54 protein-coding genes (1 of these 54 running past the window's edge) are annotated in these 55,786 nt (G+C 67.0%); 30 read left to right on the top strand and 24 right to left on the bottom strand.

Translation table 11 applies throughout. The features are described 5' to 3' along the window. The 3 genes from AC1DQR_RS22540 to AC1DQR_RS22530 form a co-directional block, all read left to right on the top strand. A protein-coding gene (locus tag AC1DQR_RS22540; RefSeq protein WP_416051997.1) for a methyl-accepting chemotaxis protein crosses the window boundary here: on the top strand, positions 1-428 show its 3' end. Its footprint begins 769 nt before the window's first position; 428 of the gene's 1,197 nt are visible here — the last part of the coding sequence; its start codon lies off the left edge, out of view; the stop codon is at positions 426-428. A 359-nt stretch (positions 429-787) separates the two neighbouring features. After that, positions 788-1,162, top strand: a complete 375-nt coding sequence (locus AC1DQR_RS22535) for an RcnB family protein (protein WP_416051998.1) — start codon at positions 788-790, stop codon at positions 1,160-1,162. 360 nt (positions 1,163-1,522) lie between these two features. Continuing rightward, complete coding sequence (locus tag AC1DQR_RS22530; protein WP_043354321.1) at positions 1,523-1,843, top strand: high-potential iron-sulfur protein; 321 nt, start codon at positions 1,523-1,525, stop codon at positions 1,841-1,843. Positions 1,844-1,937: 94 nt separating this feature from the next. On the opposite strand, the gene AC1DQR_RS22525 is transcribed toward AC1DQR_RS22530, so the two are convergent. Next, the gene (locus AC1DQR_RS22525) at positions 1,938-3,395 is read right to left on the bottom strand and encodes a M81 family metallopeptidase (RefSeq protein WP_416051999.1); all 1,458 of its coding nucleotides are present in this window, start codon (positions 3,393-3,395) and stop codon (positions 1,938-1,940) included. 11 nt (positions 3,396-3,406) lie between these two features. After that, positions 3,407-4,387, bottom strand: coding sequence for a tripartite tricarboxylate transporter substrate binding protein (locus tag AC1DQR_RS22520; protein ID WP_416052000.1), 981 nt, complete (start codon positions 4,385-4,387; stop codon positions 3,407-3,409). A 163-nt stretch (positions 4,388-4,550) separates the two neighbouring features. Between AC1DQR_RS22520 and AC1DQR_RS22515 the strand changes: the two genes are divergently transcribed. Further along, positions 4,551-5,468, top strand: a complete 918-nt coding sequence (locus tag AC1DQR_RS22515) for a LysR family transcriptional regulator (RefSeq protein ID WP_416052001.1) — start codon at positions 4,551-4,553, stop codon at positions 5,466-5,468. 69 nt (positions 5,469-5,537) lie between these two features. Here the strand turns inward: AC1DQR_RS22515 and AC1DQR_RS22510 are convergent, their stop codons facing one another. The 4 genes from AC1DQR_RS22510 to AC1DQR_RS22495 form a co-directional block, all read right to left on the bottom strand. After that, positions 5,538-6,353: a hypothetical protein gene (locus AC1DQR_RS22510; protein ID WP_416052002.1), complete on the bottom strand. Its 816-nt coding sequence runs from the start codon at positions 6,351-6,353 to the stop codon at positions 5,538-5,540. Positions 6,354-6,362: 9 nt separating this feature from the next. Continuing rightward, positions 6,363-6,812, bottom strand: a complete 450-nt coding sequence (locus AC1DQR_RS22505; protein ID WP_477133828.1) for a hypothetical protein — start codon at positions 6,810-6,812, stop codon at positions 6,363-6,365. Between the two features lie 88 nt (positions 6,813-6,900). Continuing rightward, the gene (locus tag AC1DQR_RS22500) at positions 6,901-7,371 is read right to left on the bottom strand and encodes a MarR family transcriptional regulator (protein ID WP_416052004.1); all 471 of its coding nucleotides are present in this window, start codon (positions 7,369-7,371) and stop codon (positions 6,901-6,903) included. A gap of 277 nt (positions 7,372-7,648) precedes the next feature. Next, positions 7,649-8,410: a metallophosphoesterase gene (locus AC1DQR_RS22495; protein WP_416052005.1), complete on the bottom strand. Its 762-nt coding sequence runs from the start codon at positions 8,408-8,410 to the stop codon at positions 7,649-7,651. Between the two features lie 114 nt (positions 8,411-8,524). On the opposite strand from AC1DQR_RS22495, the gene AC1DQR_RS22490 reads away from it, so the two are divergent. From AC1DQR_RS22490 to AC1DQR_RS22480, 3 genes are all read left to right on the top strand, one after another. Then, positions 8,525-9,391 carry a DUF6597 domain-containing transcriptional factor gene (locus AC1DQR_RS22490; protein WP_477133827.1) on the top strand — a complete coding sequence of 289 codons (867 nt, stop codon included), beginning with the start codon at positions 8,525-8,527 and terminating at the stop codon, positions 9,389-9,391. A 76-nt stretch (positions 9,392-9,467) separates the two neighbouring features. Then, a complete protein-coding gene (locus AC1DQR_RS22485; RefSeq protein ID WP_416052007.1) occupies positions 9,468-9,821 on the top strand; it encodes a VOC family protein in 354 nt (117 codons plus the stop codon). A gap of 287 nt (positions 9,822-10,108) precedes the next feature. Further along, on the top strand, positions 10,109-11,473 hold the full coding sequence (locus tag AC1DQR_RS22480; protein ID WP_416052008.1) for an MFS transporter: 1,365 nt from the start codon (positions 10,109-10,111) through the stop codon (positions 11,471-11,473). Between the two features lie 44 nt (positions 11,474-11,517). On the opposite strand, the gene AC1DQR_RS22475 is transcribed toward AC1DQR_RS22480, so the two are convergent. Both AC1DQR_RS22475 and AC1DQR_RS22470 read right to left on the bottom strand, forming a co-directional pair. Continuing rightward, on the bottom strand, positions 11,518-12,495 hold the full coding sequence (locus AC1DQR_RS22475; protein WP_477133826.1) for an aldo/keto reductase: 978 nt from the start codon (positions 12,493-12,495) through the stop codon (positions 11,518-11,520). A 98-nt stretch (positions 12,496-12,593) separates the two neighbouring features. Continuing rightward, positions 12,594-13,352 carry an SDR family oxidoreductase gene (locus tag AC1DQR_RS22470; RefSeq protein WP_416052010.1) on the bottom strand — a complete coding sequence of 253 codons (759 nt, stop codon included), beginning with the start codon at positions 13,350-13,352 and terminating at the stop codon, positions 12,594-12,596. Positions 13,353-13,477: 125 nt separating this feature from the next. On the opposite strand from AC1DQR_RS22470, the gene AC1DQR_RS22465 reads away from it, so the two are divergent. Then, on the top strand, positions 13,478-14,245 hold the full coding sequence (locus AC1DQR_RS22465) for an IclR family transcriptional regulator (RefSeq protein ID WP_416052011.1): 768 nt from the start codon (positions 13,478-13,480) through the stop codon (positions 14,243-14,245). 49 nt (positions 14,246-14,294) lie between these two features. Here the strand turns inward: AC1DQR_RS22465 and AC1DQR_RS22460 are convergent, their stop codons facing one another. The 5 genes from AC1DQR_RS22460 to AC1DQR_RS22440 all read right to left on the bottom strand — a co-directional run bounded on the left by AC1DQR_RS22460 (position 14,295) and on the right by AC1DQR_RS22440 (position 21,001). Then, the gene (locus AC1DQR_RS22460) at positions 14,295-15,779 is read right to left on the bottom strand and encodes a M20/M25/M40 family metallo-hydrolase (protein ID WP_477133825.1); all 1,485 of its coding nucleotides are present in this window, start codon (positions 15,777-15,779) and stop codon (positions 14,295-14,297) included. Further along, positions 15,776-16,834: an S-methyl thiohydantoin desulfurase domain-containing protein gene (locus AC1DQR_RS22455; protein ID WP_477133824.1), complete on the bottom strand. Its 1,059-nt coding sequence runs from the start codon at positions 16,832-16,834 to the stop codon at positions 15,776-15,778. Before AC1DQR_RS22455 ends, AC1DQR_RS22460 begins: the two co-directional genes overlap by 4 nt. A 70-nt stretch (positions 16,835-16,904) precedes the next feature. Beyond that, on the bottom strand, positions 16,905-18,539 hold the full coding sequence (locus AC1DQR_RS22450) for an OPT/YSL family transporter (protein ID WP_477133823.1): 1,635 nt from the start codon (positions 18,537-18,539) through the stop codon (positions 16,905-16,907). A 37-nt stretch (positions 18,540-18,576) separates the two neighbouring features. After that, a complete protein-coding gene (locus tag AC1DQR_RS22445; RefSeq protein WP_477133822.1) occupies positions 18,577-19,668 on the bottom strand; it encodes a porin in 1,092 nt (363 codons plus the stop codon). Between the two features lie 280 nt (positions 19,669-19,948). Further along, the gene (locus AC1DQR_RS22440) at positions 19,949-21,001 is read right to left on the bottom strand and encodes a HoxN/HupN/NixA family nickel/cobalt transporter (protein WP_416052016.1); all 1,053 of its coding nucleotides are present in this window, start codon (positions 20,999-21,001) and stop codon (positions 19,949-19,951) included. A 353-nt stretch (positions 21,002-21,354) separates the two neighbouring features. Between AC1DQR_RS22440 and AC1DQR_RS22435 the strand changes: the two genes are divergently transcribed. From AC1DQR_RS22435 to hypB, 15 genes are read left to right on the top strand one after another with little or no spacing between them, the layout of a single operon-like run. Beyond that, positions 21,355-22,413 carry an NADH-quinone oxidoreductase subunit B family protein gene (locus tag AC1DQR_RS22435; protein WP_416052017.1) on the top strand — a complete coding sequence of 353 codons (1,059 nt, stop codon included), beginning with the start codon at positions 21,355-21,357 and terminating at the stop codon, positions 22,411-22,413. A gap of 49 nt (positions 22,414-22,462) precedes the next feature. After that, complete coding sequence (locus tag AC1DQR_RS22430) at positions 22,463-24,277, top strand: nickel-dependent hydrogenase large subunit (RefSeq protein WP_477133821.1); 1,815 nt, start codon at positions 22,463-22,465, stop codon at positions 24,275-24,277. Continuing rightward, the gene (locus AC1DQR_RS22425; RefSeq protein WP_477133820.1) at positions 24,274-24,840 is read left to right on the top strand and encodes a NifU family protein; all 567 of its coding nucleotides are present in this window, start codon (positions 24,274-24,276) and stop codon (positions 24,838-24,840) included. Before AC1DQR_RS22430 ends, AC1DQR_RS22425 begins: the two co-directional genes overlap by 4 nt. After that, positions 24,837-25,475, top strand: a complete 639-nt coding sequence (locus AC1DQR_RS22420) for a DUF5947 family protein (protein WP_416052020.1) — start codon at positions 24,837-24,839, stop codon at positions 25,473-25,475. The genes AC1DQR_RS22425 and AC1DQR_RS22420 overlap by 4 nt, the downstream gene beginning before the upstream one ends. Then, a complete protein-coding gene (locus tag AC1DQR_RS22415; RefSeq protein ID WP_477133819.1) occupies positions 25,468-26,115 on the top strand; it encodes a DUF6084 family protein in 648 nt (215 codons plus the stop codon). Before AC1DQR_RS22420 ends, AC1DQR_RS22415 begins: the two co-directional genes overlap by 8 nt. Continuing rightward, positions 26,112-27,494, top strand: coding sequence for a hypothetical protein (locus tag AC1DQR_RS22410; RefSeq protein ID WP_477133818.1), 1,383 nt, complete (start codon positions 26,112-26,114; stop codon positions 27,492-27,494). The genes AC1DQR_RS22415 and AC1DQR_RS22410 overlap by 4 nt, the downstream gene beginning before the upstream one ends. Further along, complete coding sequence (locus AC1DQR_RS22405) at positions 27,491-28,042, top strand: hydrogenase maturation protease (protein ID WP_477133817.1); 552 nt, start codon at positions 27,491-27,493, stop codon at positions 28,040-28,042. The genes AC1DQR_RS22410 and AC1DQR_RS22405 overlap by 4 nt, the downstream gene beginning before the upstream one ends. Positions 28,043-28,073: 31 nt before the next feature. After that, on the top strand, positions 28,074-28,175 hold the full coding sequence (locus AC1DQR_RS22400) for a DUF6893 family small protein (protein WP_416052024.1): 102 nt from the start codon (positions 28,074-28,076) through the stop codon (positions 28,173-28,175). Positions 28,176-28,219: 44 nt separating this feature from the next. Continuing rightward, positions 28,220-30,664, top strand: coding sequence for a carbamoyltransferase HypF (gene hypF, locus AC1DQR_RS22395; protein WP_477133816.1), 2,445 nt, complete (start codon positions 28,220-28,222; stop codon positions 30,662-30,664). Further along, a complete protein-coding gene (locus tag AC1DQR_RS22390; RefSeq protein ID WP_416052026.1) occupies positions 30,655-30,948 on the top strand; it encodes a HypC/HybG/HupF family hydrogenase formation chaperone in 294 nt (97 codons plus the stop codon). The genes hypF and AC1DQR_RS22390 overlap by 10 nt, the downstream gene beginning before the upstream one ends. Before the next feature lie 35 nt (positions 30,949-30,983). Next, positions 30,984-31,673: a D-sedoheptulose-7-phosphate isomerase gene (locus AC1DQR_RS22385; RefSeq protein ID WP_477133815.1), complete on the top strand. Its 690-nt coding sequence runs from the start codon at positions 30,984-30,986 to the stop codon at positions 31,671-31,673. Continuing rightward, complete coding sequence (gene hypD / locus AC1DQR_RS22380) at positions 31,670-32,857, top strand: hydrogenase formation protein HypD (RefSeq protein WP_477133814.1); 1,188 nt, start codon at positions 31,670-31,672, stop codon at positions 32,855-32,857. Before AC1DQR_RS22385 ends, hypD begins: the two co-directional genes overlap by 4 nt. Continuing rightward, a complete protein-coding gene (gene hypE, locus AC1DQR_RS22375) occupies positions 32,854-33,927 on the top strand; it encodes a hydrogenase expression/formation protein HypE (protein WP_477133813.1) in 1,074 nt (357 codons plus the stop codon). The genes hypD and hypE overlap by 4 nt, the downstream gene beginning before the upstream one ends. Positions 33,928-33,937: 10 nt before the next feature. After that, the gene (hypA, locus tag AC1DQR_RS22370; RefSeq protein WP_416052030.1) at positions 33,938-34,267 is read left to right on the top strand and encodes a hydrogenase maturation nickel metallochaperone HypA; all 330 of its coding nucleotides are present in this window, start codon (positions 33,938-33,940) and stop codon (positions 34,265-34,267) included. Then, positions 34,267-35,211: a hydrogenase nickel incorporation protein HypB gene (gene hypB, locus AC1DQR_RS22365; RefSeq protein WP_477133812.1), complete on the top strand. Its 945-nt coding sequence runs from the start codon at positions 34,267-34,269 to the stop codon at positions 35,209-35,211. The genes hypA and hypB overlap by 1 nt, the downstream gene beginning before the upstream one ends. Here hypB and AC1DQR_RS22360 read toward each other — a convergent pair. After that, a complete protein-coding gene (locus AC1DQR_RS22360) occupies positions 35,192-36,046 on the bottom strand; it encodes a dienelactone hydrolase family protein (RefSeq protein ID WP_416052032.1) in 855 nt (284 codons plus the stop codon). The genes hypB and AC1DQR_RS22360 overlap by 20 nt on opposite strands. 26 nt (positions 36,047-36,072) lie before the next feature. Beyond that, complete coding sequence (locus tag AC1DQR_RS22355) at positions 36,073-36,531, bottom strand: tautomerase (RefSeq protein ID WP_416052033.1); 459 nt, start codon at positions 36,529-36,531, stop codon at positions 36,073-36,075. Positions 36,532-36,625: 94 nt separating this feature from the next. Here AC1DQR_RS22355 and AC1DQR_RS22350 point away from each other — a divergent pair, with 94 nt between their 5' ends. Beyond that, a complete protein-coding gene (locus tag AC1DQR_RS22350) occupies positions 36,626-37,615 on the top strand; it encodes a GlxA family transcriptional regulator (protein ID WP_477133811.1) in 990 nt (329 codons plus the stop codon). Positions 37,616-37,659: 44 nt separating this feature from the next. On the opposite strand, the gene AC1DQR_RS22345 is transcribed toward AC1DQR_RS22350, so the two are convergent. Next, complete coding sequence (locus AC1DQR_RS22345) at positions 37,660-38,781, bottom strand: helix-turn-helix transcriptional regulator (protein ID WP_416053227.1); 1,122 nt, start codon at positions 38,779-38,781, stop codon at positions 37,660-37,662. A gap of 218 nt (positions 38,782-38,999) precedes the next feature. Between AC1DQR_RS22345 and AC1DQR_RS22340 the strand changes: the two genes are divergently transcribed. Together AC1DQR_RS22340 and AC1DQR_RS22335 are read left to right on the top strand one after the other, a co-directional pair. Next, positions 39,000-40,655, top strand: a complete 1,656-nt coding sequence (locus AC1DQR_RS22340; protein WP_477133810.1) for a hypothetical protein — start codon at positions 39,000-39,002, stop codon at positions 40,653-40,655. A gap of 350 nt (positions 40,656-41,005) precedes the next feature. Then, positions 41,006-42,301 carry an MFS transporter gene (locus AC1DQR_RS22335; RefSeq protein ID WP_477133809.1) on the top strand — a complete coding sequence of 432 codons (1,296 nt, stop codon included), beginning with the start codon at positions 41,006-41,008 and terminating at the stop codon, positions 42,299-42,301. Positions 42,302-42,388: 87 nt separating this feature from the next. Here the strand turns inward: AC1DQR_RS22335 and AC1DQR_RS22330 are convergent, their stop codons facing one another. The 4 genes from AC1DQR_RS22330 to AC1DQR_RS22315 all read right to left on the bottom strand — a co-directional run bounded on the left by AC1DQR_RS22330 (position 42,389) and on the right by AC1DQR_RS22315 (position 48,578). Beyond that, complete coding sequence (locus tag AC1DQR_RS22330; RefSeq protein ID WP_477133808.1) at positions 42,389-43,843, bottom strand: efflux transporter outer membrane subunit; 1,455 nt, start codon at positions 43,841-43,843, stop codon at positions 42,389-42,391. Beyond that, a complete protein-coding gene (locus AC1DQR_RS22325) occupies positions 43,836-45,836 on the bottom strand; it encodes a MacB family efflux pump subunit (RefSeq protein WP_477133807.1) in 2,001 nt (666 codons plus the stop codon). The genes AC1DQR_RS22330 and AC1DQR_RS22325 overlap by 8 nt, the downstream gene beginning before the upstream one ends. Then, positions 45,833-46,966 carry a macrolide transporter subunit MacA gene (gene macA, locus AC1DQR_RS22320; RefSeq protein WP_416052039.1) on the bottom strand — a complete coding sequence of 378 codons (1,134 nt, stop codon included), beginning with the start codon at positions 46,964-46,966 and terminating at the stop codon, positions 45,833-45,835. Before macA ends, AC1DQR_RS22325 begins: the two co-directional genes overlap by 4 nt. A 274-nt stretch (positions 46,967-47,240) precedes the next feature. Next, positions 47,241-48,578 (bottom strand): ATP-binding protein, encoded by a 1,338-nt coding sequence (locus AC1DQR_RS22315; protein WP_477133806.1) that lies wholly within the window; start codon positions 48,576-48,578, stop codon positions 47,241-47,243. Positions 48,579-48,846: 268 nt separating this feature from the next. Between AC1DQR_RS22315 and AC1DQR_RS22310 the strand changes: the two genes are divergently transcribed. The 4 genes from AC1DQR_RS22310 (at position 48,847) to AC1DQR_RS22295 (ending at position 52,228) form a co-directional block, all read left to right on the top strand. Further along, a complete protein-coding gene (locus tag AC1DQR_RS22310) occupies positions 48,847-49,608 on the top strand; it encodes a MipA/OmpV family protein (protein ID WP_416052041.1) in 762 nt (253 codons plus the stop codon). Between the two features lie 72 nt (positions 49,609-49,680). Then, positions 49,681-50,421, top strand: a complete 741-nt coding sequence (locus AC1DQR_RS22305; protein WP_416052042.1) for a polysaccharide deacetylase family protein — start codon at positions 49,681-49,683, stop codon at positions 50,419-50,421. Continuing rightward, entirely contained in the window at positions 50,418-51,623 is a 1,206-nt protein-coding gene (locus AC1DQR_RS22300; protein WP_477133805.1) for a glycosyltransferase family 4 protein, read from the top strand. The genes AC1DQR_RS22305 and AC1DQR_RS22300 overlap by 4 nt, the downstream gene beginning before the upstream one ends. Positions 51,624-51,697: 74 nt before the next feature. After that, positions 51,698-52,228, top strand: a complete 531-nt coding sequence (locus AC1DQR_RS22295) for a MarR family winged helix-turn-helix transcriptional regulator (protein ID WP_477133804.1) — start codon at positions 51,698-51,700, stop codon at positions 52,226-52,228. Positions 52,229-52,271: 43 nt separating this feature from the next. Here the strand turns inward: AC1DQR_RS22295 and AC1DQR_RS22290 are convergent, their stop codons facing one another. The 4 genes from AC1DQR_RS22290 to AC1DQR_RS22275 are packed head-to-tail and all read right to left on the bottom strand — an operon-like array spanning position 52,272 to position 55,743. Next, on the bottom strand, positions 52,272-52,787 hold the full coding sequence (locus AC1DQR_RS22290) for an aromatic-ring-hydroxylating dioxygenase subunit beta (RefSeq protein WP_416053228.1): 516 nt from the start codon (positions 52,785-52,787) through the stop codon (positions 52,272-52,274). A 38-nt stretch (positions 52,788-52,825) separates the two neighbouring features. After that, positions 52,826-54,115: an SRPBCC family protein gene (locus AC1DQR_RS22285; RefSeq protein ID WP_477133803.1), complete on the bottom strand. Its 1,290-nt coding sequence runs from the start codon at positions 54,113-54,115 to the stop codon at positions 52,826-52,828. A gap of 14 nt (positions 54,116-54,129) precedes the next feature. Beyond that, positions 54,130-55,416 carry an NAD(P)/FAD-dependent oxidoreductase gene (locus AC1DQR_RS22280; protein WP_416052046.1) on the bottom strand — a complete coding sequence of 429 codons (1,287 nt, stop codon included), beginning with the start codon at positions 55,414-55,416 and terminating at the stop codon, positions 54,130-54,132. Between the two features lie 9 nt (positions 55,417-55,425). Continuing rightward, positions 55,426-55,743 (bottom strand): non-heme iron oxygenase ferredoxin subunit, encoded by a 318-nt coding sequence (locus AC1DQR_RS22275; protein WP_416052047.1) that lies wholly within the window; start codon positions 55,741-55,743, stop codon positions 55,426-55,428. Positions 55,744-55,786: the final 43 nt, after the last annotated feature.

Here is a 55,786-nt window from a genome sequence, read left to right as displayed (position 1 = left end):
TGGCCGGCGAGGTGCGCACGCTGGCGCAGCGCAGCGCCGCGGCCGCCAAGGAAATCCGCGGCCTGATCGGCGATTCGGTTGAACAGGTGCGCAACGGCTCCGCGCGGGTGGAGCATGCCGGCCAGACCATGCGCGAGATCGTGACGGCGTCCAGCCAGGTCACCACCATCCTGGGCGAGATTTCGGTGGCATCGGCGCAGCAGAGCGGCGGCATCGAGCAGGTCAATCAAGCCGTGATGCAAATGGATGCGGTCACGCAGCAGAACGCAGCGCTGGTGGAACAAGCCGCCGCTGCCGCATCGGCCCTGGCGGAACAGGCGCACCAGTTGCAGAACGCGGTGGGCGAGTTCAAGCTGGAAGCCACCCCCGACGACGACGCCCCTGGGCAACACCGCTTTGCCGGCACGCTGCAGGGCGCGCACGCCTGATCGCTGGCGGCAGGCCTTGTGATGCGGGCGCGGCTTGCGTGCCGCGTCCTGGTCATATCGGGTTGTATTTCTTACACGGATGGTGGGCATTTACCGCCACCGTGTTCTTGCCAGTCTCCCTGCGCACTTCATTTTTCCTCCGCGCACGCATGATGGGCGCCTGATCCGGCGCTTCTCGGCGGCAACCCGCGCCGCAGCCACTATTCTTAAATCGGGCATCGAAGTTGCGAGCCAGTCCATGGCGACAAGCCATTCGCGTGGACTGCTCGTGCTTTTGGCCTTGTTGACGATGTCCTGCCAAGGCCAGCGCGGCCACCGCGGCCAGCGTGGCTACAGCGGCTAATAAAAAGGAGTGCCTGATGACGAAAACCGTGAGAAGCAAACTGCTGCTGGGCGTGATGCTCGCCGGCGGGTTCCTGGTTTCGGCCCAAAGTTTTGCGCAGCCGGACCGCGACTCTGACCGTGGCTACCAATACCAGGGCCAGCCGCAGCCGCCCCGGGATGACCGTGGGCGGCCGGGTGACGACCGTGACAACGCGCGTAGAGGGCCGGGCCAGTGGCATAAGGGCGACAGGCTCCCCGCGGAGTACCGTGATCGCCAATATGTGGTGGATGACTGGCGTTCGCACGACTTGCCGAAGCCATCGAAGGGCCACCACTGGGTTGGCGTTGGCGCGGATTACTACATGGTCGCGCCAAATGGGGCGATTGTGGATGTGGGCGGACGGCGCTAGAACGTTCTTCCCTGCCTGATCCGGCCTCATGCGATCCGGCGGCCGGATTCCGGGTGCGCGCAGGGCATGGATCGGTTGCATTCCATGACTACGCGCAACGTCAACGCAATCGACGTCGTCTAAACTCAATCGGGATACGAGCCTGGAGCCGGCCACGATGCCGGTTCCGGGTGCCGGCTGCGCGCACTTTGAACCAACGTGTCTGACACTTGGTTTTTTGCTGGGGCGTAGCCTGCGTCCGGGCTGGTATCCGGCGCGCGCCGTCATGGGCGCGCCGATGGTTGACGGACGGGGGCTTGCGTGGTTGCACAAGGCGCGGCCCTGTCCGGTTTGTCCCCCACAGAAAAAAGAGGATTAAAGATGTCAACTCGTCGTCATTTCTTGAAAGGCATTCCGATTATCGCGGCGGCCGGCGCGCTGGGTGTTTCCCTGCCAGCCCGGGCACAGGGAAGCGGCCCGATGGTGGATGAAAAGGACCCGCAGGCGGTCGGCCTTGGCTACAAGGCGGATTCGTCGAAGGTGGACAAGGCCAAGTACCCGAAGCATGACGCCAGCCAGCATTGCGGCAACTGCCAGCTCTTTCAGGGCAAGGCGGCGGACGCAAGCGGCGGCTGCCCCCTGTTCGCCGGCAAGCAGGTCGCGACCAAGGGCTGGTGCAGTGCGTGGGTGAAGAAGGCGTGAAGAAAGCTTGATGCAGCTTGATGCAGGTTGATGGAGGCTTGATGCCGTGAAGGCGGCGCTCGCGCGTCTGGGCGCGCGCGCCGCCTTTTTTTGTTCAGGCATCGATCGGCCACTTGGGCCGGTGAATGTGCCGATAGGGCAGGGAACGCAAATTGAGCGAGACCGAGCCTGGCGCGTCCGCATAGATGACATGGCGCGCAATCCGCGAGAACGCGGTGTGGAAGTGCTGCGCGGATTTGACGACGATCAGCGTCTTTTCGGGCAGACGGCAGCCGAGTTGCGTGAAGACATCGGTGTCCAGCGCCTGCGCGCGCCGGGTGATCAGCACGATCTCGATGCCATCCGCCTCCACCCGTGCAGCGTTGCCCACCGCCGCCGGCGCGCCCGACAGCCCCGTCATGATCATGTCCGGGACCAGCGCCTTCACGGTGCAAACCAGGTCGATGGGCTCGCCAGACATCGGGCTGACCTTGCCGCCGATGCGCAGCGCCAGCCGCGCGCCCACGCCGGCACTAAAGGCAATGCGCACAGCGATGGGATCCCACAAGGGGCCCACCGCCACGTTGCCGATGCCACGCTCGCGCAGGCGATGCAGCAGGAATGTGGCATCGCCCGCCGCGCCGCCGCCGGGGTTGTCGGCCGCATCCGCGATGACCACGGGCGCGCCGCCCGGCGCCATGGCCAATGCCAGCGCCTGGTCGATGGCCGCATCCGGGCCAGGGTAAGCGGGCGTCATGGTCTCGCGCATGCGGATCAGCTCGTCGGCCAGGCGCCGCGCGAGCCGGCGCGCGGCGGCGCCGTCGCCATCCGCGTACACCAGCAGCTTGGTGCCCATGTCTGGCACGTCGCCCCACGGGAAGCCATGCGCCACGGAGACCGAGAGGATGCCGTCGTGTCCCTCCAGTGCGATCAGCCGGTCGACGTAGCTGCGTGCAGGCTCCTGGTTGGTCCGGATGGTGACGACCATCCCGCAGTCGGCCACCGCCGCCACGGGGGCGATGTGTCCAGCCACCTGCGCCGCGCATAGGTCCACCAGCTCCAGCGCTCGCTCGCGGATATCGGTGTGCGGATATTCCTTGTAGGCCACCAGGACGTCGGCATGCGCCACCATGTCATCCGACAGGTGGCAGTGCGGGTCCAGCTCTGCGCCGATCACCACGCCGGGGCCAACCAGCGCGCGCACGCGGGTGAGCAGGTCGCCCTCGCAGTCCGCGTAGCCATCGGCCACCATGGCGCCGTGCAGGCCCAGCACCACCATGTCGACGGGCAGCGCCCGCCGCAGGTCGCCGAGCAGTTCATCGCGCAGCGCCTCATAGGCGTGGCGCGTGGTGATGCCGCTGGGCTGCGCGCCCGCGGCCATGCCCTCGATCACCACCCAGCCGCGCGCGCGGCCGCGTTCGCGCGCGGCCCACAGCGGGCCGCTGAACACGGTCATCTCCGGCGGGTGCGTGCCTGCGGGAAAGTAGCCGCGGTCGACGAACGCATCGAGCGCGGTCGGCAGCGGGGCGAAGGTGTTGGTCTCGGTGGCCAGCGAGCCGGTAAAAACGCGCATGATCTGCCGGCCTAGTCCGCGGTGGCGCCAGAGGCCTTGACCACCGCGCCCCATTTGGTGATTTCCGAGCCGACAAACTGGCGCAGCGCCTCGGGCGTGCCGCCGCCCGGCGTCGCCACCATCGCGGCGAGCTTCTCGCGGGTTTCCTTCTCGGCCATGATCGCGTTGACTTCCTTGTTCAGCGTATCGACGATGCTGCCCGGCGTGCCAGCGGGCAGGAACAGCGCATACCACGACACCACTTCATAGCCCTTCAACCCGCCCGCATCCACGGTGGGGATCTCCGGCGCGAAGGGCTGCGGGCTGGCGCTGGTCACGGCCAGCGCGCGCAGCTTGCCGCTCTTGATCAGCGGCATGACCGACGGCGCCGTATCGAACATCACCTGCACCTGGCCCGCCATCAGGTCGGTCAGCGCCGGCGCGCTGCCCTTGTACTGCACGTGCTCCATCTGGATGCCCGCCATCATCTTGAACAACTCGGCCGACAGCCGCGTGGACGAGCCCGCGCCGGACGACGCGAAGAAGATGCCCTTGGGATGCGCTTTGGCATAGCTGATGAACTCCGCCACCGTCGTGGCCGGCACCGACGGGTTCACCGCCATGATGTTCGGGAAGCGCGTGAGCAGCACCACCGGCGCGAAGTCCTTCTGGAAGTCGAAGGGCAGCTTCTTGTACAGCGAGACATTGATGGTGCTGGCATTGGAGCCTAGCAGGATGGTGTAGCCATCATTGGGCGAGCGCGCCACGCCGGCCGCCGCGATATTGCTGGCCGCGCCAGGACGGTTCTCGACCACGAAGCTCTGCCCGAGCCGCTCCGACAGCCGGTTGGCTACCAGCCGCGCCACGGCATCGGAGGAGCCGCCGGGCGCGTAACCGACCACGATCTTCACGGGTTTGAGCGGGTACGCGGGGTCTTGCGGCGCCGCGCCCGCGGTCTGGTGACAGAGCACGCCCAAAGTTGCGGCTGCGAGGATTGAAGCGAAGGGTTTCATGCTTTGTTGGCTCGAAGGGGAACGTGGTCGCGGATTTGCCGCCCGCACATTATTCGCAATTCCAGTCGTCCGAATCAATGTAAGCTTGCCGGGAAATTGTTGCCTATTTGGCAACAATTTGCGGAGTTTGAGACAGTCAGGAAACGTGAAACAGGAACGGAACATGGAAGGCGGACTGAGCGCGCGGCGCCTGCAGTATTTCTTCGAAGCGGTCAACACAGGGTCGGTGCGCGGCGCGGCCGAGCGACTGGGCGTGGAGCCGTCGATCGTCAGCCGGCAGATCCAGCTGCTGGAGACCGAGCTAGGCGTGGCGCTGCTGGAGCGCAAAGGCCGGGGCATCGTGCCCACGGAGGTGGCCGCCATCGTGATGGACCATTGCCGCGACCGCCAGGCCAGCGAGCAAGCGCTGATGGCCCGGCTCGATGAAGTGAACGGCCTGCAGCGCGGGGATATCCAGCTGGTGGCCAGCGAAGGCTTTGTGGATATCCTGATGAGCGGGGTGGTGGATGCGTTCTGTCGGCAATACCCCGGCATCCGCGTCTCGCTCAAGGTGGCGGGCGCCTCCGACGCCGTGCGCGCGGTGGCGCACGACGACGCGCATATCGGCGTCGTGTTCGGCGCGCCCGCGGACCCCGCCGTTCGCGTGGTCACGGCGCGCACGCATCCGCTGTGCGTGATCGCCTGGCCCGACCATCCGCTTGCGTGGCAGCGCAAACGGCCCGCCCTGACGGACGTGGCGCGTTATCCGGTGGCGCTGATGGCGCCGGGATTCGGCTTGCGCCAGCTGATCCAGATGGCCGAGTTGTCCGAGAACATCGTTCTCACGCCCAGCTTCGTCGCCAACTCCATCCTCACGCTCAAGCGCTATGTCGAGTGCCGCCTTGGCCTGACCTTCACCTCCTCGAATTCCGTGGTGAAGGAAGTCGCCAGGGGCGAGCTGGTGGCGCTGCGCACCACCAACCCCATCTTCGAGGCCGCACAGTCGCGCCTGATCGTCAGGGCCAACCGGCCGCTGACCAGCGCGGCACGCGGCATGCTTGAGCGCATCGAAGCGTCGCCGTTGTTTGGTGGCGGGCAATGAAGGCCGGCGGGCTTGCCCGGTACCAGGCGGGAGATGCCGGGCCTGCAAAGGCGCGGCGCTTTGAAACCCCTAGCCGGCGCTTTTTAATACCGCGCGATGCAGGGCAGCAGGAGCGGCCTTGGGCAGGTACATCCAGTGGCTGGGATGCGTCAGCTCCGGCACAAGGCAAAGGCGTCCGGTTTGTGGCTGGGCTAGCTTTGCGATGGCGGCGCGCACGGCATCCTTCAGCGCCCCGGCGTGCGGCGCAGCGCCCTTGGTGCAGCAGTTGACAACGATGTCCTTGCCGTTGCCGCGCCAGATTGCGTCCAGCCGCCGGGCGAAGTGGTCCGCGCCGATCGTGGGGCAGGCCCAGGCGGCGGCAAACACGGCGTCGCGGTAATAGGCCGGCGTGTAGGCGAGCGAGCACTGGTGGCGAATCGCGTTGACGAGGATCAGGTCGAAGCACGCGCCGGGCACCATGCTGGGCAGGCTCGCCTGGGGGAGCGGCCAGGCGTGCAGCCGGGCCCGGATCTGCCGGCCGCTCTGCCCGCGCGCCGGGCCTACGGGGACACGGCGGCGTCCTCTGGCGACAGAGGACGCCATGGGGCCGGAAAGCGGGGCGAACTCGGCCTTGTGCGGGCTTTCCAGCACCAGGATCAGGCGGGGCTGCCCGTGCGGGTCGAGCTGGTCGGTGTCTTGCCGGCAGAAGTCGTGGGCGAGTGGCTGGCCGGCTGCCGCTAGGTAGCGAAAGGTGTTGCCATGCACCACGGCTTCGCCCACTTTCTGGTCCGGGCAAGCGAACGAAGAGAATTCCTTGTGCCACTCCCGGCTTTCCCGCTTGCGATTGACCGCATCGAACGTGCGCCGGGCGATCCGCTCGAAGGCCAGCTGGCTGCTCGCAGGCATGGCCGTGGCTTAGCTCGGCATGGATGCCTGGGACAGGCTCGCCGTGGCTGGTGCCGCGGCGAGCCGTGCCGCGCGGCAAAGCGCGGTGGCTGTCGCAAGGCCCTGGGTCACGACGGCCATTGGCCGGTACAGCGCCGTGGCCAGCACCGAAGCCATGCGCTCTTGCGTCAGCGGGCCAAATGCGGCAAGGCACCTCTCCAGCGGCGGGGACGTCTCGGCGGCGATCAGGAATGCCAGRATTTCCGTGCCGGCTTCGCCCAGGCCGGCGGCCTGCGCCAAAGCCGTGGCGCGGGGCCAGGCCGGATACGCGGTGATGTAGGCGGGGTCGGCAGCGTAGCGGACGGCTTGCGCAATACCGGGGTCTTGCGCCGCCAATTGCACCCGCCGAGGATCTTGCGCCAGCTCCGCGCGCCGCAGCAGCCGTCTTATCCAATGGCAGACCACGGCGGGAGGCGGCATGTCATTCGTCATATCGGCGCTGGGTGCGGCAGGGAGCATCGGGGTTCCGGTTTGTTGTTTGTTGGTTTGTTTGTCTGTTTATTTATTTTCAGTGCGCCAGTTCCACCCGGCGTTCCGCCTGGCGCCCAAGCCGCACGCTGTGGTCGTGCAACGTGGCCTTCATGCGCCTGAGCGAGGCCGTCAGCGCGTGGCGTTCCTCGGTGCTGAAGGGGGCCACGGAGACGGAGTGGAGCGCCTTCAACCCTTTCCAGACGCGGTCCACCTTGGGCTCGGCGCGCGCGGGAATCAACGGCTGGCCGGCGGGATCGTATGTGATCCAGCCATCGGCGTGCAAGGCGTCCAGCAGGCTTTCCGAGTGCGCCGCGGATATCAGCATCAGGCCCAGGTAAGGCTCATGTCGAACGAACTCTTCCTGGCGGATAGCGCGCAGCAAGAGCCATTTCGGATAGTCGAGTCCAGCATCGCACAGAGTCTGGTCCAGCACGCGCTGCCATTCGCGCACGCTGTCCATCAAGGCAAGAAGTACGGATTCCGTCGGTTCGAGAGCCTTAGGCTGCATTGCTTTATCTCCTGTCTTTCGGGCTTGCCAGACCAGGGGCCGGCGCGTGGCCGGCCCGAGCGGCGCAGGGGATGCGGCGGGCGTCGCCTGCCTTGATTTCCTGCGGAGCAGACATTAGCAGACAACTTCTGCCATGGCGAAGTGCCCCTGCGGGCCGAAAGGTCTGGCAGTGCATTACGCGGCGCAAACCGAGGGAAAATCCCAAGTGGCTTGTCCGGTGCGCATCACGCCGGCGTTCGCGCCGCGAACTTCGGTGCGGTTGCTGGCCGGCGTTGTTTTACAGTTCGATGACAAGGCCCGGATTGAAACCCGGATTTTCGAGCTTGCCATCCCGTGCGTAGCCGCGCGGGTTGCACACCACGCGGGTGGCGTCCAGGCGATAGTCGAAGCTGTCATGGGTATGCCCATGCACCCAGAGCGCAGGCTGCCATGCCGCGATTTCCTGGCGCAGGTCGGAGACGAAGCTGGCGTTGAGGTGCGAGCCGGCGAACTTGGGGCTGATGCTCAGCGGCGACGGCGCGAAGTGCGTGATGACGACGGTCTGGCCGTCGTGGGGCGCCTGGAACCGCTGCGCCAGCCAGGCCACCGAATCCCTGAACAGCGCCTGCGACGTGGCGGGCGTGAATCGCTCCTCGAAATCCGGCGCAACGCGGATGCGGGAGAAGTCGCGCATCAGTGACTGGGCGTCGCGCAGGCCATCCTCGCGCTGCTGCGGGGAGGAGAACAAGCGGTAGTCGGACCACAGCGTGCAGCCGAGAAAGCGCACGCCACGGTAGTGCCATTCCGAGCGCTCCAGCACCTGTACCTGCGTGCCGGCCGCGCCAGCGCGCAGGGCGTCCATGGTGGTGGCCAGGTCGCTGCCGTAGAACTCGTGGTTGCCAGCCACGTACAGGGTGGGCAGGGTGGCGGCCGCGGCCCAAGCCATGGCTTCCCGGGGGCGCCAGATGTCGCCAGCCAGTATCATCACGTCGACATCGGGATTCGGAAAGTCCATCGGATAGACCGAAAGATGCAGGTCCGAAACCAGGCCAATTTTCATGCGTCTCTCCTTGGGGGGGCTGGCGATGCCAATTCCGGCGCCATGCCTGGATTGCAATTCATCGCCATGAATCGCCATTAATCGCCATCAACGTCTGCGGGGACCCACAGAGTAATGCAACAGTCGGATTCGCGACATTCACCGGACATTCCCGCGCTGGCGGGCACGGTCGGGCGCTACGGCGAAGCCCGGCCCCGGCCTGAGCTCCAGCCGCACTTCCAGTGTGTGTGGACCAGCGCCTTGCCAGCTGACCACGCCGGTGCGATCGCCGTCGTGCCGGACGGCTGCGTGGATGTGCTCTGGCGCGCCGGCCGGCTGCTGGTGGTCGGGCCTGACATCACCGCGGCCCGGCCGGACCTGGCGCCCGGCGCGGTGGTGCTGGGTGCGCGCTTTCAACCGGGCGCGGCGCTGCCCTGGCTGGGCCTGCCCATGTCGGAGATCGTCGGGAGCCAGGTCGAGCTGGCCGATCTGTGGGGCGCGCGTGGGCGGGAATTTGCCGGGAGGATGGAAGAGGCCGCGGCAGCAGGGAGCGAGGTGGAGGTATTCCAGAGGCAGCTGGCGCAGACGGCGCAGAGAGTTGACGCCCCGAGCCGCGAGGCGGCAGCCATCTTCGCGCTGGTGCAGGCCAATGCCGGCATGGCGGGCGAGACGATTCCCCTGCTCCTGCGCCGGCTGGGCCTTGGTGAGCGCACGCTGCGACGCCGCAGCGTCGAGCATTTCGGTTATGGCGCGAAGACGCTGGAGCGGATCCTGCGGTTCCAGCGTGCGCTGTCGCTGGCGCTGGCGCAGGAATCGACGCAGCGGGCCGGCGGCAGGGCAGGCAACCGGGCAAGCAGGGCGGACAGGTCCGACTTTGGGCTGGCCGCACTCGCGGCGGATGCGGGCTATGCCGACCAGGCCCACCTGAGCCGGGAGATCCAGTCGCTGTGCGGCATGACGGCGTCGGCCCTGCTGCGCCAGTTGCGCGCGCCAGAGGCTTGATTGGCCGTTTTGTTCAAGCTTTGCCGCGGCCTCCGGGTGAAAATGGTGTTCCTTATCCAGCACCAGGGAGTTCGCCATGGGCACCAGAGGCCAGGACCGGCAGATCGACAACATCGAGTTCAACGTCAGCGACATCGCGCGCAGCAAGGCGTTCTATGGCGCAGCCTTTGGCTGGACCTTTACCGACTATGGCCCCGCCTACTGCGAGTTCAGCGATGGCCGGCTGACCGGTGGCTTCACCATCGGCGAAGAGGTCCGCCCCGGCGGGCCGCTCGTGATCCTGTACGCGGATGATCTGGCGCAGGCGCAACAGGGCGTGGAGGCGGCCGGCGGCACCGTGGTCCGGGCGGTCTTCTCGTTCCCGGGCGGGCGGCGTTTCCATTTCCGCGACCCGGACGGCTACGAGCTGGCGGTGTGGTCGGCGGCATAGCGCAGGCGCGTCGCCTGGCGCTGCCTTAGCGGTCTTTTCGGCGGTCATTCCGGCCATTTGCCTATCTGCCGGCGACGCCGTCGCCTGCAGATATTCGCGTTATCCCGTATTGTGTCGGCTTGCCATGCCCTCTCTCGCATCGGGAGGGTGAGCCATGGTGCATGTATCAAACAATCGGGCAGGGCGCCGGCGCATCGCGCGCGGCTTCCCGGGCGCGGCGGTAACTGGCAAAGACAGTGTCGAACACAGCAGAATCCAATCTCCCCTCTCGCGCGGCGGATGCGCCCATGACGTCGCTGGAGCGCCGCGGCATGGCCGCCATCCTGGTGGCGGTCTCGCTCGCTACGCTCGATACGGCAATCGCCAACACCGCACTTCCCAACATCGCGGCCTCGCTGCATGCCACCCCGGCGGCCTCCGTCTGGGTCATCAACGCCTACCAGCTCGCCATGGTGGCCACGCTGCTGCCGTTCGCGGCCCTGGGCGGCATCGTCGGGCACCGGCGCGTGTATCTCGGCGGCTTGATGCTGTTTATCGCCGCGTCGGTGGTCTGCGCGCTTTCCTGGTCGCTGCCCACGCTGGTGGCAGCCCGGTTGCTGCAGGGCGTGGGCGCCAGCGCCATCATGAGCGTGAACGCGGCGTTGATCAGCGCGATCTTTCCGCCGCACCGGCTCGGGCGTGGCGTCGGGCTCAACGCGCTGGTGGTTGGCGTGTCGTTTGCAGTGGGGCCCACGGTGGCTTCGATCATCCTGTCGCTGGGGCCGTGGCCGTGGCTGTTCGCCGTGAACCTGCCGATCGGCCTGCTGGCGCTCTACATCGCCTGGCCGGCGCTGCCCCAGACGGTGCGCGGCGCGCACCGCTTTGACCGCGTCGCGGCGGGGCTCAACGTGGTGATGTTCGCCTCGCTGATCTTTGCGCTGGGCGAGGGCGCGCAACGCGCGCCGCTGGGGCAGTCGCTGGCGGCGCTGGCCTTGTTCCTGGTGGCGTTCGTGCTGCTGCTGCGCCGCGAGCGCGGCCATCCCGCGCCGATGCTGCCCATCGATTTGCTCAAGCGGCCCATGTTCGCGCTGTCGACCATGACCGCGATCTGCTCGTTCGCCGCGCAGGGGCTGGCCTTCGTGTCGCTGCCGTTCTACTTCGAGAGCGTGCTGGGGCGCAGCCCGATCGAGACGGGCTTCCTGATGACGCCGTGGTCGGCGGTGGTGGCGCTGATGGCGCCGCTGGCCGGGCGGCTGTCCGACCGCTATGCGCCGGGTTTGCTCGGCGGCGTGGGGCTGGCGGTGATGTGCATGGGCATGGTGTCGCTGGCGCTGCTGCCGGCGCATCCCAGCGCGCTGGATATCGGCATTCGCATGGCGATTTGCGGCGCGGGCTTCGGCTTCTTCCAGTCACCCAACCTCAAGGCGCTGATGTCGAGCGCGCCGCGCGAGCGCGCCGGCGGGGCCAGCGGCGTGATTGCCACCGCGCGCCTGCTCGGCCAGGCAACCGGTGCGGCGCTGGTCGCGCTCAGCTTCGGCATTGCGGGCCGCCACGGCCCCACCCTGGCGCTGGCGATTGGCGCGGGCTTCGCTGGCGTGGCCAGCATCGCCAGCGGGCTGCGCCTGATCACGCGTGAGCCGGGCGCGGCCGCGCTGCGGCCCGCGGGCGAGTGACCGGCCGCCGGTAGTTCACCGGCGCCGGCATCGCCGTTGCTGCCTCAGAAGCCCACGGGCGCGTGCGGCACGTAGGGCGCCTCCAGCGCGGCGATCTCCTCGGCGGTGAGGCCGAGCGAGAGCGCTGCCACGGCGTCCTCGATATGGTGCGGCTTGGACGCGCCGATGATCGGCGAGGTGATCTCCCGCTTCTGCGACAACCACGCCAGCGCGACCTGGGCAGCCGGCACGCCGCGCGCCTGCGCAATGGCGTGCACCTGTTCCACCACCTTGCGGTCCGACGCCTCGGTATCGCGGTACAGCGTCTTGCCAAACGTGTCGCTCTCCTCGCGGGCGCTGCCGGCAAGCCACGGCCGGGTCAGGCGGCCGCGCGCCAGCGGGCTCCACGGCATCACCGCGATGCCCTCGGCGGCGCATAGCGGCAGCATCTCGCGCTCCTCTTCGCGGTTCAGCAGGTTTACATGGTCCTGCATGCTGGCGAACTGCGTCCAGCCGCGCAGGCGCGAGGTGTAGATGGCCTTGGAGAACTGCCAGGCATACATCGAGGACGCGCCGATATAGCGCGCCTTGCCCGCCTTGACCACATCGTGCAGCGCTTCGAGGGTTTCCTCGATGGGCGTATGCGGATCCCAGCGGTGGATCTGGTACAGGTCGACGTAGTCGGTGCCCAGGCGGCGCAGGCTGTTGTCGATCTCGGCCAGGATGGCGCGGCGCGACAGGCCGGCCCCGTTCGGGCCGGGGCGCATGCGGCCGTGGACCTTGGTGGCGATCACCACGTCGTCGCGGCTGGCGAAGTCTTTCAGCGCGCGGCCGACGATTTCCTCGGAGGTGCCGTCGGAATACACGTTGGCGGTATCGAAGAAGTTGATGYCGGCCTCGATCGCCTGCCGGATCAGGGGGCGGCTGGCTGGCTCGCCAAGCGTCCAGGGGTGGTTGCCGCGCTCGGGCGCGCCGTAGGTCATGCAGCCCAGGCACAGCCGGGAGACTTTCAGCCCCGTCGCGCCAAACCTTACATAGTCCATCTTGCCTCTCCTTGAATGCGTCGCTGCCATCGATGCCGGGCGGTGGGCCCGCGGCGGACTCCGGCATGGTATGCCAATTCCAGCGCGGACGACGGCGCTCAAGGCAGCACGTAGCCGCCGTCGACGAACAAGGTGGATCCCGTCATATAACCGTTGCCGAACAGGAACAGCACGGCATCCGCGACTTCATCCACGCTGCCAACCCGGCCAAGCGCGGTGCTGCGGCTGTAGCTCTCGAACGCGTGCGAGCGCAGCTCGGCAGGCCGGCGCTGCCACAGGTCGCTGTCGATGGTGCCTGGTGACACGCTGTTGACCCGCACCGGCGCCAGGTCGAGCGCGAGCGAACGGCCAAGGCCCTCGATGGCGGCGTTGCAAGCCGCATAGGCCGAGGCGCCCTTGATCGGGCGCGCCCCGGCGGCGCCGGACATCAGCACGATGGCGCCATCCGGCGCGATCTTGGGCGCGGCTTCGTGCACGGCATGGTACTGGCCCCAGAACTTGCTGCGAAAGGGGCTTTCCACCGCATCGTGGTCATCGCTGTGGATAGACGCGACCTGGTAGGTGGCGCCGGGTGCGAACAGGTAGTCGAGGCGGGTAATCCTGGCGAAGAACGCTGCGACCGATTCGCGTTCCGCCATGTCGACCACATGGCCGCAGGCGCCGCCGCCGGCGGCTTCGATGCGGGCGAGTTCCGTATCCAGCGCGTCTTGCGAGCGCCCGCCGAGGATCACCGCGCCGCCGGCCGCGACCACGCGGCTGGCCACGGCGCGGCCGATGCCGGAGGTGCCGCCGATGATGACGGCGGTCCGGCCGGACAGCGGGTGGGTTGGATGGGTTTGGGTAGTCTGTGCGTGCATCGATGCGTGCCTTGTCGTGAGCGTTGCCGCGGGCTTTGTCGCGGTGGTTAAGGGGAATCCCAAATTGACGCTATGGGTCCTGGACTATATTCTGGAACCTCAATCCATAAAACGAACCATTCCTCATGAGCACACTCGTTAATGCCGCCGATGTCCTCAAGCTCATCGCCAAGCTCCGCAGCGACATCACGGTGACCGACGTGGTGACTCATCTCGGCCTGGCCAAGAGCTCCGCCTCGCGCACGCTCAGCATGATGGCCGAGTACGGCTTCCTGGAGCGCGACAGCGTCTCGCGCGCCTACCGGCCGGGCGCGGTGGTGATGGAGGCGTCGTACCACTTCCGCGCCTCGCATACCGCGCTCACGCTGCTGCAAGACGTGCTCGACAAGCTGGTCGGCGAGACCGGCTATACCGGCTATATCAACGTGCTGGACGGTGCCGATTCGGTCGTCATCCAGATGCGCACCGGCGCGGGCTCGCTGCAGGTCTACACGCCGCCGGGGTCGCGCGCGCCGGCTTATGCTTCGTCCATCGGCCGGGCCATCCTGTCGCGCCTGACCGATGAAGAGGTCACGGCGCTGGTGCAGGACGGCTTCGAGGTGCGGCGTGGCAACATCCCGCGCACGCGCAAGGACCTGCTGGCGCGGCTGAAGGAAGCGCGGGAAACCGGCTGGGCGCTGTCGCGCGGCGAGTTCGTGCAGAACGTGGCGGGGATTTCCGCCGCGCTGCGCGATCCGACCACGCGGCAAATCTATGGCCTTGGCATCGCCATGCCGGTGCAGGACCTCACCGATGCCATGGTCCAGCGCTTTGGCGCGCGCATCGTCGAGGCCACCAGCGACGCCGGCCGGCAGATCGGCGACCCGTACTGGCTCGCCTTTGCGCCGCGCTGACGCCGCTGCGGCCCCTGTTGTGGCCCCTGTGTGGCCCCTGTGCGGCCCCCTATTGCCCGGCATCCTCCTGCCACGATCCGATCACGCTGGCGATCGATGCCGTCAGGCGCTTGGCGTACGGCACGTGCAGGAACTCGTTCGGGCCGTGCGCGTTGGCGTTGGGGCCGAGCACCCCGCACACCATGAACTGCGCGCGGGGGAACGCCTTTTCCAGCATGCCCATCAGCGGAATCGTGCCGCCTTGCCCCAGATAGCCGCAGGACGCGCCGAAGTACTGCTGCGAGGCCGCCTCCAGCCGTGAGGCCAGCCACGGCGCCATGGCCGGTGCGTTCCAGCCGTCGGCCACGCTCTTGTCCGGCACGAAGGCCACGCGCGCGTTGTACGGCGCGTGGCTTTCCAGCAAGCGCTTGAGCTCCTGCGCGGCGGCCGCGCTGTCGACCAGCGGCGGCAGCCGCAGCGACAGCTTGAACGCCGTGCGCGGGCGCAGCACATTGCCCGCGGTAGCCAGCGGCGGCAGGCCTTCGGCGCCCACCACCGACAACGCCGGCCGCCAGGCGCGCCGGATCAGCGCGGTGGCGGGATCGGTGGTGGATGGCAGCACGCTGGCGCCGTCCGCGCCGCAGGCCCACGCAAAGCGCTTCCACACCAGGTCGCCAAGCTGGCGCGCCGCATGCTCAGCCTGCGCCTGGCGCTGCGGCGGCACCTCGCAATGGAAGCTGGCGGGCAGGATCTCGCCCGAGCCGCTGTCTTCCAGCCGGTCCAGCACATGGCGCAGCACGCGGAAGCTGGACGGCACGATGCCGCTGGCATCGCCGGAATGCACGCCTTCGTCCAGCACCTGCACTTCCAGCCGTCCGCTGACATAGCCGCGCAGCGACGTGACCATCCAGAGCTGGTCGTAGTTGCCCGCGCCTGAGTCCAGGCAAACCACCAGGCCGATGCGCCCCAGGCGGTGCGCCAGCGCATCCAGGTAGGCGGGCAGGTCATAGCTGCCGGATTCCTCGCAGGTCTCGATGATGCCGACGCAGCGCGGATGGCTGGCGCCACCCGCTCTCACGGCCATCACGGCGGCCAGGGCGGCATAAAGCGCGTAGCCGTCGTCGGCGCCCCCGCGGCCGTAGAGCTTGCCGTTCTCGTACTTCGGCTCCCACGGCCCGAGGTCGCGGCGCCAGCCGTCGAACTCGGGTTGCTTGTCGAGGTGGCCATAGAAGAGGATCGTGTCGGCGCCCGCGTCCGCGGTGGCCGGGATCTCGAAGAACAGCAGCGGCGTGCGCCCCGGCAACCGGATCACCTCGACCGTCATGCCCGCGACCTTCTGCGCCTCGGCCCACGCGGCGGCCGAGCACACGACGCGATCCAGCAGGCCCCGCGCTTGCCAGCCGGCGTCGAAGGCGGGGCTCTTGGCCGGCACGCGGATGTAGTCGTGCAGCGCGGGCAGGATTTCGCCGTCCCACTTCGCATCGATAAAGGCGCCGATGGCGCGCAGGCCCGCCGCCGGGGCGGCGGCGTCCTGGCGCGGCGCGGCAGCCGTCATGCCGCCGGCTCCAGCGGCGCGAACGCCGTGCCCAGGGAGGCCTCCAGCGGCTGGTACAGCTCGCGCATGTTCATAGTGCGCGACAGCAGCAGGCGCTCGCCCGGGGCCACCAGCACGCGCAGCCGCATGCCCTGGCGCACGCGCGCCGAGACCACCGGCTGGCCGTCGTCATCGAAGGTCATGATCAGGTTGGGGAAGGCGCTCTGGCGTTCGCCGTGCTGTTCCAGCGTCATGTACTCGTTGATAAAGCGCAGCTCGGTGCGCGCGGCGTCGTCGAACACCAGGTGCCCCACATCCAGTCCCTCGCGCTGCTCGCAGCGGTACTCGGCCACGATGCCGTCCGCCACGATGCGCCCGCCCAGCGCCGCCGCCGCCCCATCGACGCCGCCGGACAAGAAGGCGCGGCCCACTTCGATGGCATGGCTGATCGCACCCGGCGCGCCGTGCGCGGCGGCGTAGCCCACGGTCACCGGGTTGYGTGCCACCGCCACCACGCCGCCCGCCTCCACGGACGCGCGGCGCACCAGCGCCGAGGTCAGCTCCAGCCGGCCGGCAACCACACCTTCCAGGTAGCGTGCCTGGGCGCCGCCGGCGAAGGCCTGCACGGAGACGTAATCTGCCTCGGTGTGCAGGCCGAGCGCGCCCATCACGCTCKACGGGTGGGCGCGCCCGTTGCAGGCCAGGTCCATCACGGGGATGCCGGTGATGGCGGCATGGAACCAGCCATTCACCGTGGTCTCGGCGCCGTTCTCGTTCGAGTTCAGCGCCACCAGCGGGCGCCCGCCGGCATGTTCGCGAATCAGCTCCAGCGTGCGCAGCAAGTGCGCGGGGCGCACGCAGGGCAGCGGCGCGGCGGGCGCGCCGACGATGGCCACGGTGGTGGTGATGGCCTGCGGATCGAACTCGTCCACGCTCCACAGTTCCGGCACGCCGGCGGCAAGCGCCAGCCGGGCAACGCGCAGGCCCTCTTCGATCAGGCCGCCACCGCCACCGCCCAGGATGACGCCGCCGAGCACCGCGGCTTCCACGTCGTCTACCGTCAATTGTCTTTTCACTACAGGCTCCTTTGATGGATGGATGTTTACTTCGTGTTGTGCCGGCTTCCGGCTTCCGGCTTCCGGCCGCTTACTTCTTCAGCGGCAGGCTCTTGGTCAGGCCGCCAAAGAAGCTGAAGAGCGCGTCGCCGGCGATCACGCCGCCGGCAAAGACTTCAAGGCGCTCCTTTGCGGCATGGCCCTGCCAACGCAGCATGGCGGCGCGCACCACCAGGCCAGCCGCCACCATCCAGCCCGCGGCCGGATTGGTGATGAGCAGCCCCGTGGCCAGCAGCACGCCAAGCTGCTGGCGCGCCCCCCCGATCAGCTGCAGCGCCATGCCGGGCAGGGCCCACAGCAGCAGGTTGCGCGCGGTGTCCGCCGAGATGCCGGCCTTGATGGCGGCGGCATAGGCGTTGTTGATGGGGGCGAACTGATGGTTGGCGAACAAGCCCCGGTAGGACGCCAGCACCACCACGATGGCGACCAGGAAGCCCACCATCGCCGCGATCAGCTGCTCGCGCCGGCCTTCGCGCTCATAGGCGGCATCCGCGCCTTCGCCGCGCAGGATGTAGCCCGCCTTGAGGTCGTAGCCCATGTCGGCAAAGGCGGGGCCCGTCGCGGCGGAAAAACCTGCCAGCACCACCAGCGCCTGCGGCGGAAACCCGATCCAGATGCCGATCAGCAAGGAGATCAGCGCCACCGCGAAAGCGGGAAACCAGCCCGAGTGCATGGCCGCGATGCCAACGATCAGCTCATGGACAAAGGCGGAGAACGCGCCGTAGAGGATGAAGCCGAGCAGCAGCGGCAAGGGCATGCCCGCATGGAGGCCGGTGGCCAGGGCCAGGCTTGCCATGATGGCCAGATAGCCGAAGCCGCCGAGCCGGAACGAAGCGCGCATGCGCCGGGCGTCGGCGCGGGCATCCACCGTGGCGCCCGCGCCCTGGCTCGCCGCCTGTGCGCGCTGCGTGGCCTTGCCGAACATGGCTCGCGCCACCTGTGCCAGCGCCACCAGCCCGGCGCCGATCATCATGCCGTGCGGCACGTAGTGCGAGCCGATCTCGGTGCCGAACAGCGGCATCGAGTAACCGCGCAGCAGCAGGCCCACGGCAAACGCCGTCATCGCGCCGAAGCTGCCGATAAAGGCCACGCCAAAGGCCGACATCGGCAGCTTGAGCAAGCCGCCGGCCACGCCGGTGACCAGCCCGCCGGCCAGCAGCCAGGCTTGCTTGCCGCCGCTGTCGCCAGCCTTGATGGCCTCGGCCGCCGCGACGCCAAGCGGCCAGGCGCCGGACGCGGGAAAGGCGGGGGTATCGAACATGCGGTAGAGCAGGTAGGCGTCCAGCAGCATGGCCACGGACACGCCGGCCAGCATCGGCAGGATCAGTTCGGGCATGCCCATCACGTAGGGAATGCCGATCGGCAGGATCAGGCTGTTGGCCGCGCCGAAGGTGGCCGACGAGATGCTTGTCTGCGCCAGGTTCTGCACGTGGACCGAGCGGAAGCCGGACAGCACGGCAAGCGGGATGCGGGCCAGCGTCATGGCCACCAGCGCGCCGATCAGCGAGGTGTTGGGCGTGATGCCGAGGGTGGTCAGCAACTGGATGCCCACTACCGCACCGAACGCGCTGATGGCGGTCATGAGCAGCAGGTTGGCGGGCGCCAGCGCGCGCGGGTGGCGCGCCGGCGGTGCGGCGCTCTCTAGCGGGATCGCAGCGTCATGCATGAGGCAGTCTCCGGGGGTGTGGGTTGGCGTGGCGGGTTCAGAAGGCGTGGCGCAGCCCGACCTGGATCGTGCGCGCGTTGGCGCCAGGGTAGGCCAGCGGCAAGCCCGGGCTGGTGTTGCCGCCAATCACATTGCCCGCGCCGTTGTGGTTGTTCAGCCAGGCCGCGGAGGTGTAGACGCTGGTGCGCCTGGACAGCGAGTAGACAAAGCCGAAGCCGAACAGCGAGGCATCCAGTTGCGCGGGGCTGTGGTCGTTCAGGAAGGTGTAGCCCGCCAGGAAGCGGCCAGCCTTGCCGACCGGCACCGCTACGCTCAATGTGTACAAGTCCTGGTCGATACGGCCGAAATACACGTCATCCGCGATGCGCTGACGCTGGTAGCCGCCGTACAGCGCGAACAGGCCGAAGTCGTAGTTGCCGCCCGCCATGTAGGTGGTGATGCTGCCGTTGGTCACGACATTGGGCAGCACCACCACGGGCTTCACCACTTCGCCCAGCGCCGCCGCGGAGGCGAACTTGCGCACGCCATAGGCCGCCACGACGCGCATCGGGCCGCTGGCATAGTGCACGTTGACGCCGTAAGAGTCATCGCCTGCGCGCGGCGCGGCGCTGCGCTCGCCGAGCGCCAGCATGGCCGCCATCGTCAGCCCGCCAAACGAGGGGCTGGTGTACTTGATGGCGTTGTCGATGCGCTCGCCGCCGGGGTACAGGCCAAGGTTGGGGAACTGCGGGGCCATGCCGTTTTCGAAAGCGTCCATCTGGAATGCCACCGACACCATCGGGCTGTATTGCCGGCCCAGCGTCAGGGCGCCGGCGCGCCCGCTCAGTCCGACATAGGCTTGCCGCCCGAACAGGCGGCCGCTCTGGCCAGCCACTCCGGTATCGCTGTTCAGGCCGTTTTCCAGCACGAATACCGCTTGCAAACTGTCGCCGAGGTCTTCCGTGCCGCGCAGGCCGAAGCGGGATCCGGCGTACTGGCCGGATTGCATGCGGGCCGTGGCGGGGCCGCCTGCGCTTGAAAGATCCAGGCCTGTGTCCATCAGGCCGAACAGGGTGACGCTACCTGCCGTGGCCACGGCAGGGGCGCACAGCAGGGTACAGGGCAGCCATGCCCAGGTCTTCCGATGCATCGATTCTCCTCCAGCGTTTTTTTCTTTTTTATCGAGTTCCATTTTATGGAACCAAGATCCATAAAATGGATGTGCGTATGGTAATGCATGGAGTCTGGTTGTCAAGGAGGGGGTTGTATCCAGGCCGTTCGAGCCCGATCGAGCCCGTTCGAGCTGGCGAGTGCAGGTAGCCGCTGGCGCGGCGGTATGGCTTTGGGGGAGTGCGCTCGGAGAAGCGCGATGCTTGCGGGGGAGGGCTCCGGGGGGGGCGTTGTGGCTTAGTCTTTTCGCGGACCGCCACCTACGGCAATTCGCCGACCCGCCTGAACCTTTGAATCGCGATGGAGAGTGCCCAGCACAGCAGGAAGAGCCCGATGATGAAATACCCGGCCAGACCGAAGCGATCGTTCAAGCTGCCGATCACCCGCCAGAACTGGCCGCCCGATTCGAGGTGCGCCATCATGCCAAGCACCTCGATACCACCGATCACCACGGCAATCACCACGGACAGCAAGGTCACCGTGAGGTTGTAGTAGAGCTTGCGAAGCGGCTGGTCATACGCCCATCCATAGGCGCCCAGCATCAGGATTCCGTCCGAGGTATCCACCAGCGCCATGCCGGCTGTAAACAGCAGAGGAAACACCATGATCGATGACAGCGGCAGCCCCTTCGATGCCTCCACCGCCGATATCCCGAGCACGCCGATTTCCGTCGCCGTATCGAAGCCAAGCCCGAACAGGAGGCCAAGCGGATACATATGCCAGCTCCGCGTGACCAGCCGGAACATGGGTCGATAGAGACGGGCAAGCAGTCCGCGATTGCCTGGCAGCAAGTCGGCGTCATGGGCGTCATCGACGGAGCTGGCGTCGCCGGCCCGGCTGCGCAGAAGCGCCCGATAGACCGAACGCAGCACCATCACGTTCGCAAGCGCAATCGCAAACAGGAAACAGGCCGAGATCCCGGTGCCAACGAGCCCGCCGATCTCTCGCACGGCACCGATGCGCGTGTGCACCGCGGACGCTGCCAGGACAATCGCGATCGATCCCAGTATCACCACGGTGGAATGGCCCAGCGAAAACATGAAGCCCACCGCCACGGGCGTCTTGCCTTCCTGCATGAGCTTGCGCGTCACGTTGTCGATGGCGGCGAGATGATCGGCGTCCACCGCATGCCGCAGCCCGAGGCTATAGGCCAGCAGCGCCGTGCCCAGCAGGACCGGGTAGCGGTGAAAGGCGATCAAGGCCCAGCACCATGCGCCGAGGTTCAGGACCAGCAGCACCGCGTACATTTCGAGGATCCTGGCCCGCGGGCGATCGTGGGAATCGTCCAGCAGGCCGGACAGCATGGGTCTCATGGCGCGAGCCCTTCACCGTGTCGTACCCCTTACATTAGGCGCTTTCCGTGCTGGCGGCCACGGGATTGCGCGAGGCTGCGGCGGTGCAGCAGCCACCGGACTGGCGGTCCGCAAGGTGCCTATTCGCAGCTTGGCGGGATCATGGTCTATTCGAATTCCGTGACCTATACTCATGAGGTGTTTGCGGCCCATCACGGTGGGCGCCATTCCTATTACACGCAGCAAACCTGTCCTACCGCGCCCTCCCCGGGCGCCGCTCCGCTCGCTTGCTGGACCCGTGGATGCCGTGTGCTGATCCCACGTGTCTTTGACGACAAGACCAAGAAAACGCGGTCAGCAGTGCGAGGTAGATCATGGCAGAAGCTTCAGCCGTTCCCTACGGGCGCAAGACGCAGCACGCGCCCGCCCTGGAAGAAGTCCACATCCTCTGGATCACCGCCGGCCTGGGCTGCGATGGCGACTCCGTCTCCATCACCGCAGCCACGCAGCCGAGCATCGAGGACGTGATCCTCGGCGCGATTCCCGGCTTGCCCAAGGTGCATCTGCATAACCCGGTGCTGGCTTACGAAAACGGCGATGCGTTCCTGGCGCCGTTTCACCAGGCCGCGCGCGGCGAGCTCGAGAATTTCGTGCTGGTGATGGAAGGCTCGATTCCAAACGAGCGTATCAATCGCGAGGGTTACTGGGCCGCGATGGGCACGGACCCGCAAACGCACCAGCCCATCACGATCCCGCAGTGGCTGGACCGCCTGGCGCCCAAGGCGCTGGCCGTGGTGGGTGCCGGCACCTGCGCCACCTACGGCGGTATCCACGCCATGCAGGGCAATCCCACCGGCTGCATGGGCCTGGCCGACTACCTTGGCTGGGACTGGAAATCCAAGGCGGGCCTGCCGATCGTGAACGTGCCGGGCTGCCCCGTGCAGCCGGACAACTTCATGGAGACGCTGCTCTACCTGCTGTACCAGCTCGCCGGCCTTGCGCCGATGATCCCGCTGGACGATGCGCTGCGGCCAAAATGGCTGTTCACGCGTACGGTGCACGACGGCTGCGATCGCGCCGGCTCCTATGAGCAGGCCATTTTCGCGACCGAGTACGGCAGCCCTAACTGCATCGTCAAGCTCGGCTGCTGGGGGCCGGTCGTGCAGTGCAATGTACCAAAGCGCGGCTGGATGGCGGGCATCGGCGGGTGCCCCAATGTCGGCGGCATCTGCATCGGCTGCACCATGCCGGGGTTTCCGGACAAGTTCATGCCCTTCATGGATGAGCCCCCGGGCGCCGTGTTGTCGTCGAACCTGATCAAGAGCTACGGCCCGCTCATCCGCAGCCTGCGCAAGCTGACCAACAACACGCTCAACGACGAACCCAAGTGGCGGCATAACCGGGCGGAGCTCACCACGGGCTACCGTCGGTAAATGCTGCAAAGCAAGATGCCGAGCGCGATTTTCCCGCATGGAGAAGGTTATGGCAGCCACCGTTGCACCTGAAGCTACGCCGCGCGCCCAGGCGGCGCCGGGCAAGCTCATCGAGATGAACTGGGACCCGATCACGCGGATCGTGGGCAGCCTTGGCATCTATACCAAGATCGATTTCGAGAATCGCCGCGTGGCGGAGTGCTACAGCACGTCGTCCATCTTTCGCGGCTACAGCATCTTCATGAAGGGCAAGGATCCGCGCGACGCCCACTTCATTACCAGCCGCATCTGCGGCATCTGCGGTGACAACCACGCCACCTGCTCGGTGTACGCGCAGAACATGGCGTATGGCGTCAGGCCGCCTGCCATCGCCGAGTGGATCGTCAACCTGGGTGAAGCGGCCGAGTACATGTTCGACCACAACATCTTCCAGGACAACCTGGTCGGCGTGGACTTCTGCGAGCAGATGGTGCGCGAGACCAATCCCGGCGTATGGGAGAAGGCCAAGACGCGGGAGGCGCCGCACGCGGCGGAGCATGGCTATCGCACCATCGCGGACATCATGACGGCGCTTAACCCCTTTACCGGGGAGTTCTATCGCGAGACCCTGATGGTCAGCCGGTACACGCGCGAGATGTTCTGCCTGATGGAGGGACGCCACGTGCATCCTTCCACGCTTTATCCCGGTGGCGTGGGCACGGTGCCCACCATCCAGCTCTTTACCGACTACCTCACGCGCCTGATGCGGTACGTGGAGTTCATGAAGAAGGTGGTGCCGCTGCACGACGACCTGTTCGATTTCTTCTATGAAGCGCTGCCCGGCTACGAGGAGGTGGGGAGGCGGCGCATCCTGCTGGGTTGCTGGGGCTCGTTCCAGGATCCGGCCCTGTGCGACTACAGCTACAAGACCATGACCCAATGGGGCCGCGGGATGTTCGTGACACCGGGCGTGGTGGTGGATGGCCAGCTGGTGACGACGGACCTGGTCGACATCAACCTCAATATCCGCATCCTGCTGGGCAGCTCGTTCTACCAGGACTGGGAGGGCGAGGAGACCTTCGTCAGGAACGATCCGCTGGGCAACCCCGTGGACCGCAAGCATCCGTGGAACCAGACCACGCTGCCGCGGCCGCAAAAGCGCAATTTTGGCGGCAACTACACCTGGGTGATGTCGCCGCGCTGGCTGGACAAGCGCACCGGAGACCATCTCGCGCTGGATACCGGCGGCGGGCCCATTGCCCGGCTCTGGGCCACAGCGCTGGCGGGGCTGGTCGATATCGGCTACGTCAAGTCCACCGGCCATAGCGTCAAGATCTACCTGCCCAAGACCGCGCTCAAGCCGGAGGTCGAGTTCGAGTGGAAAATCCCCAAGTGGAGCAATGCCATCGAGCGCGATCGCGCGCGCACCTATTTCCAGGCCTACGCGGCTGCCGCCGCGCTGCACTTCGCCGAGAAGGCCATGGCCGAGCTGCATGCCGGGCGCACTCGCACGTTTACCGATTTCAAGGTGCCCGACGAAGCCATTGGCTGCGGCTTCCATGAAGCGGTGCGCGGGGTGCTCTCGCATCACCTGGTGATCCGCGACGGCAAGATCGCCAACTATCATCCGTATCCGCCGACCCCATGGAACGCGAACCCCCGCGACATCTATGGCACGCCCGGGCCCTATGAAGACGCGGTGCAGAACACGCCGATCTTCGAGGAAAACGGCCCGGACAAGTTCAAGGGCATCGACATCATGCGCGCGGTGCGCAGCTTCGATCCCTGCCTGCCGTGCGGCGTGCATATGTACGTGGGTAACGGGAAGACCATCGACCAGTCGCACTCCCCGACATTCGGCGTGATGTTGGGGGCGCACACATGAGCGATGTCCACACGCTTGAAGCGCAGCAGCAACGCGTCGAGGCGCTGATCACGGCGCTGGAGACGCTTGACGACACCAAGGCCAGCGCGGCGGCAAAGGCGCTGCTGCAGGTCGTGCTGGACCTGCATGCCGGCGGGCTGGCAAGGATGATGGAGATCGTGTCGGCGGCCGGGGCCGCGGGCGATCCGGTGATCGAAGCCATGGTGGTGGATCCGAGCGTCTGCGCGCTGCTCAACCTGCATGGATTGCACCCGTACGACATCCCGACCCGGGTCGCGCGGGCCGTGGACAAGATGCGGCCCATGCTGGGCGCGCAGGGTATCCAGGTCCAGTTGCTCGATGCCGCCGATGAGGCCGTGCGCGTGCGCGTGCGCGGCCGGCTGCAAGGCGACCATGCCACCCCGGAAGGGTTGCGGCACGAGATCGAGCTGGCGATCTTCGAGCAGGCCCCGGAAGTCATGCGGGTCGAGGTCGAAGGCTTGCCAGACGTCAACGTGCACGAACTGCGCTTCATGCCGCGCCAGGCCGCCGTGCGCGACCAGGCGGAGGCCGGCCCGCCATGATCGCCGCGCCTGCGTCCAGTGGCGGATGGGCGGCACGCTTGCGCCAGTTCGCGCGCAAGTCCGACTATGCCCAGTGCGAACTGTGCGCTGCCACCATTGCCTCTGATCACGCCCATCTGTTCGATGTCGGCAAGCGCCGCCTGTTTTGCTGCTGCCGGGCGTGCACCCTGTTGTTCGGCAGCCAGCAGGGTACGCATTATCGCTGCGTGCCGCGCGCCGGCCGCTACCTCGACGGCTTTCGCATGACCGACGCGCAGTGGGACGCCCTGGCGGTCCCCATCGACGTGGCCTTCTTCTACATGGATTCGCAGGCCGGGCACGTGGTCGCGCTCTATCCGGGCGCAGCTGGTGCCACKCAATCGCTGCTCGACCTCGCTGCCTGGGACGACCTCCTTGCCGACAATCCGGTGCTGACCCGATTGCAGCCCGATGTGGAAGCGCTGCTGGTCTATCGCGCGCAGGGCGCCAGGGACTACTTCCAGGCGCCCATCGACCAGTGCTATGCGCTGACCGGGTTGATCCGCGCGCGCTGGCGCGGCCTGTCCGGCGGCGCGCAGGCGTGGGAGGCCATTCGTGGCTTCATCGCCGCGCTGAAGGACACCGGCAGGGTGCCGGAGGGCCTGCTTCATGCCTGACCTTGCCTTCACCGTCCAGTCGGCCGAAGTGGCGCCCTTTGCCGCGGCGCCGCTGCTGCTGTTCAAGCTGCAGATAGCGAGCGCGCCCGCGAATGAGCGGATCTCCAGCGTGACGCTGCAATGCCAGATCCAGATCGAAGCCACCAAGCGCCGCTACGCACCGGCCGAGCAGGCCGGGATGCAAGACCTGTTCGGCACGCCGCAGCGCTGGGGCGAGACCGTGCGCACGCTGCTGTGGACGCATGCGACGGTGATCGTGCCGCCGTTCTCGGCGCACTGCGTGATCGATCTTCCCGTGCCATGCAGCTTCGACTTCAATGTCGCGGCCACCAAGTACTTCCATGCGCTGGAGGCCGGCGAGATCCCGCTGATGCTGCAGTTCAGCGGCACCGTGTTCTATCGCGGCCCGGGGCAGGCGCTGCAGGCCGCGCCGATCCCGTGGCACAAGGAGGTGGCGTACCCGCTGCCGGTGTCCTTGTGGCGCGAGATGATGACGCGGTACTACCCCAATGGCGCGTGGCTCTGCCTGCAGCAGGATGTCTTTGACCGGCTTGCGCGCTACAAGACCGCGCGCGGCCTTGCCAGCTGGGAGCGGGCCATCGAAGGCTTGCTGGACGGCGTCGAGGAGAAGCAGCCGTGAGCGCGGTCCAGAGCGTGATCCAGGCGGTGCTGTACGAGGGCTACATGCTGTATCCCTACCGCCCCTCGTCGGTGAAGAACCGGCAGCGCTGGACCTTTGGCGGCGTATTTCCGCGCGCCTATGCCGAGGCGCGGGGAAGCGATCCGTGGACCATGCAGGTCGAATGCCTGGTGCGTGGCGGCCCGCAGACCTGCGTCAGTGTGCAGCCGGGTTTCCTGCAGGTGGTGGACAGGGTGGTGCTGGCCTTGCCGGCCGCCGGCACGCAGGTCCCGCTCATGGGCGAGCCGGCCTGGCAGGCGGTGCCGATGCTCGACGTGGACGAGCGCCGCTTTCATCCCTGGCAGGAGGCGGTCGAGCGCCAGCCGGCCATCCCGCCCGCGCGGCTCGCCGAGTTGCTCGGCGAGCCGCGCGCAAGCCCGTTCGCGTTCGATGGCGGCAGCGAGCTGGAGGGCCTGACGGACCGCGATGGCCATCTCCGTGGCGCGCTGCGCCGTACCCGTGCGGACTTGCAGGGCAGCGTCGAGGCTTGCGCCGCGCAGGTCGCCGACGGCGTGTACCGGCTGACCGTGCGCATCGCCAACCTGACTCCGCTGGCCAACGCCGCGAGCCTGACGCGGGATGCGGCGTCGCTGCACGCGCTGGTGTCCTGCCACAGCGTCTTGCACGTTAGCGGCGGCGCGTGGATATCCTCGATGGATCCGCCCCCGGAACTGGCCGCCGAGATAGCCGCCTGCCGCAATGCCGGCGCCTGGCCCGTGCTGGTGGGCGACGAGGGGCAGCAGCACACCATGCTGGCGTCGCCCATCATTCTTTACGATTATCCGCAGATCGCGCTGGAGAGCGCCGGCGATTTGTTCGACGCCACCGAGATCGACGAGATCCTCACGCTGCGCATCCTGGCCATGACCGATGACGAGAAACGGGAGATGGCCGCCACGGACGAGCGCACCCGTGCGCTGCTGGCGCGCACCGAAGCGCTCGGCGCCCAGCAGATGCAGAAGCTCCATGGCGCGATGCGCCATATCCGTGGCGGACAGGGCGAAGAGGCCATCCGTGCCCCGGACACGCCATCGCCATGGGCCGGGCTGGACGCCGGGCCCCGCCTGGCCTGCCTGCGGGTGGACGGGCGCGAGATCCGGGTGGGCGACCATGTCAGGCTGCACCCGCGCTCGCGCGCGGACATTTTCGATATCGCCCTGAGCGGGCAGGTAGCGACCATCGAATCCATCGAGCGCGATTTCGAGGACCGCGTGCATGTGGCGGTGACGGTCGACTGCGATCCCGGCAAGGACTTTGGCCTCGCGCGCATGCCGGGCCATCGCTTCTTCTTTGGCCCCGACGAGATCGAGCCGCTGGGCGGCCAGGAGGCGCAGCCATGAGCGGCATCCTGGTGGCCGGCATCGGCAACGTATTCCTCGGCGACGATGGCTTTGGCGTGGAGGTGGTGCAGCGCCTGAGCGCGCGCCAGGCGGCCAGTGCGCTGCCGGCCTTCCCGCCCAGCGTGGTGCTGGCGGATTTTGGCATTCGCGGCATCGACCTGTGCTACGCGCTGCTCGACGGGGTGGACGCTGCGATCCTGATCGATGCCACGCAGCGGGGCGGCGCGCCCGGCAGCCTCTACGTGATCGAGCCATCCGCGCAGGAGAGCGCCCCGGCCGCAGCGGCCGATCCCTACGCCTGCCCGGTGCTGATGTCACCGCACGACATGGATCCGGCGCGGGTGCTGCAGGCGGTACGCATGATGGGTGGCGCTTGCGCGGACATCGTGGTGATCGGGTGCGAGCCCGCCGACTTCGGCATGGAAGATGGCGGGCAAGGGCGCATGGGCTTGAGCGAGCCGGTGGCGGCGGCGGTCGATCGTGCCGTGGCGTTGGTGGAATCGATGGTCGGGCGCAAGGTCGAACGATTGTATGGCCCGGCGGCGTAACCCGCCGCCGCGGCGTTTTGGTGCAGGAGGCATGATGAAATTTCTCAAGTACCTGGTCTTGCCGGCGATCGTCGTCGCGCTGATGGCGAACATGAAGGATCTCAGGCGCTACATCCGGATACGCAATATGTAGCGTGTAGCGGTTGGTCGAACAGCAGTTGGTCGAACGGAGGCGTCATGCAAGCTTGCGCACAACCCGCCAAGGAGCGGCCAGCCCCGGCACGGCCGGCCGGCGAGGAGATTCGTGTGCGCGGCATGGTGCAAGGCGTGGGGTTTCGTCCGACGGTGTGGCGCCTGGCGCATGACATCGGGCTCATCGGGCAGGTGCGCAACGACAGCGACGGCGTGCTGATCCGCGCCTGGGGCAATGCCGCGCTGCTGGACCGCTTTGTCGCGCGCCTGCGCGACGAATGCCCGCCGCTGGCGCGCATCGACCGGATCGAGCGCCGCGCGCTGGCGCCGGACGCCGGCGTGGAGGGCTTTTGCATCGTGCCAAGCGCGGGCGGGCATGTGCATACCGGCGTGGTGCCCGACGCCATGCTTTGCGCTGACTGTCTCGCCGACATCCGCGACCCGGATAACCGGCGCTTTGGCTATCCTTTTACCAACTGCACGCATTGCGGCCCGCGCCTGTCGATTATCCGGGCGATTCCCTACGATCGCGCCAATACCACCATGGCCGCGTTCCCGATGTGCCAGGCTTGCCGTGACGAATACGAGAACCCGGCTGACCGGCGGTTTCACGCGCAGCCGCTGGCTTGCCCCGCGTGCGGGCCGCATGTCTGGCTGGAGGGCGCCGACGGCGCACTGGCGGCAGGTCCCGCCGATGCCATACAGGCGGCAAGCGCGCTGCTGCGCGCGGGCCGCATCGTCGCCATCAAGGGGCTTGGCGGATTCCAGCTGGCTTGCGACGCCTGCAACCCGGCGGCGGTGGCACGCCTGCGCCAGCGCAAGCGGCGCGAAAAGAAGCCGTTCGCGCTGATGGCGCGCGATCTCACGGTCATCCGGCGGTACTGCATGCCCACGCGGCGCGAGTGCCGCCTGTTGCAAAGCCCGGCCGGGCCGATCGTGATCCTGGCCGCCGGCGGGCGGCGGGAGCCCGGCGCCGAGCTGGCGCCGGACGTGGCGCCGGGCGTGCGCTCGCTTGGCTTCATGTTGCCCGGCACGCCGCTGCACTGGCTGTTGATGGCTGGCACCGACCGCCCCATCGTGCTGACCAGCGGCAATGCCAGCGACGAGCCGCAGTGCATCGAGAACGCCGACGCGCGCATGCGCCTTGACGCCATCGCCGAGGCGTTCCTGATGCATGACCGCGACATAGCGCGGCGCGTGGACGACGCCGTGGCCCGGGTCGTGCTGGATGCGCCGATCGTGATGCGCCGCGCGCGCGGCTATGCACCCGCGCCTATCCTGCTGCCGCCTGGATTCGCCGATGCGCCTCCGATCCTGGCGATGGGGGGCGAGCTCAAGAATACGTTCTGCCTGATGCGCCGCGGCGAGGCCATCATCTCGCACCATATCGGCGATCTGGAAGATGCGCTGACACACGCGGACTACCGGCGCGCGCTGTTGCAATACATGGCCTTGTTCGAGCACGCGCCGCAACGCGTCGCGGTCGACCTGCATCCCGAGTACCAGTCAGGCAAGATCGGCCGTGAACTGGCCTTGGGGCGGGCATTGCCGCTCGTGGAGATCCAGCACCATCACGCGCATATCGCGGCTTGCATGGCGGAGAATGGCGTGCCGCTGGACGCCCGGCCCGTGCTGGGCGTGGCGCTGGACGGGCTTGGCTTCGGGGCGGACGGCAGCCTGTGGGGCGGTGAGTTCCTGCTGGCGGACTATCGCGGCTTTACCCGCCTCGGCAGGCTCAGGCCGGTCGCCATGCCCGGCGGTGCCAGCGCGGTCCACGAGCCGTGGCGCAACACGTACGCACATCTGGTGTCTGCGTTCGGCTGGGATCGGCTCGCGGTGCAGTATGGCGCGCTGGCGATGGTGCGCTGCCTGGCGGCACGCCCCCGCGCAGTGCTCGACACCATGATGCGCCGGGGCGTCAACAGCCCGCTGGCGAGTTCAGCGGGGCGGCTGTTCGACGCGGTGGCGGCGGCGCTCGGCATCTGCCCGGAGCGCTCGGCGTATGAAGGGCAGGCCGCTATCGAGCTTGAGGCGCGGGTCGACCAACGCGTCATGGACGAGGAGGGCGACGCGCGTGCTTACCCGTTCGCGCTGGTGCCAGGCGAGCTGGCCTGCCTTGAGCCGCGCCCCATGTGGCAGGCATTGCTCGATGACCTGATGCAAGGCACGCCCCCGGCGGTGATTGCCGCGCGCTTCCACAAAGGCCTGGCGATCGCTGTTGTCGACATGGTGAGCCATCTGGCGGATGTCGGTGACGGGATCGGCAGCGGCGCAGCCGTAGCGCTGTCCGGCGGCGTGTTCCAGAACCGCATCCTGCTGGAGCAGGTTGCCGCGCGGCTCGGCGCTAGCGGGTTCCGTGTGCTGTGGCACCGGCAGGTGCCGGCCAACGACGGCGGGCTCTCGCTCGGGCAGGCGGTGATTGCCGCCGCGCAGGCGCTGCAGGCCAATGCTGGTGCGAGTGAGGACCAACGGAGCGAGACATGTGCCTAGGCATCCCCGGACAGATCATGGAAGTGCGGGACGCGGCCAACGCGCTGGCGGTTGTCGATGTCGGCGGCGTGCGGCGCGTGATCAATATCGCATTCATCGTCGATGACGGGCACCCGGCCGCTCAGTGCGTTGGCGAGTGGGTGCTGGTGCACGTGGGTTTTGCGATGAGCCGGCTCGACGAGGCGGAGGCCGCACGCACACTGGCGTTGCTGCATGAGCTAGGCGTCGCGCAGGCGGAGTTCGACGAGATGCGTGGCGAAGTGCGGGCTTCGCCACAGGTGTAGCAGTTAGCAGTTCGCAGTCAGCACGGAGACGCGGCATGCCCGACCAATCGCCACTAGAGAGCTTGTATCCCTTCCTGCACGGAGAACGGCAGGACCGGGACAAGCTCGACGCGGCCTTGCTGGAATCCGTGCGGCGCAAGGCGGACGACAGCCTTGACGCCAAGCGCAGGTTCTTCGCGCAGAACGGGCCGGCGGTGGTGGCGGTGGCCCATGTCATTGCCGCCACGTACCGCCGCGATGGCCGCCTCTTTGCCATGGGCAACGGCGGATCGAGCTGCGACGCGGCGCATATCGCGGTGGAGTTCCTGCATCCCGTCACCGCCGGCCGCCCGGCGCTGAGCGCCGTCAACCTGGTTGCGGACACCGCCATGATGACCGCCGTGGGCAACGATATCGGCTTCGCGCATATCTTCGTGCGCCAGCTGGTGGCACAGGCACGGCGCGGCGACGCGCTGATCGGCGTGTCGACCAGCGGCAACTCGGAGAACCTGCTGGCCGCCTTCGCCAAGGGCAAGGAGATGGGCATGGTGACCATCGGCCTGTCCGGCCACGACGGCGGGCGCATGGCCACCAGCACGGATCTGGACCATTGCCTGGTGGTGCCGAGCGACAGCATTCACCGGGTGCAGGAGACCCACGTGGCGATCTATCACATCCTGTGGGACCTGGTGCACACCTTGCTCGCCGATGACCGGGGCGGGCTGGCCCAAGGAGGCGCGCGATGAAATACGTCGACGAGTTCCGCGATCCCGCCAAGGCGCAGGCGCTGGCCAGGGAAATCCGCGAGCTGGTAGCGGGCATCGCGCGGGCGAAGCAACGTCCTTTGCAGATCATGGAGGTGTGCGGCGGGCATACGCATACGATCTTCCGCTATGGCATCCAGCAGTTGCTGCCCGACGAGGTTGAGTTTGTGCATGGCCCGGGCTGTCCCGTGTGCGTGCTGCCGATGGGGCGGGTGGATGATTGCGTGGCGCTGGCCGAGCGCCCGGAGGTGATTTTCACCACCTTCGGCGACGCCATGCGGGTACCGGGCTCGAAGAAGAGCCTGCTCAAGGCCAAGGCGGACGGCGCCGATGTGCGGATGGTCTACTCGCCGCTCGATGCGTTGAAGATCGCGCAGGCGCATCCGGAGCGCGAGGTGATCTTTTTCGGCCTTGGCTTCGAGACCACCATGCCCAGCACCGCCATGACGGTGTTGCAGGCCCATGCCATGGGGATCCGCAATTTCTCGCTGTTCTGCAACCACATCACGATCATCCCCACCATCAAGGCGATCCTGGATTCGCCGGACCTGCAGATCGACGGCTTCCTCGGCCCGGGCCATGTCAGCATGGTGATTGGCGCGCGGCCCTATGATTTCATCGCCCGGCATTACCGCAAGCCGATCACCGTGGCTGGCTTCGAGCCGCTGGACGTGCTGCAGTCGATGTGGATGGTGCTGCGGCAGATCGCGCAAGGGCGTTGCGAGGTGGAGAACCAGTATGGGCGCATCGTGCCGGAAGCGGGCAACCCGCAGGCCCTGGCGGCGATCCAGCAGGTCTTTGAGCTGCGCGAGTTCTTCGAGTGGCGCGGGCTGGGATCCATCGACTTCTCCGGCGTGCGGATACGCGAGGCGTTTGCCGGATTCGATGCAGAGCGCAAGTTCACGGTGCCGGATGTCAAGATCGCCGACCCCAAGGCCTGCCAGTGCGGGGAGGTGCTCAAGGGCGTGATCAAGCCGCACCAGTGCAAGGTGTTTGGCACGGCCTGCACGCCCGAGGCGCCGCTGGGCTCGCTGATGGTGTCGAGCGAGGGCGCGTGCGCCGCGTATTACCACTACGGGCGGATCGATGCTTCGCGGATCGAGCGGCACGGCGCCAAGGCGCAGGCCCCGACCGGCGATGCCATCTGCGCGGGGAGCACGGCATGAATGACCGGGCTACCGCTGCCTTGGCGCCAAAGCACGTTGCGCATGTGCGCGACGCCGTGATCAACCTCGCCCACGGCAGTGGCGGGCGGGCCATGCGCGAGCTGATCGAAGACGTGTTCGTGACGGCATTCGATCACCCGGCGCTCGCTGCGCTGGAGGACCAGGCGGTGTTTCCGCTGGCCGTCTTCGCCGCGCACGGAGACCGGCTGGCCTTTACCACCRACAGCTACGTGGTCGATCCGCTGTTCTTCCCGGGCGGCGACATCGGCACGCTGGCGGTCGCCGGCACGGTGAACGACCTGGCGGTCTCGGGGGCGACGCCGCTGTTCCTGTCGTGCGGCATGGTGCTGGAAGAGGGCTTTCCGATCGACGCCCTGCGCCGGGTCGTGGCCAGCATGCAGCGGGTGGCGCAGGAGGCGGGCGTCGCCATCGTCACGGGCGACACCAAGGTGGTTGAGCGCGGTTGCGCGGACAAGCTCTTTATCAACACCGCCGGCATCGGCGTGGTGCGCACGGGCGTGGCCATCTCCGCCAGCCATGCGCGCGCAGGCGATGTGGTGATCGTCAACGGCTACCTCGGCGACCATGGCGCGGCCATCCTGGTCGCCCGCCAGCAGCTTGCGCTGGAAGCCGATATCGAGAGCGATTGCCGCCCGCTCAATGGCCTGATCGCGCGGATGCTCGACGCCTGCCCGGACATCCATTGCCTGCGAGACGCCACGCGCGGCGGCGTTGCCACGGTGCTTAACGAGTTCGCGCATGGCTCCGGCGTGGCCATCCGCATCCGCGAGGCGGACATCCCGTTGCGCGAGGCGGTCAAGGGCGCGTGCGAGATCCTCGGGCTGGATCCGCTCTACCTGGCCAACGAGGGCAAGCTGGTTGCCGTAGTGCCACCCGCGCACGCCGGACGCGTGCTGGCGGCGATGCACACGCATCCCGACGGCCGGCAGGCGGCGGCGATTGGCGTGGTGGAGGCCGGGCCGGCGGGCCTGGTGGTGCTACACACCGGTTTTGGCGGCCAGCGGATCGTCGACACACTGGTCGGTGAGCAGTTGCCACGGATCTGCTGAAGGGGGCGTCATGCATGAGATGAGCATTGCGAACAGCGTGGTCGAGATCTGCGCCGAGCAGGCTAACGGGGCGCGGGTGCTGCGGGTGATGCTGGAAATCGGCCAGCTCTCGGCCGTCATGCCTGATGCAATCCGTTTTTGCTTCGATGTCTGTGCGAAGGATACGGCGGTGGAGGGCGCGGTGCTCGAGATTATCGAAATACCCGGGCGGGCACGTTGCACGGCTTGCGGTGCGGAACTCGACATTGCCGTGCCGTTCGGGCAATGCGCTTGCGGCAGCGAGAACCTGGCGTTGATCTCGGGGCAGCAGTTGAAGATCCGGCGGATGGAGGTAGCGTGATGTGCACGACTTGTGGTTGCTCGGATACGGAAGGCGCGGTGGTGGCGGATCCGCAAGCGGAGGCCGCCGTCGCCGCGGCGCCGGGCGGGATGGTGTTTCGTGCTCACGCGGGCGCGGGACCGGGGGGCCATATGCATTCCCACGCGCATCCGCATCCGCATACTCTCCATGACCATGACCATGACCATGACCACACGCACGAGCATCCACACGAGCACGCCCACGAGCCAGCGCATGAGCACGCCCTCGTTCACGGCACACCCGTTGCCATCGAGCGGGACATCCTGGCCAAGAACCAGCTGATCGCCGAGCGCAATCGCGGGTGGCTGGCGGGGCGCGCGATCGTGGCACTGAATCTGGTCAGCTCGCCGGGCGCGGGCAAGACCACATTGCTGGAGCGCACCATCCGTGATCTGGACGGCGCGCTGCCATTGAGCATCATCGAGGGCGACCAGGCTACGTTGAACGATGCGGAGCGCATTCGCGCAGCGGGTGGCCGGGCGATCCAGGTAAACACCGGCACGGGCTGCCACCTGGACGCGCAGATGATTTCCCGCGGGCTGGACGCGCTTGACCCGCCGCCGCATTCGCTGCTGATGATCGAGAACGTGGGCAACCTGATTTGCCCGGCGCTGTTCGATCTTGGCGAACAGGCCAAGGTGGTGATCCTGTCGGTGACGGAGGGCGAGGACAAGCCGGTCAAGTATCCCCACATGTTCCGCGCCAGCAGCCTGATGCTTCTGACCAAGACGGACCTGCTGCCGCATCTGCGTTTCGACGTCGAGCGCTGCGTACGGTACGCGCGCCAGGTCAATCCCGGCATCGAGATACTGCATGTCTCGGCGCAGACTGGCGAGGGTATGCAGGCGTGGTACGCGTGGTTGCACGCAAGTTGCCAGGCGCGTTTCGATGCCGTGCCGCGGACTAGGGGGTTACGGGACTGAGGTTGGGGCTTCGGCGCGCCTCGCCAAGGCGCCGCACAAAGAAGGACAGGATTTCGTCGCGCGCGGCCACTGTCGGCTCGCCAGCTTCGTCAATCAGGTGTGCGGTGACGACGCTGTGCGGGCAAGGCACGTGCTGGGCAAAGAAGGCAGGGACATCGGGGTTGGCGGCGCTGTCCGGCAGCGCGCGTCCCACGAAACGGTCGCCAAGGGCCTCGGCATAGGCAGCGAAGCGTTCCGCCCTGCAAAACCGATCGCCTTCAAATCGATACGCCAGCACCGTGAGATCTTCCCGCTCGAGCCGCTCACGCACCACGGCGAGTTCCCCGGGAGCCATTTCGATGCCACCCGGATCGTCCAACGGCAGCGAGGGCTGGCAGATCACCGGCGCCAGCATCGCCGGCTCCAGCATCATCGACAGTGCGAAGTTGCCGGTGAAACACATGCCGATGGCGCCGACGCCGGGGCCGCCGCACTCCTGGTGCGCCAGCCTCGCCAGCGCCCGCAGCCACTGTGTCGCCGGGCTCGACTGATTGGCAGCGAATGCGCGAAACTCCGCGCTAACGCAGGCGCGCCGAAAGACCGCTGCACCTGCCTCGGCATCCGGCACGGCTCCGTCGCGGCCGAAGAGCGACGGCATGTAGACCGTCAAGCCCGCATCGCGTACCCACCGGGCAAAGCGTGCGACGTGCGGGCTGATGCCCGGCATCTCCGTCATGACGATCACGGCCGGCCCCGAGCCTGCCACGTGGACCACCTTGGCCACGCCATCGAGCGTGATCGTGCGGTGCGTGAAATCGTCAAGGCGGTCTTCTTCCTTCATGCTGCGTTTGACCATGGCGTCGTCTCCCGTGCGTTGGATAGTCAGGCCGCATCGGCCAGATGCTGCAGGTGCCCGTAGCCGGCCACCTTCGCGAAGCGAGGCAACTGCCAGACATCGCCATTGACCCCCCAGGTGCCGTCGGCCACATCGTGGAGCCTCACCGAGGTGGCCAGCCGCCGCCGGTCGCCGGCTGGCTGTGCCTGCTGGAAGGCGTCGTGCATCAACCGTACATACAAGGCCCTGGCCGGCGCGTCCAGCACGCCAGCGGGCACATAGACCGTCGCGAGGCAGGGCAGCACCTGCGATGACATGTCGACGCCGCCGCACGTCCACAAGCCGGTTTCCGCTTCTTCGATCACGACCCAGATCGCGAAGCGCTTGTGCGGGTCATCGGGCATGCGCTCCGCGATGGCGGCGGCGTCGCTGATGCGGCGGGCGAGATCCGCGCGGGCAGGGCCGGCAAACGCCCCTTTGGGAATGTTGACGAGGATATTGGGCATCGAAGCGTGGTTGTCGTTGGGGTAGGTGCATTAGACGCTTCGGGCAGGTAGACTTTGAGTGTCAATTTAGACATCTTTAGGGCGTTTCCGGCCAATGAAGGATTTCACCGTTCTGGCGCTGTCCGGCGCCTACTCAACCAGCGTGGCTGCGACGATCGATATCCTGCGCGCGGCTTCGTTGCTCGCGCCGCGCATGCATCTGCCCCGGCCGACCTGGCGCGTTGTATCGACGTCCGGGCGTTCGGTGCCGCTGAGCGGCGGCATGCATATCGAAGCCGCGGCCTTGCCGGCGCGGCAGCGTGCGCAGGCCAGGCAAGCGACGACCTGGATCGTGCCGGGGCTGGGCATCGACGATGCCAACGCCATCGCCAGCCGGCTGGCGCAAGACGATGCGCGGCTTGCGGCCCGGGCAGTTGCCACGCATGCCGCCGCTGGCGGCCATGTCGCGGCATCTTGCTCCGCGGTGTTCCTGCTACAGGCCGCGGGCCTGCTGGCGCAGCGCCGGGTCACGACATCCTGGTGGCTGGCGGCCGAGTTGCAGCGCCTGGAGCCGCGTTGCATCGTCGATGCCGACCGCATGGTCTGCGCGGATGAGTCCGTGAGCACCGCCGGCGCGGCATTTGCACAGACCGACTTGATGCTTCACCTGTTGCGCAGCCGGTTTGGCGTTGCGCTTGCCGACGCGGTGAGCCGGGTCCTGCTGATCGACGGGCGGCAAGCACAAGCGCGCTTCGTGGTGCCGGCCATGTTGTCCAACGGCAACGCGCTGGTCGGCCGTCTGGTGGCACGGATCGAATCCGCGTTGCCGCAGCCACCCAGCATCCAGGTGCTGGCGGACGAGTTCGCCATGTCCCAGAGAACGCTGTCGCGGCGTGTGCGCGAGGCCACGGGCAAGAGTACCTTGGCGCTGGTGCAGAGCGTGCGGCTCAATCGCGCCCGCATGCTGATCGAATCGAGCCGGATGTCCGTCGAGCAGGTTGCCGAGCAGGTGGGCTATGAGGATGCCACAGCGCTCAGGCGCCTGATGCGCAAGAGGGCGGGCGTCACCCCCAGCCAATATCGATCGGCGGGCGAAGGGCCTTGACGCGGGATTCGGGGGAATGTTCAAAGGCCACTGAACTGCAGCCGTTAGTCAGAGGGGGCGCGTCGAGGAAGTACCCATAGCATTGCACTGACTGCCTCAGCCTGGGTTCGGGTGTGGGTCTTCTCGTAGATTGCTCTGAGTTGCGTGCGGATCGTGGCAAGTGAAACGCCGATACTGGCCGCGCATTCGTCGGGCGTCTCGCCCCTGATGAGTGCCTCTGCCACTGCGGCTTCTGCCTTTGACAAGCCAAAAGCCTGCCGCAACTGTTGCGCGACAACCAGCGCGGCTGCGCTCCGCCGCCGTCTGGCGGTAATCATCATGGTTGCATCGCCAAACGCGGCACGCAGCGTTTGCGCGGGAAGGGAGGTGATGCTGAGAAAAACCTCGTGCGAAGTGTCCAATGCGCCTTGCAAGGCTAAACTTTCGCCTTTTCTTGTCTTCGCTACGCGCGCAATGGCCGCCTGAAGGTAATCATTCTCAGCCGCGACCACCGCTGTCAGGCGACCATGCGCCAGCCTTAGACAAGCGGTCGCACGCAACATGGATTCGGCGGCCTGGTTGACAAAGACGACACGCGAGCTTCTGTCCAGAGCCAATACGGCAAGCCCCAGTTCCTCCATCAGTTCGGCGCCGAGCGCGGCATCGCGGTGCAGGATTCTTGCATCCTGCCAGAGATTGATGGAGCGCCGCAGATGTCCAGTCATGCCCACTGCGGCGGCGCGTTCCTTCTGCGAATACGGCGTTCTGCCATACGCTCGCAGCAGGCCGAGCAGGATGTCGTCGCTGCCCGGGCGCGCGAAGCGAACGCCCATCAAATACCGAAAGCCAGCTGGAATCTGGTAGTCCTGAAAGAACTCGCTGCGTGCGATATCCCGATCCGTTAGATGATCGTGGCAACAGACGAATTCGCCGGTCGCCGCCTTCTCGACAAAGCCGCGGCGAGGATCGAGCGCGCCATAGTATTGGTCGTAGCGGGCAATGACGTCATCCAACTGCCCTCGAGGGGAGTACACCGAAAAACGGGGGGCGTTGCTTGCCGCATCCCAACTGAACATGTGGAAAAAATTGGCACCCAGAGTCTCGGTGACCTGGTGGAACACCTCAAGAAAGCTGTCGTGGTGCAGCGCGGCCTCATAGAGGTCCCCGATAAGCTGGTCTCTTGGCAATTGCTTTCTCCCCAAAAAGCAGTGCAATTTAATTGTGGTGTATTCGGCCCAAAACTTCACGGGCCATGCCAGAACCATTTCTTTTTGCCAATTTATCACAGCTTTTCTGCGGGGGGCACCGCGAAAATCCCAGAATTTCATCCATCTGAATGATGACCGGCGAGATGGGCTTACGGAAAATCCGAGCCACTAACTAGAACGGGTCAGGGAGGAAAAAAATGAAGCTCAAGCCTATTGCGATCAGCCTTGTGGCGCTTTCGTTAGCCGCCTGCGGCGGCGGCGGGGATTCCACGTCCACATCGGGCGGAACGGCTACGCAAACGCCGGCGGCGCAGACCGTCAGCGGTGTGGTCGCCACTGGTTTGCCGTTGTCTGGTGCCGCGGTCAACATGACCTGCGCGGCAGGCTCCGGAGCTACAACGACGGCCGCGGACGGCAGCTATTCGGTCGCAGTCAAGGGCGCAGTCCTGCCCTGCGTGCTGACCGCTACCAGCAGCGACAGCAAGGTCATCCTGCATTCCGTGGTTCCCGGCACTGGCGCGAGCAGCAGTAACGCAACCGCGCATATCACGCCGCTCACCGAACTGCTGGTGGCCCAGTTGGGCGGGCAGGACCCGGCTCAGTTTGTGTCAGCGTTTGGCCCGACGACGGCGGTGAGCGCCGCTGCAGTCAGCAGCGCTCAATCGGCCTTGGTTTCAGTGCTCAAGAACGCCGGGTTTGATCCTTCCAGCATCGGCGACTTTATCGCAGGCGCGATCGCTGCGGGCAGCCATCAGGGCTATGACGCGATTCTGGATACCCTGCAATCAACGATTGCGAGCGCAAACACCAGCCTGAGCGAATTGAGCGCTGCGATTGCCAACAGCACTGGCAGCACCACCGCCGCTGCCTCGACTCTCGGTACCATTCTGGCGCCTGCGAACGCCGATTGCACCTCGCTGAAGAGCGGCGATCACCGCCTGATCAAGCTATCCGATGGATCTGCAAAGCTTGCGACGGTGGATGCGACGAAATTGACCGTCGCCATCAGCGGCACGACCTATCAGCTCACCAAAGGCGCGACGAGCTGCGATTTCTCTTTGAACGATCCCAACTCGACCCGTGTGCTTGTCGCTAAATCCGGGCTTGCGGTTTGGACAAGCGGAAGTGGTGCGACTGGAACGATCGCGCTGTCGATGCCGGCGCAGACCATGGACCCAAGCGTTATCAATGGGGCATACAACTATGCGCTTATCAGTGGCGCTCCCCAAAACCAGTTTGGTACCCACGGCTATACAAAAGGCGTAACCACATCGGCCACAAACTGCTTGAGTGGCTACGGCAGCTGCGCAGTCGATACCGTCACGCCATATGGCCATTTGGTTGCCACGCCAGACGGCGGCGCGGATTGGATTGACGATGGCAGCCAGGCGGGCACCGCACAGTTCCACGCGGTTGGATTCAGAAACGCGCAAGGGAACATCCTCTGGATTGCCACAGTGTTGGGCCAAGGAGGAGGCGTAGGTGTCTTTGTCCCGCAAACGACACTGCCTCTGCCGGCGGTTGGTACCACAAGCGCCTTTTGGCAACGCATTGTTGACAACACCACAGGCCTGAGCGCGGTCACTGAAGATAATCACACCATTACTGCGCAGAATGGGACAACCGTCACGCGTACCTTTGCTTCGGATAGCCATTCGGACGTGCTGAGTTTCAACGATCCGTTCAACGGGATGCGCCACCGTGCCGCGAATGCCTGCACAACCTCAACGGGTGCCGCACAGAACTGTAGCTCGACGCTGCAACTACCATTGGGCGGCATGACGTTGGCGTGGTCGGGGTCCGGATCGAACTATCGTGTTTCGATTTCGGTGACCAAGCCCGGCAGCTTGTAAGCACCCTGCGCCCGATGTCCGGGGCGCTTGGCACCGGCTTGTGAAGAGCCGGTGCCAGCTCATTTCGATTGTGTGTCACCACGGTAAGTCGCGAGCGGGCGCCGCGGCCCCTGAGCGCCTCCTTTCCAAGCGGCGCCATGAAGGGGCCGCGGCAATCTCCGCCATCGCCTGCCGGCTGTCTACTTCCCCTTCGGGCAAGTCGTGCAGCGCAGCGCGATGCGCGTGCCGCGCGCCAAGGGCCTGCGTGCCAGATCCCTCCCCGCCGTTTCCCATTACCCCTTCGCCGGCCCCGGCCAGCCACAAGAGTAGAATCTCGCAAAATTTTTCGCTTGTGGCGCACGGGAATCGACATGACACAAGGCAACGCCAATGCCAACGCCGCCGCGGTCACCGGGCTGGAGCCGGCCGCGGCAGCAAATCAACCGCACGGCCGGCAAGGCCACACGGAACAGGAGCAGGGCGCCTACGCCCGCAAGGCCGTGATCGCCTCGGCGGTCGGCTACGCGCTGGACGGCTTCGACCTGCTGATCCTCGGCTTTATCCTGAGCGCGGTGTCTGCCGGCCTCGGGCTGACCAGCACCCAGGCGGGCTCGCTGGTCACCTGGACGCTGGTGGGCGCGGTGGCCGGCGGCATCTTCTTCGGCATCCTGAGCGACTACGTGGGCCGGGTGAAGGTGCTGACCTGGACCATCCTGCTGTTTGCCGTCTTCACCGGCCTGTGCGCGCTCGCGCAGGGCTACTGGGACCTGCTGGCCTACCGGACCATCGCCGGCTTTGGCCTTGGCGGCGAGTTCGGCATCGGCATGGCGCTGGCCACCGAGGCCTGCCGGCCCGGCCAGCGTGCCCGCGTTTCCTCCTATGTGGGCCTTGGCTGGCAGGCGGGCGTGCTTGCCGCGGCGCTGCTGACGCCGGTGCTGCTGCCTTATATCGGCTGGCGTGGCATGTTTGCCATCGGCGTGCTGCCGGCGGTGGCGTCGTTCGTGGTGCGCCGTTTTATCGGCGAGCCGGAAGTGTTCGTTGCCAGCAGCAGAGTGGCGCGCAAGGGCAACCCGCTCAAGATGCTGGTGGCGGATGCCGCGACCGCGCGTGCCAGCCTGGGCGTGGTGGTCCTGTGCTCCGTGCAGAACTTCGGCTACTACGGCCTGATGATCTGGATGCCGACCTACCTGGCCAAGCAGTTCAATTACTCGCTGACCAAGTCCGCGCTGTGGACCTCGGTGACCATCATCGGCATGGCCATCGGGATCTGGGTGTTTGGCCAGCTCGCGGACCGCGTCGGCCGCCGGCCCACCTTCCTGATCTACCAGGCCGGGGCGGTGGTGATGGTCTTTGTCTACTCCCAGCTATCGACGCCCTATGCGCTGCTGTTCGGCGGTGCGGTGATGGGCCTGTTCGTCAACGGCATGATCGGCGGCTACGGCGCGCTCATCTCGGAGCTGTATCCCACGCAGGCCCGCGCCACCGCGCAGAACGTGCTGTTCAATATCGGCCGTGGCGTGGGCGGCTTTGGCCCGCTGGTGGTCGGCGCGCTGGCCGCCAGCTATTCGTTCGGCACCGCGATTGCCGTGCTGGCGTCGATCTATGTGCTGGATATCCTGGCTACGCTGTTCCTGATTCCGGAGCGCAAGGGCGCCGCGCTGGAGTAGCCCGGACCCTTAAGCGCAACCCTTAAGCGCAACCCTTAAGCGCAACCCTTAAGCGCAACCCTTAAGTCCAACCCTTAAGTTCAACCCTTAAGCCCCGCTCTCCACCGTCGGCCCTCCCAACGCCTTGTACAAGGTCGTGATGTTCACCAGCCGGTCGAACCGGTTGCGCGCCGCCGCCACCGCTGCCTGGCGCAACGTCTCCTTCGCATCGAGCCAGGGCTGCAGCGCGGTGGCGCCGGCGCGGTAGCGCGCCGCGCTAAGCCGCTCCGCCCGGCTCGCGGACTCCAGCGATTCCCCCAGCCGATCCGCGCGCACGCCGAGCCCCGTATGGTCGGACAGCGCGTTTTCCACTTCGGCAAAGGCCGTGTACAGCGACTGCCGGTATTGCACCACCGTTTCCAGGTACTCGTTCTGCGATACCTGTATCGTCAGCTGCGTGGTGTTCCATTGCAGGAAGGGCAGGCTCAGCCCGGCGCCGAGCAGGGCGGTGGGGTCGCGCAGCAGCGAAGCCAGCGCCGCGCTGCCGGTGCCGACGATGCCGGTCAGCGTCAGCTTGGGGTAGAAGCTGGCGCGGGTTGCGTCGGCGTTTGCCAGGGCGGCGCGCAGGCGCCATTCGGCCTGCCGCACATCGGGCCGGCGTCCGACAACCGCGGCGGGAATGCCGGCGGCGATGCGCGGCAGCGCTTCGACGGGCAAGGCCCGCGGCTCGGCCACGCCGTGCCCGGGCGGACGGTTGAACAGGATGGCCAGGGCCTGGCGGTTTTCGCTGCGCTGCTGGTCCAGCACGGTACGCTCGGCCAGCAGGGMGGCCAGTTGCTGCTCGGCTTGCGCCAGGTCCAGGCCGGACACGGCGCCAGCGCGGTAGCGCGCGGCCACCAGGCCAAGCGTGCGCCGTGCGTCCGCCAGGCTTTGGCCGGAGATGTCGATCAGTTCGTTCAACAGCCCGGCGCGCCAGTACAGCGTGGCCGTGGTGGCCGCCAGGGCGATGGTTGCGGCTTCCAGGTCGGCCGCGCTCGCGCGCGCTTCCCAGTGCGCCGCGCCGCGCAGGCTGGCCAGCCGCCCCCACAGGTCGATCTCATAGTTCACTGTCGCATTGATCCCCCCTTCGTCGCGCCGCCCGGGGCCGTCCAGGCTCCATTGGCGCGTGCCCCTGGCCTGCGCGCTCAGTTCGGGCGCGCGGTTGGTGGCGGCCAGCCCTGCGCGCAGCCGGGCGCGCTCGAAGCGCAGCGCGGCGATGGCGAGATCGTTGTTGGTTGCCAGCGCGGACGCGACCAGCGCGCTCAGTTGCGGATCGCCAAAGGCCTCCCACCAGGCGTGTGGCTCCAGCGCCGTGCCCGGCTGCCCGGCCGTGTCCTGCCGGGGCGCGTGTTGCCAGTGCTGCGGCACGTCCAGCGCGGGATCCACCTCCGGCGTGCGCAGTCCGCTGCAAGCACTCAGGGCAACGGCAATCACCGGCAGCGCGACGAGCAGGCGCACCGGCAACGCGCGCGGCGAATGTGGCGGCCGTGGTGGCCGTGGCGAATGCGGACTGCGCCTATTCATGGCCAAGCGCCTCGATCGGTTGCAGGCGCGCCGCGTTGCGCGCCGGCACATAGCCGAACGCCACGCCGATCAGKGTCGAACACAGGAAGGCGCCGGCAACCGCGCCCGCGGAGAACACCATCTGCCATTGCGGGATCAGCAGCGCCAGCGCCAGCCCGATCAGGTAGGCCACGGTGGTGCCGATCACCCCCCCCAGCAGGCATACCAGCACGGCTTCGGTCAGGAATTGCATCAGCACGTCGCGCTGCCGGGCGCCCACGGCCATGCGGATGCCGATCTCGCGGGTGCGCTCGGTCACCGAGACCAGCATGATGTTCATCACGCCGATGCCGCCGACCAGCAGCGAGATCACGGCGACCGCCGACAAGAACAGCGTGAGCGCGTGCCCGGTGCGTTCCATGGTCTTGACGATGCTGTCCATGTTGTAGGTAAAGAAGTCCTTCGTGCCGTGGCGCAGCGTCAGCAGGCGCTCGATGGCTTGCTGGGCTGCCGTGCTGGGCTGGCCGTCGCGGATGCGCACGGACAGCTCGTCGAAATGCGACTGGCCGAAGATGCGGCTGCCCGCGGTGGTGTAGGGCAGCCAGATATTGAGGCTGCTGCCGTTGTCATCGAACATGGTTTTCTTCTCGCGCGCCACGCCGATCACCACGCAAGGCAGGTTGCCCACCAGGATGATCTGGCCCAGCGCGCTCAAAGCACTGCCGAACAGCTTGCGGCGGGTCTTTTCGTCGATCACGGCCACTTGCGCGTGCCTGCGCAGCTCGTCCGGCAGGAAGGCCGCGCCTTGCGTCAGGCCCAGGCCACGCACGCGGAAGAAGCTGGCGCCCACGCCATGCACGGTGGCATTGACGTCGACGCTGCGGTACCTCAGCCGCTGGACCTTGCTGGTGATCGCAGTGGCGCTGTCCACATACGGCAGCGCGTGCAGGGCTTCGATATCGGCGGCCACCAGGGTGCGGATGCCGGCGGCGCGGTCGTCGCCAAAATCCTTGCCGGGGAAGATCTCGAGCGTGTTGGCGCCGATGGCGCGGATATCCGCCATCACGTAGCGCTTGGCGCCTTCGCCGATGGCCACGATCGACACCACGGAGGCGATGCCGATGATGATGCCCAGCATGGTCAGCGCGGTGCGCATGCGATGCGCCATCAATGCGCCCCAGGCCATGGAAAAGGCCTCGGTGAAGCCCTGCCAGGCGCGCGCACGCCGCAGCGGGGCCTCGGCGTTGCCGCCGGCCCCCGGGGCTTGCGTGGCCAGCCTGGCTTGCACGAGGCTGCTGCCTGGCTCATCCTCGGCCTGCGGCGGCCGGTTCGGGCGGTCGGCCACGATACGGCCGTCGGCGATCTCGATGATGCGCTCGGCGTTGCGCGCCAGTCCCATGTCGTGGGTGACGATGATCACGGTGTGGCCGAGCGCATGCAGCTCGCGCAGGATGGCCAGGACTTCCTTGCCGCTATGGCTGTCGAGCGCGCCCGTGGGCTCGTCCGCCAGGATCACCTGGCCGCCGTTGATCAGAGCGCGGGCAATGCTCACGCGCTGCTGCTGGCCGCCGGAGAGCTGGGAGGGGCGGTGCCCGGCGCGCTCGCCCAGGCCCAGCCGCTCCAGCAGCTGCAGGGCGCGGGCACGGCGCGCGGCGCGGTCGGTGGCGGCGTAGATGGCCGGCACTTCCACGTTGTCCGCGGCGGATAGCTGGGCCATCAGGTGGTAGCGCTGGAAGATAAAGCCGAAGCGCTCGCGGCGCAGGCGGGCCAGCGCGTCATCGTCCAGGGCCGCCACGTCCTGGCCTGCCACCAGGTAGTGCCCGGCGTCGGCCTGGTCCAGGCAGCCCAGGATGTTCATCAGCGTGGACTTGCCGGAGCCGGACGCGCCGACGATGGCGACCATCTCGCCCGCGCAGATGGCCAGGCTGACCTGGCGCAGCACCGGGATGTCCTGGTCACCGGCGCGGAACGTGCGCTCCACATGCTGCAGTAGCAAGAGCGGGGCTTGCGTCATGGCCGGGTCTCCGCGTTGACGGCACCGGCATCGCCGGTGATGACGCGGTCGCCTTGCGCCAGGCCGCTCAGCACTTGCGCATGCACGTTGTTGCTCAGGCCGGTGCGCACTTTCACCGTCTCCACGCGCTGGTCCGGGCGCAGCACGCGGACTTCCATGCTGCCGTCCTGGCCGCGCGGCCCCAGCGCGGCCAGGGGCACCAGCAGCGTGTTCCTGGCCTCGCCCAGCATGATGGCGACCTGTGCCGTCATATCGATGCGCAGCTTGTGGCCCGGATTGGGCACGTCGAACAACGCATTGAAGAACACGGCGTTGTTGATTTTCTCCGGCGACGGCTGAATGGCCTGCAGCGACGCGTGGTAGCGGCGGTCCGGCTCGCCCATGATGGTGAAGTAGACCGCCTGCCGGTCGGCGATGCGGATCACATCGGCCTCCGACACCTGCGCCTTGACGGTCATGGCATCCAGGTTGGCCAGCTTGAGGATGGTCGGTACCTGGTAGGACGCCACCACGGTCTGGCCTTCCAGCGTGGTGAGCGCCACCACCTCGCCGTCCATCGGCGCGACGATGCGGGTGTAGCCAAGGTCGATGCGGGCGGACTCGGCCTTGATGCTGAGCTGCGCGATATCGGCGTCGAGAGCGATCAGCTCGGCCTCCAGCGAGCGCAGGTCGGCTTCGGCGATTTCAAGGTCCTGGCGCGAGGCCGCCTCCTGCGACTGCAGCTCGCGCTGGCGTTGCCAGTTCAGGCGGGCCTGGCGCAGGCGCGAGCGCTTGGCGTCACGCTGGGCCTTGCCGCTGGCCACGGCGGCATTTGCCTGGCGCAGCGCATTCTCCAGCAGCACCGGGTCGATCTGGGCCAGCAACTGGCCCTGCTTGACCTTGTCGCCGAGCTTCACCTTCAGCGATTTGAGCTGGCCATTGACCTGCGCGCCGACTTCGACCTGGCGGATGGGCTGCAATACGCCGTTGGCCAGCACGGTGACTTCGAGGTCGCCGCGGGTGACGGTGGCGGTGATGTACTCGGGGTGCTTGCCGGGTGTCAGGCGCCAGGCCGCCAACGCAATGATGGCGGACAGGGTGAGCACGGCGATGATCAGGCCATGCCTGCGGCGGTTTGGGGGATGGGCCATTAGCGTTGCGGGGATCTACGGAAAAAGGATCAAGGTCAGGCAATCTGCGGCGGACGCCTTGGGGAATAGGCGCAGAGGCCTATTTTTGAAATCAAACGCAGTGGCGATGCATGAGGGGATTGTGAACGGACAGGCCTGCCGCGTCTGTGGGCAATCTATCCCCGCTTGTATGAAAGTGTGGCGAGATGTGCGGCTTTGTCGTCGCGCCTGTGTTGGCGGGGGCGCGCGGTCCGGCTGGGCGAGGGCGGGCCTTGCCAGCGTGGGATTTGCCCGATTAGTCTCGCCGTGCCGGACATGGAGGCACGGGCACCGGCGCGAGGTACCGGGCGGGCAGCGTGATGGTAAAGCGCGTGCAGCCCGCCACGCCGCTGTCCAGCGAGACCCGGCCGCCGTGGGCCAGCGCTATGCGCCGCACGATCACCAGGTCCAGGCCGGCGCGGCTGAACGGCGATTCGCGGCCAGCCATGGCGCGGGGCGGCGGCTCGAAGATGCGGGCGCGCTCTGGCGCGGACACGGCCGGGCCGTCGTCTTCCACCGCGAGGGTCAAGGTGCCGGTTGCATCGGTCTGCGCCACGATGATGACTTTGCGCCGTGCATTGCGCAGGGCGTTGCGGCATAGCTTGAGCAGAGCCCGCGCCACCAGGCGGGGGTCGCAGAGATGGCGGGCGAACGGCCTGCTGTTGCGCACATCCAGCACCACCCCCCGATGCGCCGCGTCGCCGGCAATCTCGGCGAGCACGACGTCGATCAGCTCGCCGGCGGTGACCAGCGCTGGACTGACCGGCGTTGCGCCCTGTTCCAGCTGGCCCAGTGTCAACAGTTCGGTCACCAGTTCATCCAGCTCGCGTACATCCAGCCGCAGGGCCTCGAGGCGCTGCGCGCGCTGCAGCGGATCGGGCCGGGCATCAGCGGACTGCAGCAGGGCGATGCCGAATTCCAGCCGCGTGATCGGCGTCTTGAGCTCGTGCGAGATGCCGTGGATCATGTCGCGCTGCTGCATGACGGAGGCCTCGATGCGCGACGCCATGTCGTTGAACTGGCGCGTCAACGGATAGAGGTTGGCGTGCCTGGACAAGCGCGCACGGGCGGCAAGGTTGCCGCGGCCGAACTGCCTGGCCGCCTCGCGCAGGGCGTTGAGTTCACGCCAGTGATAAAAGAGCCAGCCAACCACGGCGAGCAGCGTCGCGGATGCGATCAGCGTGTAGGCGATCAACTCGATCTTGGTCTGGCTCGCATTCCTTTGGCTGATATGCAGGACCTGGCCGTCGCGCAAGGGCAGGTAGGCATCGTCGCCGTCATCGCCAAACACGATCTTGCCGTCGCGCAGGTCGCGCAGGCGGCGTTCGCCCAGATGCGCCACGGCATGCATGCTGACCACGGCGAAGCCCTCTCGCGCGTTGCGGCGCAACGTCTGCAGCGCGGCCTCGCGCGCGGGGCCCGGGTGGCGCTCCAGGTAGCCGGTGAGCAGGAAGGCATAGCTCCCAACCTCTTTGCGCTCGCTCTCGCTCAGTTGCTGGTGGTACGCCGGGATGAGTACATGGTCGATCGCGGCAAAGCCAGCGAACACGCCCAGGTTGAGTACGAGAAAAAGCTTGAACAGGGATCGGAACATCTTGGCTTGTCTCCTTCGCGCTTCGGCGGCGGGCGGAAGGATCTCGTCGGGTGGATCGCATTGGTCTTGCCCGGCCAATGCGAAGCGATTCTAGAGGCCAACGCTTCGCCCTGAAGCGGCTCGAATCAACTCGAGACAATTACGCACAATTACGCACAGTTTCGCGTCACTTTCCAACAGACACCGATAGGCCCTGTCCCTAGACTCTGGGGCTTGATCCAAGGGGGCTTAGGTGAATCGCATGTTGAGAAGAAAGTTGGAGAGATCGATGTGGGCCGGCGCATTTCTGGCCAGCGGCCTTGGCTGTGCCAGCGCGTATGCCGACAATATCTACACGGTCGGACTGGGCCTGGGCGTCGCGCCGCGCTATGAGGGCAGCAACGAGTACCGGTTGATCGGCGGCCCGCTGTTCAGCGCGGAGTTCGGCAATGGCTTCTTCATCAGTCCGCTGCGCGGCGGCGCCGGCTACGGCCACACGTTCTCCAACGGCATGTTTGCGTCGTTTGGCCTCGACTACGACCTGGGCCGCACCGACAGCAAACGCTTCGACCTGCCGGGCTCCGACTACCTGAAAGGCATGGGGCGGATCCCGGGTTCCCTGGTGGGGGCGTTGCAGGTCGGCATGCCGGTGTACGGCGGCGCGGTACTCAGCGTGACGCTCGACGCGCCGATGACCAAGCGCGACCGTGGCCTGAGCGGCCATATCGACCTGTCCGTGCCGGTGTACAAGGCCGGCAAGCACCTCGTCAGCGTTAGCCCCAGCCTGCATTTCGGCTCGCGCAAATACACCCAGACCTTCTACGGCGTGACCGATGCGCAAGCCGCGAACAGCCAGTTCCGCCCCTACACCACCAAGGCGGGATTCGACCGCGCCAGCGTGGCCGTGTCCTGGGAATACGAGATCTCGCCCTCCTGGTCGGTCAACAGCACGGTGGCCGTGACCCGCTTGCTGGGTGACAGCGCCAACAGCCCGATCGTGCAGTCGAAACAGTCGTTCGTTGGCCTGACGGCGCTCAAGTACCGCTTCTAGCCACACCGACCGCACCGACCGCACCGGCTGCGCAACTCCGTTCTGCTTTGCTCCTGTTCGCCCAGAGAAGACATGACACCGCGAATCCCCATCCTGATGTACCACCAGATCGATGCGCCGCCGCCGCGCGGCACACCGATGCGCAGCCTTGTGGTGGCCGCGCGCGATTTCTCCTGGCAGATGCGCCTGCTCCGGCTGATGGGCTATCGCGGCCTGGCCTTGCGCGACCTGCTGCCCTACCTGCGTGGCGAGAAGGCCGGCAAAGTGGTGGGCATCACGCTGGACGACGGCTACCGGAACAACCTGGAGCATGCGCTGCCAGTGCTGCAGCGTTGCGGGTTCAGCGCAACCTGCTATGCGGTCAGCAGCCTGGTCGGCAGGACCAATGCCTGGGACACGGCCATTGGCGTGCCAGAGACGCCGCTGATGACCATGCAGGAACTGCGCACCTGGACCCTTGCGGGCATGGAAGTCGGCGCGCATACGCGCACCCATGTGGACTTGACCAGGATGGATGGCGATGCCGCGCGCGACCAGATCGCGGGCAGCAAGCTCGCGCTGCAAGATGCGTTGGGGGCACCGGTCCGGCACTTCTGCTATCCCTATGGTGCATTCAATCAACCCGTCGCCGACCTGGTGCGGGAAGCCGGCTACCACAGTGCGGTGACCACGCAGCGCGGCCGCGCCGCGATCGGCGGCAACCTGTTCGGCTTGCCACGCGTGCTGGTCGCGCGGACCTCGCATGCCGGACATTTTTTGCTGAAGCTGGCGACTACCTATGAAGATCGCCGCGGCATGGAGGTAGTGTCATGATGCACGCTGACCGAGGCGCCGCGCTGTCGGCCGGCCAGTTGCGGGTGCTGGTGCTGAACTCCCGGATGGATGGCGGCGGCATCGATTCGCACTCGCTGTCGCTGTGCCGGGCCCTGCGGCTGCAGGATTGCTTGGTGAGCCTGGCCGCGCCGGCGCGCGCACGCTGGATCGACGCGGCGCAAGCCATGCCCGGCATCCAGGTGCTTGCGCTGGATACCGGGCGCGTGGTCTGGCCGCTGGTGCTGTCACGCTATATCCGCGAGCAGCGCATCGATGTCATCCACGCGCATCACGGGCGCGATTACTGGGTGGCGATCGCGGCCTGGATGCTGTCTGGCCGAACTGCATCGGTGGTGGTGACGCGTCACCTGATGACCCAGCTCAAGGAGCGCACGCGCCGCTACCTGGCGGCGTTCTCCAACGTGATCGCGGTGTCCGATGCGGTGCAGGAGTCGCTGCGCCGGGTTGATCCGGAGCGTGCCTTGCGGCTGCGGCGGATCTACTGCGGGATCGACACCGAACGCTTTCGCCGCATTGCCATGCGCGGCTATCGCGTGCGCGAGGCCCTTGGGCTGCCGCAGGACGCGTGGGTCTACGCGATGATCGGCGGGGCGCAACGGCCCGACGGCAAGGGGCAGTTCTACTTCGTCAATGCCGCTGCGCAGGTGCGGGCGCGGCACCCGCACGCGCATTTCCTTTGCGTCGGCGACGGCGACCTGATCCCGCAGTTGCGCCATGAGGCGCAGGCGCTGGGTTTGGCCGGGTRCATCCACTTCCTGCCGTTCGAGCATGATGTGGCGTCGCTGATGCAGGCGATCGATGTGCTGGTGCATCCGGCCGTGGGCAGCGAGGCGCTGGGGCTGGTGATACTGGAGGCACTGAGCTGCGGCAAGCCAGTGATCGCCACCGCGCTGGACGGGATACCCGAGACCTTTCTCGATGGCGCCCACGGCGTGCTGGTTCCGCCGCGCGACGCGCACGCCCTGGCGCAGGCCATGTGCCAGCTGGCGGCGGACCCTGGGCGCGCGGCCCGCATGGGTTGGCGCGGGCGCGGCTGGGTGGAGGCGAACTTCTCGCTGGCCTCGCTCGGGCGCGAAACGGTGCAGCTGTATCGGGATTGCATGGCGGCGGCGCGGCATCGGGACAGGGCAAGCATCGCGCAAAGCGGGCAGGCTGCGCCGGCCGCGTCGGAGCGGACCTGAAACGGTGCGTTTCAGCACCAGGGTGGGGACAGTCGTCTATACTTGTCAGCATGCTAACGAGTTTGGTGAGTTGAATGTCCTCTGCAAAACGTCAAACGGCGCGCTCCGCTCCTCTGGCCGAGGATCCGGCGCCGTCCGAAGCGGACCCGGYCAAGGAGCTTCTGTGGGCGCGGCCCGGCTTCCTGGTGCGTCGCCTGCACCAGATCCACGTGGCCATGTTTTTCGAGGAATGCAAGTCTCCCAGCATCACGCCGGTGCAGTACGCCATTCTGACGGTATTGTCCGTGTTGCCCGGGCTGGACCAGACCGCGCTGGGACAGGAAGTCGGTTTTGACCGCACCACCACCGCCGACGTGGTGCGCCGCCTGGAAGAACGTGGCCTGGTCGAGCGCAAGGACAATCCAGCCGACCGCCGCACGCGCCACGTGCACCTGACCAAGGAAGGGCAGACCGTGGTGGCGTCGCTGCGCGCCGACATGGAACGCGCGCAGGAGCGCATGCTGGCGCCGCTGCGCCCGGCGCAGCGCAAGGTGTTCATGGACCTGCTGTCCACGCTGGTCGAGGCTAACAACGACTATAGCCGCACCGTGTTGCGCATCATGTAGCGACAGCGCACCGGCATGGCGCCGGCGCTTGGGCCATACCCGCTCAGACCGGATACACCAGGTCGTTGGCGATGATGGTGGTGTCGTACACGACCTGGCGCTCAACCAGCAGCAGCTTGCCCTCGATGCGGGCGAAGCGGTCGTGATACGTGCCCGCCATGTGGATGGTGGTGGGGCCTTCCACCAGCGTTTGGAGCAGCAAGAAGCTGGCCTGCGCCTGGATCTCGCCACACTCGCTTTCATCGGTGACGCGCGTATTGGTGACGAGATGCAGCATATAGCGCGGCGCGAACATCTGGGTGCGCGCAATCGCCACCGCCCGGTCGTGCATCATGCCGCGGCCTTCGGCATAGACCAGGCCCACCGGCAGTCCGAGTTCCACGTTCTCCCGTGCGGTGACGCGGTAGATGCAATCCTCTGTAAAGAACTCGGGCCACGTTTCCACCATGCCGGCATCGAGCACGGCGCAGTATTCGCTGTGGAAGGCGTCGATCTCCATGCGCAGCGCTTGCGCGCGCGCGGGGGCCAGCTGGCAGGGGCGAAAGAGGCTATGCGCCATCGGTGTCATGGTTGGGGTGATTGTCGGTGTCATGTTGTTCAGAACCCCATCACGCTGCGGTAGTACTGGTACATGGCGCGGATCGCGGACTCCGAGATCAGCGAGTTGGCGGTGCCGACGTGTCCGGGATCGAGCTTCAGCACGTTGCGGTCGGTGCTGGAGCGGCGCACGCCCTCCTGCACGAACTTCATCGCTTCGTTGTCTTCCAGGCCAAGGAAGCCGGCCGGGCCCATCAGGTTGCCCTGGCGCAGGCGGTGGCGCGTCATCTCCTCGGTGTCGTCCTCATAGCCGAACATGGTCCACTGCATCAGCATGCTGTCCGGGCCGTTGGGCACGATCTGGCGCACGCCCAGCGTGTTCATCTCGCGCTGCACGATCAGGTTCGGCCAGATGGTCTGCATGGTGACGGACCACGGCGAATCGAACTCCTTGATGTACTCCAGGAAGCGGTCGTCCTGCAGGCGCATGCCTTCGTGGTAGGAGCGCATCTCCTTCTTGTTCTCGTCGCTCACCGCCGCGTACTTGTCTTCCTTCTTGGCCGAGGCCATGGTGCCGTGGCGGCCGTGCACCGGGTCCGCGATCATGGCGGAGTCGTTGCCGGCGACCAGCAGGCCAAACACCACCAGGAAGGAGTGCAGCAGCGTGGCGTGGTACGGGTCCTTCAGGTTCTCGTGGTACATCTTCCAGTTGCAGGGCAACTCGTTCTTGTAGTACCCGAGGATCTTGAGCGGCTTGCCGTTGAACACCACGTCGAAATCCTTGAGGATTTCCGGCGTCATGTACACGTCCAGCGGTTCCATGTCGTTGGCGTACGAGGCGAAGATCACCCCGTTGCGCGTGGTCACGTTCAGCTTCACCAGGCCATGGTCTTCATTGCGGAAGTCCTTGGGCATGCCACCGGCACGATTCACGCCGCGCTTGAACGGCACGCCCTGCAGGTTGCCCTTCAGGTCGTAGGACCACTGGTGATACGGGCAGACGAACTCCTTGGCGTTGCCCTGGCCATGCCGGCAGAACTCCGCGCCGCGGTGCGCGCAGCGGTTCTCGAAGACATTGACGGAGCCGTCTTCAGCGCGCGCGACGACGACGGGCGTCGGCCCGACGTAAGAGCGCTTGAAGTCGCCCGAGTTGGGAATCTCGGCCTCCAGCGCGACGAAATTCCATGAGCGGCCGCGGAAGATTTTCTCCAGTTCCAGGTCGTACACGGCATTGCTGGTGTACACCCAGTCCGGGATGAAATGCAGGGCGTCCTCCGGCCACTGGCAGGCGGCCAGTTCGGCATCCTTGGCGCGCGGCGTGCGGTTGATGACCGCATGGGTCTGGTACATGTTTCGTTCCTCGTTCAGGATTGGGGTTCGCTCGCGCGCACGGCGGCGGCTTCGCGCGCCGCCTGCTTCAAGGGCAGGGCGGTGTCGCACAGCAAGCCGATATCGCAGGCGGTGCCTTGTTCGATCAGGTTGCGGAGCTGGCGCAGGTCGCCGCCCGCGTTGACGGCGATGGCGTGGCGCAGTTGCGCGCCGGCCATGCCAAGCAACAGGAATCTGGGGGGTGTGTCGCCGTCGGGTGCTTCTGCGCTGCCGCGCAGCGTGTAGCGCAGCGTGGGGTCCATGGCGCCTAGCATCTGGATATTGCAGCCGAGCTGGTCGGTCCAGAACCAGGGCAAGGCGGCTGGGGCCGTCGGCACGCCGAGCATGGCGGCCGCGGCGATGCGGGCCTGCTCATTGGCGTTCTGCCACGACTCCAGGCGCATCTCCTGGCCAAACAACGGCTGGTATTGGCTGGCGCAATCGCCAGCGGCAAACACACCCGGCGCGCTGGTGCGGCAGTGCGCGTCGACCTGGATGCCGCCGTTGCCCGGGTGGAGCGCAAGCCCGGCTGCCTCTGCCAGGCCCACGTTGGGGTGCAGCCCGATGGCCACCACCACCAGCGGCGCGCGCAGGGCGGTGCCGTCGGCCAGCGTGACGGCAACTTCGTCCACAGCCGGCGGGATCGACGCGATCCCGCAGCCCAGGCGCAGGTCGATGCCGAGGCCGCGCACGCGTTGCGCCAGCCAGTCCGAGAACACGGGCGGCACGGCGCGCTGCAGCAACAGCGGCGCGGCTTCGACCACCGTCACCGCCAGCCCCATGGCGCGGGCGGTGGATGCGGTTTCCAGTCCAAGGAAACCGCCGCCGATCACCAGCACCGCGCGCTCACGGCGCAGCGCAGCCCGCAAGCGGCGCGCATCGGCGAGCGAGCGCAGGTAATGCACCCGGGGCTGCCCCTCGGGCAGGGCGGGCAGGGTGCGGGCACGCCCACCGGTTGCCAGCAGGCAGCGGCTGAAGGAAATCGCCTGACCATCGGCGCAATGCGCCGTGGCGCTGGCGGGATCGAGCGAGGCCACGGTGGTGGCCAGGCGCAAGTCGATGCCTCGCTCGGCATAGAAACCCGCCGCGTGCACGCCGATGCGCTCGTCTTGCTGCTCGTCCGCCAGCACGGCCTTGGACAGCGGGGGGCGCTCATACGGCGCATGGGCCTCGCCGCCGACCATGACGATGCCGCGGTCATGGCCCAGCGCGCGCAGCGCGGCGGCGGCCGTGGCGCCAGCCTGGCCGGCGCCGATGATCAGGATGGGGGCGTCTTGTGACATGGCCGGCGCTCAGGCGGTGACCATGACATCGACCAGGACATCACTGTCCACGATCTTGACCGGGTAGACCTTGATGCCCTGGGTGGCGGGCGCGCACATGGCCTGGCCGGTGCGGATATCGAAGCGCGCCTGGTGCAGCGGGCATTCGATGCAGCCATCCTCCAGGTAGCCGTCGGACAGCAGCGCGTACTGGTGCGTGCAGACGTTGTCGGTGACGAAGTACTCCCCTTTGCTGCGGTACAGGGCCAGCTGCGCGTCGCCAAGCGTGAGCGGCATCACTTCATCGTCCTGAAGCTGGCCGGTGGTGGCGATCTTGGTCCAAGCCATGATGCATCTCCTTTGATCAGTATGCTGAGTATTAATGATCAGT

The sequence above is a fragment of the Cupriavidus sp. 05L411 genome, from assembly GCF_056398045.1.
Note: the sequence above shows the minus strand (reverse complement) of the source record. Positions and strands in the feature narration are given on the sequence as shown.

Excerpts from the sequence above, each read along its gene's own strand:
- AC1DQR_RS22535 (WP_416051998.1), top strand. The coding sequence starts at position 788 with ATGACGAAAACCGTGAGAAGCAAACTGCTGCTGGGCGTGATGCTCGCC.
- AC1DQR_RS22530 (WP_043354321.1), top strand. The coding sequence starts at position 1,523 with ATGTCAACTCGTCGTCATTTCTTGAAAGGCATTCCGATTATCGCGGCG.
- AC1DQR_RS22525 (WP_416051999.1), bottom strand. The coding sequence starts at position 3,395 with ATGCGCGTTTTTACCGGCTCGCTGGCCACCGAGACCAACACCTTCGCC.
- AC1DQR_RS22520 (WP_416052000.1), bottom strand. The coding sequence starts at position 4,387 with ATGAAACCCTTCGCTTCAATCCTCGCAGCCGCAACTTTGGGCGTGCTC.
- AC1DQR_RS22515 (WP_416052001.1), top strand. The coding sequence starts at position 4,551 with ATGGAAGGCGGACTGAGCGCGCGGCGCCTGCAGTATTTCTTCGAAGCG.
- AC1DQR_RS22510 (WP_416052002.1), bottom strand. The coding sequence starts at position 6,353 with ATGCCTGCGAGCAGCCAGCTGGCCTTCGAGCGGATCGCCCGGCGCACG.
- AC1DQR_RS22500 (WP_416052004.1), bottom strand. The coding sequence starts at position 7,371 with ATGCAGCCTAAGGCTCTCGAACCGACGGAATCCGTACTTCTTGCCTTG.
- AC1DQR_RS22495 (WP_416052005.1), bottom strand. The coding sequence starts at position 8,410 with ATGAAAATTGGCCTGGTTTCGGACCTGCATCTTTCGGTCTATCCGATG.
- AC1DQR_RS22490 (WP_477133827.1), top strand. The coding sequence starts at position 8,525 with ATGCAACAGTCGGATTCGCGACATTCACCGGACATTCCCGCGCTGGCG.
- AC1DQR_RS22485 (WP_416052007.1), top strand. The coding sequence starts at position 9,468 with ATGGGCACCAGAGGCCAGGACCGGCAGATCGACAACATCGAGTTCAAC.
- AC1DQR_RS22480 (WP_416052008.1), top strand. The coding sequence starts at position 10,109 with ATGACGTCGCTGGAGCGCCGCGGCATGGCCGCCATCCTGGTGGCGGTC.
- AC1DQR_RS22470 (WP_416052010.1), bottom strand. The coding sequence starts at position 13,352 with ATGCACGCACAGACTACCCAAACCCATCCAACCCACCCGCTGTCCGGC.
- AC1DQR_RS22465 (WP_416052011.1), top strand. The coding sequence starts at position 13,478 with ATGAGCACACTCGTTAATGCCGCCGATGTCCTCAAGCTCATCGCCAAG.
- AC1DQR_RS22460 (WP_477133825.1), bottom strand. The coding sequence starts at position 15,779 with ATGACGGCTGCCGCGCCGCGCCAGGACGCCGCCGCCCCGGCGGCGGGC.
- AC1DQR_RS22450 (WP_477133823.1), bottom strand. The coding sequence starts at position 18,539 with ATGCATGACGCTGCGATCCCGCTAGAGAGCGCCGCACCGCCGGCGCGC.
- AC1DQR_RS22445 (WP_477133822.1), bottom strand. The coding sequence starts at position 19,668 with ATGCATCGGAAGACCTGGGCATGGCTGCCCTGTACCCTGCTGTGCGCC.
- AC1DQR_RS22440 (WP_416052016.1), bottom strand. The coding sequence starts at position 21,001 with ATGAGACCCATGCTGTCCGGCCTGCTGGACGATTCCCACGATCGCCCG.
- AC1DQR_RS22435 (WP_416052017.1), top strand. The coding sequence starts at position 21,355 with ATGGCAGAAGCTTCAGCCGTTCCCTACGGGCGCAAGACGCAGCACGCG.
- AC1DQR_RS22430 (WP_477133821.1), top strand. The coding sequence starts at position 22,463 with ATGGCAGCCACCGTTGCACCTGAAGCTACGCCGCGCGCCCAGGCGGCG.
- AC1DQR_RS22425 (WP_477133820.1), top strand. The coding sequence starts at position 24,274 with ATGAGCGATGTCCACACGCTTGAAGCGCAGCAGCAACGCGTCGAGGCG.
- AC1DQR_RS22415 (WP_477133819.1), top strand. The coding sequence starts at position 25,468 with ATGCCTGACCTTGCCTTCACCGTCCAGTCGGCCGAAGTGGCGCCCTTT.
- AC1DQR_RS22405 (WP_477133817.1), top strand. The coding sequence starts at position 27,491 with ATGAGCGGCATCCTGGTGGCCGGCATCGGCAACGTATTCCTCGGCGAC.
- AC1DQR_RS22400 (WP_416052024.1), top strand. The coding sequence starts at position 28,074 with ATGATGAAATTTCTCAAGTACCTGGTCTTGCCGGCGATCGTCGTCGCG.
- hypF (WP_477133816.1), top strand. The coding sequence starts at position 28,220 with ATGCAAGCTTGCGCACAACCCGCCAAGGAGCGGCCAGCCCCGGCACGG.
- AC1DQR_RS22390 (WP_416052026.1), top strand. The coding sequence starts at position 30,655 with ATGTGCCTAGGCATCCCCGGACAGATCATGGAAGTGCGGGACGCGGCC.
- AC1DQR_RS22385 (WP_477133815.1), top strand. The coding sequence starts at position 30,984 with ATGCCCGACCAATCGCCACTAGAGAGCTTGTATCCCTTCCTGCACGGA.
- hypD (WP_477133814.1), top strand. The coding sequence starts at position 31,670 with ATGAAATACGTCGACGAGTTCCGCGATCCCGCCAAGGCGCAGGCGCTG.
- hypA (WP_416052030.1), top strand. The coding sequence starts at position 33,938 with ATGCATGAGATGAGCATTGCGAACAGCGTGGTCGAGATCTGCGCCGAG.
- hypB (WP_477133812.1), top strand. The coding sequence starts at position 34,267 with ATGTGCACGACTTGTGGTTGCTCGGATACGGAAGGCGCGGTGGTGGCG.
- AC1DQR_RS22360 (WP_416052032.1), bottom strand. The coding sequence starts at position 36,046 with ATGGTCAAACGCAGCATGAAGGAAGAAGACCGCCTTGACGATTTCACG.
- AC1DQR_RS22355 (WP_416052033.1), bottom strand. The coding sequence starts at position 36,531 with ATGCCCAATATCCTCGTCAACATTCCCAAAGGGGCGTTTGCCGGCCCT.
- AC1DQR_RS22350 (WP_477133811.1), top strand. The coding sequence starts at position 36,626 with ATGAAGGATTTCACCGTTCTGGCGCTGTCCGGCGCCTACTCAACCAGC.
- AC1DQR_RS22340 (WP_477133810.1), top strand. The coding sequence starts at position 39,000 with ATGAAGCTCAAGCCTATTGCGATCAGCCTTGTGGCGCTTTCGTTAGCC.
- AC1DQR_RS22335 (WP_477133809.1), top strand. The coding sequence starts at position 41,006 with ATGACACAAGGCAACGCCAATGCCAACGCCGCCGCGGTCACCGGGCTG.
- macA (WP_416052039.1), bottom strand. The coding sequence starts at position 46,966 with ATGGCCCATCCCCCAAACCGCCGCAGGCATGGCCTGATCATCGCCGTG.
- AC1DQR_RS22315 (WP_477133806.1), bottom strand. The coding sequence starts at position 48,578 with ATGTTCCGATCCCTGTTCAAGCTTTTTCTCGTACTCAACCTGGGCGTG.
- AC1DQR_RS22310 (WP_416052041.1), top strand. The coding sequence starts at position 48,847 with ATGTGGGCCGGCGCATTTCTGGCCAGCGGCCTTGGCTGTGCCAGCGCG.
- AC1DQR_RS22305 (WP_416052042.1), top strand. The coding sequence starts at position 49,681 with ATGACACCGCGAATCCCCATCCTGATGTACCACCAGATCGATGCGCCG.
- AC1DQR_RS22290 (WP_416053228.1), bottom strand. The coding sequence starts at position 52,787 with ATGGCGCATAGCCTCTTTCGCCCCTGCCAGCTGGCCCCCGCGCGCGCG.
- AC1DQR_RS22285 (WP_477133803.1), bottom strand. The coding sequence starts at position 54,115 with ATGTACCAGACCCATGCGGTCATCAACCGCACGCCGCGCGCCAAGGAT.
- AC1DQR_RS22280 (WP_416052046.1), bottom strand. The coding sequence starts at position 55,416 with ATGTCACAAGACGCCCCCATCCTGATCATCGGCGCCGGCCAGGCTGGC.
- AC1DQR_RS22275 (WP_416052047.1), bottom strand. The coding sequence starts at position 55,743 with ATGGCTTGGACCAAGATCGCCACCACCGGCCAGCTTCAGGACGATGAA.